The sequence below is a fragment of the Bradyrhizobium sp. USDA 3315 genome (assembly GCF_054056795.1).
The window spans coordinates 1-57,671 of sequence record NZ_JBSRYP010000001.1 but is presented as its reverse complement, the minus strand read 5'-3'; the positions used below and the strand labels follow the sequence as shown (position 1 = coordinate 57,671).

The 57,671-nt window shown below is 58.1% G+C and carries 42 protein-coding genes and 7 pseudogenes (1 of these 49 running past the window's edge); 28 read left to right on the top strand and 21 right to left on the bottom strand.

The features are described 5' to 3' along the window. A protein-coding gene (locus tag ACVIYL_RS00245; RefSeq protein ID WP_456777361.1) for a hypothetical protein crosses the window boundary here: on the top strand, positions 1–41 show its end. The gene continues 736 nt to the left of window position 1, outside the view; the window shows 41 of its 777 coding nt (coding positions 737–777); its start codon lies off the left edge, out of view; its stop codon occupies positions 39–41. Between the two features lie 235 nt (positions 42–276). Here ACVIYL_RS00245 and ACVIYL_RS00240 read toward each other — a convergent pair whose 3' ends face one another. Together ACVIYL_RS00240 and ACVIYL_RS00235 are read right to left on the bottom strand one after the other, a co-directional pair. Continuing rightward, positions 277–636, bottom strand: coding sequence for a hypothetical protein (locus tag ACVIYL_RS00240; protein WP_456777360.1), 360 nt, complete (start codon positions 634–636; stop codon positions 277–279). A 14-nt stretch (positions 637–650) separates the two neighbouring features. Further along, complete coding sequence (locus tag ACVIYL_RS00235) at positions 651–902, bottom strand: hypothetical protein (RefSeq protein WP_456777359.1); 252 nt, start codon at positions 900–902, stop codon at positions 651–653. A gap of 202 nt (positions 903–1,104) precedes the next feature. On the opposite strand from ACVIYL_RS00235, the pseudogene ACVIYL_RS00230 reads away from it, so the two are divergent. Together ACVIYL_RS00230 and ACVIYL_RS00225 are read left to right on the top strand one after the other, a co-directional pair. After that, positions 1,105–1,725 (top strand): annotated as a pseudogene (locus tag ACVIYL_RS00230) (IS5 family transposase); the annotation flags it as partial. Between the two features lie 509 nt (positions 1,726–2,234). Further along, the gene (locus ACVIYL_RS00225; protein WP_456777358.1) at positions 2,235–3,899 is read left to right on the top strand and encodes a tyrosinase family protein; all 1,665 of its coding nucleotides are present in this window, start codon (positions 2,235–2,237) and stop codon (positions 3,897–3,899) included. Positions 3,900–3,995: 96 nt separating this feature from the next. Here the strand turns inward: ACVIYL_RS00225 and ACVIYL_RS00220 are convergent, their stop codons facing one another. The 6 genes and pseudogenes from ACVIYL_RS00220 to ACVIYL_RS00195 all read right to left on the bottom strand — a co-directional run. After that, positions 3,996–6,416, bottom strand: a complete 2,421-nt coding sequence (locus ACVIYL_RS00220; RefSeq protein WP_456777357.1) for a hypothetical protein — start codon at positions 6,414–6,416, stop codon at positions 3,996–3,998. Positions 6,417–6,660: 244 nt separating this feature from the next. Beyond that, on the bottom strand, positions 6,661–8,622 hold the full coding sequence (locus tag ACVIYL_RS00215) for a caspase family protein (protein ID WP_456777356.1): 1,962 nt from the start codon (positions 8,620–8,622) through the stop codon (positions 6,661–6,663). Next, on the bottom strand, positions 8,589–9,767 hold the full coding sequence (locus ACVIYL_RS00210; RefSeq protein ID WP_456777355.1) for a trypsin-like serine protease: 1,179 nt from the start codon (positions 9,765–9,767) through the stop codon (positions 8,589–8,591). Before ACVIYL_RS00210 ends, ACVIYL_RS00215 begins: the two co-directional genes overlap by 34 nt. 34 nt (positions 9,768–9,801) lie before the next feature. Beyond that, positions 9,802–11,145, bottom strand: a complete 1,344-nt coding sequence (locus tag ACVIYL_RS00205; RefSeq protein WP_456777354.1) for a hypothetical protein — start codon at positions 11,143–11,145, stop codon at positions 9,802–9,804. A 209-nt stretch (positions 11,146–11,354) separates the two neighbouring features. Beyond that, positions 11,355–11,726, bottom strand: coding sequence for a hypothetical protein (locus tag ACVIYL_RS00200; RefSeq protein ID WP_456777353.1), 372 nt, complete (start codon positions 11,724–11,726; stop codon positions 11,355–11,357). Between the two features lie 3 nt (positions 11,727–11,729). Then, a pseudogene (locus ACVIYL_RS00195) lies at positions 11,730–11,825 on the bottom strand (phospholipase effector Tle1 domain-containing protein); the annotation flags it as partial. Positions 11,826–12,530: 705 nt separating this feature from the next. Between ACVIYL_RS00195 and ACVIYL_RS00190 the strand changes: the two are divergent. Both ACVIYL_RS00190 and ACVIYL_RS00185 read left to right on the top strand, forming a co-directional pair. Then, complete coding sequence (locus ACVIYL_RS00190) at positions 12,531–14,000, top strand: DGQHR domain-containing protein (protein WP_456777352.1); 1,470 nt, start codon at positions 12,531–12,533, stop codon at positions 13,998–14,000. Then, complete coding sequence (locus ACVIYL_RS00185) at positions 13,990–15,372, top strand: hypothetical protein (protein ID WP_456777351.1); 1,383 nt, start codon at positions 13,990–13,992, stop codon at positions 15,370–15,372. Before ACVIYL_RS00190 ends, ACVIYL_RS00185 begins: the two co-directional genes overlap by 11 nt. A 195-nt stretch (positions 15,373–15,567) precedes the next feature. Here the strand turns inward: ACVIYL_RS00185 and ACVIYL_RS00180 are convergent, their stop codons facing one another. Continuing rightward, complete coding sequence (locus ACVIYL_RS00180; protein ID WP_456777350.1) at positions 15,568–15,957, bottom strand: hypothetical protein; 390 nt, start codon at positions 15,955–15,957, stop codon at positions 15,568–15,570. A 350-nt stretch (positions 15,958–16,307) separates the two neighbouring features. Beyond that, positions 16,308–16,979, bottom strand: a complete 672-nt coding sequence (locus ACVIYL_RS00175; RefSeq protein WP_456777349.1) for a recombinase family protein — start codon at positions 16,977–16,979, stop codon at positions 16,308–16,310. 178 nt (positions 16,980–17,157) lie between these two features. Between ACVIYL_RS00175 and ACVIYL_RS00170 the strand changes: the two genes are divergently transcribed. Both ACVIYL_RS00170 and ACVIYL_RS00165 read left to right on the top strand, forming a co-directional pair. Next, on the top strand, positions 17,158–17,349 hold the full coding sequence (locus tag ACVIYL_RS00170; protein ID WP_456777348.1) for a hypothetical protein: 192 nt from the start codon (positions 17,158–17,160) through the stop codon (positions 17,347–17,349). Positions 17,350–17,476: 127 nt separating this feature from the next. After that, positions 17,477–18,127: an MT-A70 family methyltransferase gene (locus tag ACVIYL_RS00165; protein WP_456777347.1), complete on the top strand. Its 651-nt coding sequence runs from the start codon at positions 17,477–17,479 to the stop codon at positions 18,125–18,127. A gap of 253 nt (positions 18,128–18,380) precedes the next feature. On the opposite strand, the gene ACVIYL_RS00160 is transcribed toward ACVIYL_RS00165, so the two are convergent. From ACVIYL_RS00160 to ACVIYL_RS00150, 3 genes and pseudogenes are all read right to left on the bottom strand, one after another. Continuing rightward, the gene (locus ACVIYL_RS00160) at positions 18,381–19,208 is read right to left on the bottom strand and encodes a BglII/BstYI family type II restriction endonuclease (protein ID WP_456777346.1); all 828 of its coding nucleotides are present in this window, start codon (positions 19,206–19,208) and stop codon (positions 18,381–18,383) included. A 208-nt stretch (positions 19,209–19,416) separates the two neighbouring features. After that, positions 19,417–20,177 (bottom strand): annotated as a pseudogene (locus tag ACVIYL_RS00155) (IS5 family transposase). 620 nt (positions 20,178–20,797) lie between these two features. After that, positions 20,798–21,076 (bottom strand): hypothetical protein, encoded by a 279-nt coding sequence (locus ACVIYL_RS00150; RefSeq protein WP_456777345.1) that lies wholly within the window; start codon positions 21,074–21,076, stop codon positions 20,798–20,800. Positions 21,077–21,683: 607 nt separating this feature from the next. On the opposite strand from ACVIYL_RS00150, the gene ACVIYL_RS00145 reads away from it, so the two are divergent. Then, complete coding sequence (locus tag ACVIYL_RS00145; RefSeq protein ID WP_456777344.1) at positions 21,684–22,544, top strand: MaoC/PaaZ C-terminal domain-containing protein; 861 nt, start codon at positions 21,684–21,686, stop codon at positions 22,542–22,544. A 248-nt stretch (positions 22,545–22,792) separates the two neighbouring features. Here the strand turns inward: ACVIYL_RS00145 and ACVIYL_RS00140 are convergent, their stop codons facing one another. After that, positions 22,793–23,596, bottom strand: coding sequence for a helix-turn-helix transcriptional regulator (locus ACVIYL_RS00140; protein ID WP_456777343.1), 804 nt, complete (start codon positions 23,594–23,596; stop codon positions 22,793–22,795). Positions 23,597–24,326: 730 nt separating this feature from the next. Here ACVIYL_RS00140 and ACVIYL_RS00135 point away from each other — a divergent pair. The 8 genes from ACVIYL_RS00135 to ACVIYL_RS00100 all read left to right on the top strand — a co-directional run bounded on the left by ACVIYL_RS00135 (position 24,327) and on the right by ACVIYL_RS00100 (position 34,946). After that, the gene (locus ACVIYL_RS00135; RefSeq protein WP_456777342.1) at positions 24,327–25,187 is read left to right on the top strand and encodes an acyl-CoA thioesterase; all 861 of its coding nucleotides are present in this window, start codon (positions 24,327–24,329) and stop codon (positions 25,185–25,187) included. A 598-nt stretch (positions 25,188–25,785) separates the two neighbouring features. Next, positions 25,786–27,057 carry a diaminobutyrate--2-oxoglutarate transaminase gene (gene ectB / locus ACVIYL_RS00130; protein ID WP_456777341.1) on the top strand — a complete coding sequence of 424 codons (1,272 nt, stop codon included), beginning with the start codon at positions 25,786–25,788 and terminating at the stop codon, positions 27,055–27,057. Then, on the top strand, positions 27,035–27,877 hold the full coding sequence (locus ACVIYL_RS00125; protein WP_456777340.1) for a 2OG-Fe(II)-dependent halogenase WelO5 family protein: 843 nt from the start codon (positions 27,035–27,037) through the stop codon (positions 27,875–27,877). The genes ectB and ACVIYL_RS00125 overlap by 23 nt, the downstream gene beginning before the upstream one ends. A 323-nt stretch (positions 27,878–28,200) precedes the next feature. Then, positions 28,201–29,361, top strand: coding sequence for a M24 family metallopeptidase (locus ACVIYL_RS00120; protein WP_456777339.1), 1,161 nt, complete (start codon positions 28,201–28,203; stop codon positions 29,359–29,361). 20 nt (positions 29,362–29,381) lie between these two features. Continuing rightward, on the top strand, positions 29,382–30,542 hold the full coding sequence (locus tag ACVIYL_RS00115) for a M20 aminoacylase family protein (protein ID WP_456777338.1): 1,161 nt from the start codon (positions 29,382–29,384) through the stop codon (positions 30,540–30,542). A gap of 291 nt (positions 30,543–30,833) precedes the next feature. Continuing rightward, positions 30,834–31,538, top strand: a complete 705-nt coding sequence (locus ACVIYL_RS00110) for a hypothetical protein (protein WP_456777337.1) — start codon at positions 30,834–30,836, stop codon at positions 31,536–31,538. Between the two features lie 1,136 nt (positions 31,539–32,674). Then, positions 32,675–32,899, top strand: coding sequence for an IS66 family transposase (locus tag ACVIYL_RS00105; protein ID WP_456781747.1), 225 nt, complete (start codon positions 32,675–32,677; stop codon positions 32,897–32,899). A 508-nt stretch (positions 32,900–33,407) separates the two neighbouring features. Continuing rightward, on the top strand, positions 33,408–34,946 hold the full coding sequence (locus ACVIYL_RS00100; RefSeq protein ID WP_456777336.1) for a porin: 1,539 nt from the start codon (positions 33,408–33,410) through the stop codon (positions 34,944–34,946). 846 nt (positions 34,947–35,792) lie between these two features. Here the strand turns inward: ACVIYL_RS00100 and ACVIYL_RS00095 are convergent. Both ACVIYL_RS00095 and ACVIYL_RS00090 read right to left on the bottom strand, forming a co-directional pair. Further along, positions 35,793–36,728: a cyclase family protein gene (locus tag ACVIYL_RS00095; RefSeq protein ID WP_456777335.1), complete on the bottom strand. Its 936-nt coding sequence runs from the start codon at positions 36,726–36,728 to the stop codon at positions 35,793–35,795. A 259-nt stretch (positions 36,729–36,987) separates the two neighbouring features. After that, entirely contained in the window at positions 36,988–37,746 is a 759-nt protein-coding gene (locus tag ACVIYL_RS00090) for an SDR family NAD(P)-dependent oxidoreductase (RefSeq protein ID WP_456777334.1), read from the bottom strand. A 198-nt stretch (positions 37,747–37,944) separates the two neighbouring features. Between ACVIYL_RS00090 and ACVIYL_RS00085 the strand changes: the two genes are divergently transcribed. Together ACVIYL_RS00085 and ACVIYL_RS00080 are read left to right on the top strand one after the other, a co-directional pair. After that, positions 37,945–39,669 (top strand): thiamine pyrophosphate-binding protein, encoded by a 1,725-nt coding sequence (locus tag ACVIYL_RS00085; protein ID WP_456777333.1) that lies wholly within the window; start codon positions 37,945–37,947, stop codon positions 39,667–39,669. Positions 39,670–39,740: 71 nt separating this feature from the next. Further along, complete coding sequence (locus ACVIYL_RS00080) at positions 39,741–40,595, top strand: GntR family transcriptional regulator (RefSeq protein ID WP_456777332.1); 855 nt, start codon at positions 39,741–39,743, stop codon at positions 40,593–40,595. Positions 40,596–40,626: 31 nt separating this feature from the next. On the opposite strand, the pseudogene ACVIYL_RS00075 reads toward ACVIYL_RS00080, so the two are convergent. Both ACVIYL_RS00075 and ACVIYL_RS00070 read right to left on the bottom strand, forming a co-directional pair. Further along, positions 40,627–40,979 (bottom strand): annotated as a pseudogene (locus ACVIYL_RS00075) (IS66 family transposase); the annotation flags it as partial. A gap of 394 nt (positions 40,980–41,373) precedes the next feature. Next, positions 41,374–42,875 (bottom strand): annotated as a pseudogene (locus ACVIYL_RS00070) (CoA-acylating methylmalonate-semialdehyde dehydrogenase). A 104-nt stretch (positions 42,876–42,979) separates the two neighbouring features. Here ACVIYL_RS00070 and ACVIYL_RS00065 point away from each other — a divergent pair. Next, positions 42,980–43,867, top strand: a complete 888-nt coding sequence (locus tag ACVIYL_RS00065) for a LysR family transcriptional regulator (protein WP_456781746.1) — start codon at positions 42,980–42,982, stop codon at positions 43,865–43,867. A 58-nt stretch (positions 43,868–43,925) separates the two neighbouring features. Beyond that, positions 43,926–44,186, top strand: a complete 261-nt coding sequence (locus ACVIYL_RS00060; RefSeq protein WP_456777331.1) for a hypothetical protein — start codon at positions 43,926–43,928, stop codon at positions 44,184–44,186. A 173-nt stretch (positions 44,187–44,359) separates the two neighbouring features. Here the strand turns inward: ACVIYL_RS00060 and ACVIYL_RS00055 are convergent. Beyond that, positions 44,360–45,851 (bottom strand): annotated as a pseudogene (locus ACVIYL_RS00055) (NAD-dependent succinate-semialdehyde dehydrogenase). A 222-nt stretch (positions 45,852–46,073) separates the two neighbouring features. Here ACVIYL_RS00055 and ACVIYL_RS00050 point away from each other — a divergent pair. The 5 genes from ACVIYL_RS00050 (at position 46,074) to ACVIYL_RS00030 (ending at position 52,361) form a co-directional block, all read left to right on the top strand. Then, on the top strand, positions 46,074–46,514 hold the full coding sequence (locus tag ACVIYL_RS00050) for a hypothetical protein (protein WP_456777330.1): 441 nt from the start codon (positions 46,074–46,076) through the stop codon (positions 46,512–46,514). Positions 46,515–48,270: 1,756 nt separating this feature from the next. Continuing rightward, positions 48,271–49,044, top strand: coding sequence for a hypothetical protein (locus tag ACVIYL_RS00045; protein ID WP_456777329.1), 774 nt, complete (start codon positions 48,271–48,273; stop codon positions 49,042–49,044). Positions 49,045–49,327: 283 nt separating this feature from the next. Continuing rightward, positions 49,328–50,152, top strand: coding sequence for an enoyl-CoA hydratase-related protein (locus tag ACVIYL_RS00040; RefSeq protein ID WP_456777328.1), 825 nt, complete (start codon positions 49,328–49,330; stop codon positions 50,150–50,152). A 377-nt stretch (positions 50,153–50,529) separates the two neighbouring features. Next, positions 50,530–51,726, top strand: coding sequence for an ABC transporter substrate-binding protein (locus ACVIYL_RS00035; RefSeq protein WP_456777327.1), 1,197 nt, complete (start codon positions 50,530–50,532; stop codon positions 51,724–51,726). 197 nt (positions 51,727–51,923) lie between these two features. Then, entirely contained in the window at positions 51,924–52,361 is a 438-nt protein-coding gene (locus tag ACVIYL_RS00030) for a M24 family metallopeptidase (RefSeq protein ID WP_456777326.1), read from the top strand. Here the strand turns inward: ACVIYL_RS00030 and tnpC are convergent. Together tnpC and tnpB are read right to left on the bottom strand one after the other, a co-directional pair. Continuing rightward, positions 52,336–53,928, bottom strand: coding sequence for an IS66 family transposase (gene tnpC, locus ACVIYL_RS00025; RefSeq protein WP_253604517.1), 1,593 nt, complete (start codon positions 53,926–53,928; stop codon positions 52,336–52,338). The genes ACVIYL_RS00030 and tnpC overlap by 26 nt on opposite strands. Before the next feature lie 74 nt (positions 53,929–54,002). Further along, positions 54,003–54,233, bottom strand: a pseudogene (gene tnpB, locus ACVIYL_RS00020) (IS66 family insertion sequence element accessory protein TnpB); the annotation flags it as partial. Positions 54,234–54,413: 180 nt separating this feature from the next. Between tnpB and ACVIYL_RS00015 the strand changes: the two are divergent. The 3 genes from ACVIYL_RS00015 to ACVIYL_RS00005 are packed head-to-tail and all read left to right on the top strand — an operon-like array spanning position 54,414 to position 57,585. After that, the gene (locus ACVIYL_RS00015; protein WP_456777325.1) at positions 54,414–55,652 is read left to right on the top strand and encodes a tyrosine-type recombinase/integrase; all 1,239 of its coding nucleotides are present in this window, start codon (positions 54,414–54,416) and stop codon (positions 55,650–55,652) included. Next, the gene (locus ACVIYL_RS00010; RefSeq protein WP_456777324.1) at positions 55,649–56,581 is read left to right on the top strand and encodes a tyrosine-type recombinase/integrase; all 933 of its coding nucleotides are present in this window, start codon (positions 55,649–55,651) and stop codon (positions 56,579–56,581) included. The genes ACVIYL_RS00015 and ACVIYL_RS00010 overlap by 4 nt, the downstream gene beginning before the upstream one ends. After that, the gene (locus ACVIYL_RS00005) at positions 56,578–57,585 is read left to right on the top strand and encodes a tyrosine-type recombinase/integrase (RefSeq protein ID WP_456777323.1); all 1,008 of its coding nucleotides are present in this window, start codon (positions 56,578–56,580) and stop codon (positions 57,583–57,585) included. The genes ACVIYL_RS00010 and ACVIYL_RS00005 overlap by 4 nt, the downstream gene beginning before the upstream one ends. Positions 57,586–57,671 lie beyond the last annotated feature (86 nt).

Here is a 57,671-nt window from a genome sequence, read left to right as displayed (position 1 = left end):
TCGATTGGGACCGCGAGGTAAGAAGAGAGTTTGCCAACTAGGGCGCGTTCTCGCTAAACAATCCTCCTACGACATCACGGTGATAAATGTTTGATGACCAGAGGGGACGGCGGGAGAATTTCGCTTGCGCTAGACTAGTCGTCATTACTGACGATGTCTGTTTCGATCATGATCGTGCGGCGCGGCTTGAAAATGCCGCGCTGGTGGTGACTCTACCCAACCTCGTTTGATCTGCCCTGATCTCGTCCAACCAGGGGGCGCTGATATTCAATCTGGTCAGCAACGGTGCGTCGGGCGGGCCTGGATCGTGACGGATCGCAATTCAACATTGGCACCGATCACGCGGGAGAATTCTTCCGGGCAGAGCTGCTGCGCCCGCTCGTAGGGTTGGCCGGGCGAAAACCAGATGAAGGCGGGATAGGAATAGTCCGTTAGGTCACGCTTGCCCTCGCGGAGATTGGCGAGTGCCGCCGGCTCCAGACAGAACTTACCGGGCAACGAATCCGCCGTGAGCGGCTTTTTGCAAGCCAATCCGTATTGCTTCCTACGCCTGATCCATTCCTCGCCATCGGAAGCCATCGCCGCGACCAGCATGCCGTGTTGGCCAAGGTCGATAACCGGGGCAACGCCCTTCACGGTCGTATATGTCGTCACACCGCTTTCCCAACCTGGTTGCCCGGTCCGTAACGCACCGAGATAATGCTTGAGCCGGACTTTGTGACTTCATTGACGCTGACCGAGACGGCCAGCCCGTAGCGCAAGGTGGCATCGTTCCCATCGCAAGCCGCCAGCAACACCAACGTGATCAGGGTTATGCAAGCTACGGCCAGCCGCGCACCCGCGGGCAATTTTTCCAGAAGTTCCGCATGCACTAGCCGCCTCACAACCAGATGTATCTTCACCCCACGCTCTCCAAGAGCTGTCGGCGATCGGCGCCACTTCCGCACTGAATCGACTGCGATTTAGCCGATTCGCGCCAAACCCCAACAATTTAACCGAAAGCGAAGTTAGTCAGAGCATTCCCGACACAGCGACGGGCCATTGCGGTTTGATGGCGCCGCCGACCGAGACGTGATTCAAGCTTCCAACCTGGGGCTCGAAATCTTGCGCCACGAACTCGCCGATTATGAATGGATTGCCATCAAGCCCATGCTGCCTAACAAGCCGCGTGGCGTTCCTCGTGTTAACGACCGTCGTGTCCTCAATGGCATCTTCTGGGTCTTCGCTCTGGAGCACCTTGGCGTGATCTGCCCGAGATGTTTGGTCCGTACACCACATGCTACAACCGGTTCGTCCGCTGGCGGCGGGCTGGTGTCTGGGGCCGCATCATAGACGCACTTGCTGCTGCCCACGATGCCGCTGTCCAAATGATCGACACCTCGATTGTCCGTGTCCATCAGCATGGAGCGTGCGTCACTAGGAATCGGCGCCAATCGATGGGAAGGTCACGCGGTGGCTTGACGAGTGAAATCCACGCGGTGGTTGATAGCAATGGTTTGCCGGTACGCTTGGCGTTGAGCCCCGGCGAGGTCCACGACGTTCGACTTGCCGGAAGACTGCTGTCTCGTCTGAGATCCGGGTCAATGCTGCTTGCTGACCGTGGCTATGACGCCGACTGGATAAGAGAGCTGGCCATGGAAAAGGGGCGCGTGGGCCAACATCCCCCCGAAGAGCAATCGCAGCGATCCGATCTGCTTCAGCCCGTACCTTTATCGCTCTCGCAACACTCTGGGCGAAGCGACACAAGGGGTCATCGCACGTTCATTGCTGCCACTATCGGCGATCTCGCCAAAGTCCTGGGGCATTTCGAAGTCCCCCGCGAGACCGGCGTGAGCCGTGGAGCGATCTGCAAGACATTTCGCGTGGGCGGCAGTCCAACGCTCGACACGCTCAGCAAGGCGACGGAGGTGCCTGGTTGGCTAACCTGCCGAAAGAGCGGATCGTTGGCTCGTCGGCAATTGGTCACGTCAGCGTCGACGCGCTACTGCGGTCAAGCCAAAGAAGCGCAGTTGAGAGTTCCTTCTCCCTCGAGTATCGGCCCGAGCTAACGTCAAACCCCAAGACCAGGCTTCGAAAACGCATGCCGCCACGGACGAGCTCCGGATCCGGTCTCCCATAGGAACAGTTGCGTTGACTCTTTTGGACAACTTTGAAATGATCGAGGCTGCATATTTCCAAGATTGTTGTTCGACCCATTGCGCAGGTGCGACATGACTGTAAGTCGCCGAACGTCATTGAAGCTCGCTGGCACCGCCCTCGTTGGTCTTGTGGCTCCGCCGGTGCGGGCAGGCGATCTCACCACAGACAAGATCGCGCCACGCATTCCACTCGACGAATTCGTGAAGGATCAGCAGCTCATCGACGCGTTTCGACGTGGCGTCCGAGCGATGAAGGCAAGAAAGCCGTCGGATCCGCTCAGCTGGTTTTTTCAGGCTGCCATCCATGGCGTCACGCTCGAGCTGATTCAGAATGCATCGGCGGGGGACCCCAATCTCATCAACGTCGATCAGAAAAAGTTCTGGAATCAGTGTCCGCATTTCGGTCAAGCGTCCGCGAATTTTCTGCCCTGGCACCGCGCCTACACCCATTACTTCGAACGAATTCTGCGAGCCCATACGGGAGAAGCTCGCTTTGCGCTGCCTTACTGGGATTACTTCAGGCCTGAGAACTACAGGTTTCCCCGGGAGTTCGGGACCAGAAAGCTCGATCAACCTCTGGATGGCGATAGCGCCAATCCGCTCTATCACGCCGAGCGCAACATCTACTTCACCGATTGGGAGCACTGGTCTGGAAACAATTTGCCCTATTCACAGCTCACACCGGAAGCGGTGGATTGGTCGCCTGCACGCGATTCCATCATCTTCTTTGGCCAGACGGAGCGGGAAGGGCTTGCCGGCGGCATTGCCGACGAAGATGCCAGCACCCGCGGCCGGCTGGAAAGCTTTCCGCATGATCCGATCCACCGTCTCGTCGGGGGGCTGATACCCCGCCCGCCGCTGCCGAACCCAGCGGACCCGGCCAATCCAATTCCTCAGGAGCCGATAGCAGGCGGCATGGCGTTCCCGCCGACGGCCGGCTTCGATCCGATCTTCTGTGTGCATCACTCCAATCTTGACCGGCTCTGGGCCGAGTGGTCGCTGATGCCCGGCAAGAGCTGGGGGCATTATCCGCCGCAGGATTGGTTCGATGATCAACCGTGGCACTTCTACGACGTCGCCATGGACAATGGTCAACTCAAGGCCGTCGAAGTCAGCCGATCGCGCAAGGAATATTTCGATTATCGCGCCCTTGGCATCTCTTTCAAATCGGAGGATCTGACCAAGACCCCGCTTCAGTTGGCTGATCCCATTCCTGCGCCGCCCGTTGCTCTGGCAGCGCTCACGACATCCCTCGCCAGGATCGAGGGTTTCTCGACCGTCACTGGACTGATGCCGGAACGCTTCGCTGTGACCTCTGCCGCAGACCAGCTCCGGTCGCCGCTTGCAGCGGCAAGAACGGCGGCGAGCGCCGCAAGCCCACAGAAGCGGGTTCTGATGCGGATCAACGGCATCGACTTGAACAATGTCGCGTCGACCGGCTTTGATGTCCATCTCGTCGCCGATACGGCGGCCAAGCCCAAACGAAGCGATCCAAGCTTCTTGGGATCCATCGCTCTGTTCCGGCATGACGGCCAGCAAGCGGTCGCCGTCGGAGCCCACGCGGGTCATGGGGCAACTGCCAAGGCTTCCGACACCTTTGACATCACCAGCGCGCTCGTCGCCTCGGGGCAAGCAGATCCCTCGAAGCTCCACGTGGTGATCGTGCCGTATAGCCTCGCGGCCACCGTCAGTGATCAGAAATCCATCGTTGAAACAAACGCGTTGAAGTTCGAGAGCATCGAGTTCCTCGCGAGCAGTTAGCTGTCTGCGCCTGGAAGCTCCCGGCTACGCGGAGAAGGCGAGTCTTCTGCGAGCTCGCTACGCGTCGTCTCACCGCGGCGCCCGCCAGCTGAACCGTTATGGTTCGAACTTTCCGCTCTTGACCATCGCGTCGAGGCTGAGACTCGGCACGAACTTGGCATCCCTGCGGTACACGGGCTCGAGCTCCTTTTCCTCGTAAGTCCGAATCTTGTTCTTCGCCACCTTCGAACCACCACCCGCTTGCCAGGCTGACGCCCAGAGCGCCGCAAGAACCCTGACGCTGTCTGCCAACGATCTTATCGTCGCCTTCCTGATATCGGCGTCATCCCACAGAGCCTTGGCTCTCTGTGTCTCGCTCAGCGATGGATCATCGGCCGCGATGATGGCCGTGGGTGTGAGGCGGGACTGTGCATCGTTCATCAGGGCAATAACGGCTGCCGCAGCACCATGCCCGCTGCGGTCCACCTTCACGGTCCGCTTCTTCTTGAGCTCGTCGTCGACCGCGGCAAGGGCGCCCGCTGGGTCGACTTCGAGCATCGTCTCTTCATAAACGCCGTGAATCTTCGCCTCGCGGCTCTTCTTGAATTCCTTGAACTCGTCGCTGTCGCGCGGTAGGGGATATTTGCGTCCACCCACCTTCTTCGTCGGCGGAACACCGTGATGCAGATAAGAGCAGTGTAGCGGTTGGGAGGCGTCGCCGACATAGTGCGCCATGACGCCGGCGCCGGCGACGAAGCGCAGCACGTCGCCTTTCGTCAGGTAGGCCACCATCGCTTCCCAGATCTGCCAGACACGGAATGGCAGCGTGCCCTCTTCGGGGCCGACACCTTTTGCGGCGAAGCCGTCGAAATAATCCTTCCATTTGCTGGCGGCGATGTTGGTTGGGTCGTCCACGCAAAGCTGCAACATCGACGGACCGCCGTCGATGTCCTCGATGTCGATGTCCGCAAAATGCTGAATGGGCTCAAAGCCGCGGCCTTTACCGTGGACCCAGACATAGTCAGGAACGTCCGCCAAAGGGACAAATCCTTCGCGCCCGACGCGGAATCCGTTGCCCGCCGCGAGCGTCTTGTCGGGAAAGCCGATCCGAACCTGATTCGCCTTCATGAGCCGGCCGAGATCGCCGGAGAGCTGATCGCAAGCCTTCCAACCGATCGAGAAGTGACCGATTTTACCCCAATATTCGTCGTGACCAAGGCTCCAGTTGCGAACCACCTCCACATCGAGCGAACGGCAGATGCTGGAGAGAAACGATCCCAGGGCGTAGGCGCTTCGCGCTCCGTCTGGTGTCCGCACGCGCTGGCCGCCCCACTGCATTGCCAGGGGGCGGAGGCGACGCGCCCGCACGCCGGTCTCGGCGGATTCTTTCTCAAGGCCGAGGTCTTCGTTACCATCGTCGGGTCCCGGTTCGAACGGTGGGTCGTAGAACCAGAGCGTTCCGGAGTCGCCGGGACAGGTCAAAGGATGCTCGATCTTGGCGCGCCTTTTTCCGGCGCTGTTGTCATGAAGCCCCGGGCCGATCAGCATGTCGGTCGTGAATTCACGTCCACCCTGGACCTCGTAGCGAAAGAACAGCGCTCGCACTTCGCCTTCGATCACCCCGCTCGCGCCGCCGAAGGCGCGCACCGGGCAACCGATGATGTCCAGGGTGACCGAGTACTCGCTCGCGTCGAACACCTCACCGATCTCGCCGATGCCAAAGGCTTGCGAAGTCCATTCGGTTATGTCGTTGATCTTGATCAAGCCGGCATCCAGCGTCAGCAAGGAGCTGTTCGCGCCCCACAGCGGGAAGACCGATGCCATGGGCTGGTGATCGACGGCGATGTTCGAGGTCGTTCCGACCGGCTCGTAATTGCCGCGGATATAGGCCTTCACGATCTCGCCGTCGCCGCCGGCGACATGGCGATTGGTGAGAGCGTAGTAGGAGCCGCCCTTCCGCACGAGACAGGCGAAAGTGCCCAGCGCCTGCTCGCCCTGGTGCTCCCGCAGGCACGCGTATCCACCGCCTAGCAAATGGCTGGCATGGAACGGCCCCACGCTAGGCTCGGGCAGGGCTTCATCCGGCGGCGCTGCCACGACGCAGGTGGGGACGACGCGGCCGTCCGGCAGATAGAGGGTACTTGGGACCGCATTGGCTCCGAGATGCTGCAGCTGCTCCCATTGCCTGACGAACACGAGGACGGCCGGCCATGACCAGGGTCGAATGACCGAGTTTGCGAGCGTCCGCGGCGCGGTTATGCGGGGTATGTTCGGGGGGCGCGGTCGATCGGGCGGGTTCTTCGCGTACCAGTCATCCTCGTGAATGCAGTAACGTCCGATCGCAGTGGCCACCACATTGTCGAGTTGGGACAGATAGACATGGTACGCTTCGCGCGCGTCGAGAAGATCCTTGAGGGAGAGCGATGCGTAGTCGCGACGGGGCGGAAAGATGCTCTTGGTGCCGACTGGCCGCCGGGTCTGTATCGGCATGACGCCTTTGGAGGGCCGGGGCGAATTGGGCGTCGATCTCGCATTCATGAAAATTCACTCCGATGTTCGGTCAGATCGGGGACAGCCGCCGGCGCAAGGGCGGCGTCAACGAAGCGCAAGTCCTCATCACAGCTGCTTGGGGATCGGCTGACGGCAATTCTCGCTCTCGGCTATGCGGCGTACGAAAAGAGGAAAGTCCTTGCGGACGCGGAAAAAGCATCGCTTCCAAAATGGTCTGCCAGCGCATGCTACAATCAATGATTGAGTCAAGGCAAGCGACTAGGTTCAATTGTCACTCTCTGAAGATCGTCGAGGTTTCGTAGAGGTCGAGCTTTTGCTTGGTCCCTCGGGTGACCCTTGCCGGGCTGAGCGATTCCATCTTGAACCCCTCGAACGACAGAGGCGTCGATCCAACGACCTTGATCAAGGCTTCGTCGGCCTGGAGCGTGGAGACCTCGATCGGGGTTTGCTGATCGCGACCCGGTGTCACGATTTGGTTGTAAGCCACCCCTGCCTTGGCTAGCTCACCCACGATCCCCAATATGCGAAGCGAGCCAAGCCGGAGACGGTCCAGGTAATTCCGCTCCCGCGCGTCATTTGTCGGCAACAAAATGAACACGAGCTTCGTGGTCGGCTTAAGCGTCTTCTTGATGGAGGCGACCAGTTTTTCCGGCTCGATGATTCCAGCGTCGCTGGGACGAAAGTGAACGACAACCTGATCCTTTGTATCGACAAGTTTGGCCGTACCGCTGTCGATGGGCGTGAAGTAGATGTCGGACTTCGAAGCAGGCTTTTGTACCTTTGATGACGAAACGAACCCGCTATCGAGTTGTATGGGAAACTCGGAGATTGTCGCGAATGTTCCGGCTTTGGTCACATCGATCGGCAACGACACCGAGTTTGTCGTGAACCACGTTCCAGCCTTGGCACGATCGTCGCTGACATAATTCGGAGGCGCCCCGGCTGCCGATACGGGAATCGAGGTCTTCGCAACGTGCGCCAAGGGTGGCAATGTAACTGGATTCGACGCCTCCCTCTTCGACAAGATATCAGGGCAGGGGGAGCCCTTGTCTTTCATCGTCTGCAACAGCCTCTCAATCCGCTCCTCGAGCTGAGACACGGTCGTTTGCGATCCGACAGGGTCTGCGGCCGCTTTCCAATCGTCCCTGATTTGAATGGCCATTCCGCAAGCGATCGCGATAGATGCGGGACCGTATTCGACCATCCCTTCGAGCCCGATCACGGCGGCCATGACCTGGTCTAGCGTCGATGCCGTCGCGGCATCGAAGATCTGGATCTTCCGCCAATCGTCGGGATATGCGACCAGGTTCGGAAACTGCTGGTAGGTCTTTCCGTCGATCTGCAGGCCATCGGCCAACGTCTTTCCCACGAAGTCGTTCAGCAATTGCTCGGCGGAGACCCCTGGTTGCCTCGGGGTCTGATCCACGAAGACTTGCGCATAAAGGCCGTTCGGTTGAGACGGCATGTCGGCAGCGTAGTCGTTGGGGGAGGTCGAATAGTGAACGAGAAGACCTGGCACCTTGGTGATGGGCAGATACCCGTCGAGCGGCTTCTCCTTGAGATCGCGGTGGCCCTCGGCATCCACGATGGACAATTGAGATCGGCACATGTCGAGAATGGCGATGACTGGTGCACCCCTCGAATTCAGGCCGGCAAGAATCGACGATTGGTCCAGCGACCCCATTCTCAATGATTGCTTCGAATCGTCCTCGGCACCGTCGCCAACACTGAACGATTCCGCTCCCATCGCGTAACCGTGTCCGGCGAAATAGTAAAAGGTGAGCGCGTTCGTGGAGTCGCGCACGGTGGTCGAGGCCGTTATGATCCTGTCGTGGAACTTCGCTGAGACGTTGAGAAAGCACGCGACCTTGAATTGCAGCTTGATCATCAACCCGGCGATTGCGGTCGCGTCCTTCCCGGCATTCTTAAGTTTTGGAACGGCGTAGAGAGAGCGCCCGAATGAGCCGTCCGGTTGTTTGCGGTCCGGATAGTCGTTGCCGATGACGATGGCGAGGCGCCGCGCGCTGCCCCCCGGAGCGGCTTCGATCATCTTCTTGATGTCGGGAACAGTGGCCTCTTGACCCATGACGTCCTTGCAAAGGGCGACGTCTGCGGGGGGAGCAGGGTCAGCGGCAGCTGGCGCCCGGGCGTCAAGGACTGAAGCGATCAGAACGCCCATAAGCAGCCATGACCTGGTCGTCAGTGATCGGCGGCGGCCGCGCTCTTGACCCATGACAGTACCTCCGAGGTGAAGGACGTGTAGATGGCGCCCTCGCCGCAACCTGATCCAGTGGATCTGGAGATGATACCTATGAGAGCGGCACGTTTATCTGCCGATCCCTGTTGGTCGAGGAGCATGTAACCGCCGCCACCGCTGTCGCCAAAGCATGGACCGACTGGCCGCGGATCGACGATCAGGATCTCGCGTCCTGATGCGCAACCGTAGAGTTCAGCGTCCTGTTTGCCATTGATGCTTCCACTGCAATCCGGGCTTAGGATGGGTGATATCGCCAAGGTCTTTTGCTTGGGATCCTGGAGCAAGATCGGTTTGCTTTCGTTCAGCGAGGTGTAACCGAACCCGACGACCAGAATATTCTTGTTGCCCGTCGAGAATTGCTGTTGGGCAAAACCTTCCGGCGGTAACTGAACGGACTGCGCCACTTGGTTTGGGATATCCCCAGCCAGACTGACGACCGCGATGTCTTTTCCGGCGAGAGAGGCTGATGATTCGGCCTGCGTCACCCCATTTCCTGGGCACTTGACCCCTTCATGCCCTTTTTGCCGCAGGACCGCTGCTCGATAATTCCGTACGTCTCCCATCTGCTGGCCGAAAATCACATACTCGATGGTACCTAAACAAACGCAGTGCGCCGCGGTCAGGACCGTGTGTTGATCGCCGGCCAGGACTCCGGAGCAAAAGTCTCTTATGGGAGAGCTAAAGATCAGTGACACCTCGGCGAGGCAGTGCGGATCGGTAACGGATTCGCCTCCGATCACACGCACGTTCATTGCCGAACAACCGGCAATCTTGAGCGACGCAACCGGATGATCCGCCGCCGCTTCCAGCCACTTCGAGTACCGCTCGTCGTGATCGATTTGTTGCGCTGCCCCCTTGTTGATGTCGACCGGCTTTTCCTTGTTGGGGACGGTTCGATTGGGATCGTAGTCGTCCGCCCCGTTACGAAGCGCAATCCCTGCTTCGTAGATCTTCTGACGGAGCGCCGCCGAGTATTCCGGCGAGCCTGGTGCCCCCGAGAGGGTTGCCGCGTCGCGTATGCGCTTGCCGATATCCTGCGGCTGAGTTTGAGCGCAGGCCGGTGAGCTCAAAGCCGACGCGATGAGCAGAATAGTTGCCAGCTTGTTTCGAGCTCTAATCATCAAAAACCCGATAAAAACTCAATGCCGGAACACTTCAGTGCGACGCGACCGTCTGGTTCTGGATGAGACGATTCTGCTCACCGGCATTCGGTCCCAGTGCGATATTAAGAACGTGGGTTCGTTGTCCGGCCGCAGCAAAGGTGGAAGCTCCGGAGGGAGAGGGGCCCTTCCACTGCAGCAGCGTCCAGTTCGGCGTGGCGCTCGCACCGTAGGTCAGCACAAACGAAACCGAATGCAACAGAGAATCGATCGGCGGATCGATATGCTTCAATCCCGCGATGATCTTGTTGGCTTCGGTTTCGAGATCGCTGACGTATTGCTGCTGAGCTAAAGCCTCATTCTTTTTATCTTCCTGGTCCACAACCTGCTTTTCCGGTACGTCAGCAGGCGGGGGATTTGCATTCGCAAAACCCTCGTAAATCTTCTGCACATCGTCTGCTCGCTGCTTGGCAATTGCGGCCGCAGAGGCGGCATCGGCCGCATAGATCCTCAGCGAGGCAATATTGCTGTTGACCTGCCTCTTGATGTCCGGCTCAAGGACTGGCCAAGAGGCGTACACGGCCTTGCCGATCTGCGCGGGATAACCCGCAATCCTTCTTGCAGCTGCGGTCGATGCGTCGGCAGCTGCTCGTGCCGCCGCGCTCGCAGTCTTTAGTCGATCGATGGCCCGCGCATAGGTGATCGAGCCACCGCCAGCAAATGGCGCACCAACCTTTGCCGGCCCAGGCGCTGAACTCGGCTTGACAGTATTGACCGGACTGGGGTGATATCCGGCATGCAGCGCCAACACATCCGACCCGACTGGCGCCAAGGCGGAATCGATCCACTCTCTCAGCCCCAAATTGCCCGTAACGCCGCTGCCGTCGACGCCGATGCAAATCCGTTCCCCCTCATGCCCTTGTTCATACTTCGCGACCTGCTGGCGCCAACGCTTCAGCTCCTTCAATGAAAGCGTAAAGCTGATGACCTCCGCGCGGACGGCCTGCTCGCCGAGATTGGCTCCGGCGCCGAAGGTGAAGAACTGATTGACCGCAGCGATCGAGTTGTTCGTGAGGCTGGTCGAACCAGCGCCGAAGTTGAACGCATTCTTGTAGAAGTGCGTGTATGTAACACCCGGTGCGATCCCTCCGACGTTGTTTGCCTGAAGGGTCAGATCGACCTTGGCCGTCCAATCGGCCAACCATCGATACCGAGGCGTGTCGATGACGTCATCGAAGGCATCCGCGACTTCGCAGCGAACCCTCGTGACCACCTTGTTCATCAGAACGTCGCTCTGGCTCGCCCCCGTGGCTTCTTCAAGCTGTGGGACGGTCGAGCACCCGGCGAGCAGACAGAACAATGGAAGCGAAAATCGAACGAACAAAGAAATAGCACGCATGCAACTCCCCCCGAGAGCACGCAACACTACGAAAAATTGTAGTCCCTATTTGACACTAGCGCCGAGAGGCGGTCCTGTCGATAGGCTTTCTACGGCGCGAGAAACGATACACAACTGATCTTCACGACGCTCTCGCTCATCCTGGACGCACTGCGCGAACTTCAACGGCAGCGAAGACTGCACGCGCGATCTTGCCGTCGACGGCTCAGCTATAGACGGCCAACGTAGTCCGCATCTTCCCACTTCAGCTCGATATCGTCGGCGACGCACTTCGCCCGTGGCGGTGTGGTTTGGTCGAAGTAGTGCTTCAAATCCACGTGTACGGGCATGTTGTCCGGACGATACTTGTCCATCAGATCGAACTGCAGCACAGGCCCCGCTTCGAACCGCTTGTAGACGGAGTTGTGCATCGGTGAGGTGGAATCGCCGGTGTTCGGATCGACCGGGAGGCGACGCACGCCGGCCTTCAGGAATCCCCCGGCCTGTTCGTTGTGCTGCTGACCGGCCGGATCCGGTGAAAGCCGCAGGACACTGCCATCATGCTTGAGACCGTCCGGGATGATTGATGCTCTCGCGACCATCCAGTTCAGAGCTGCATCCGACAGCCTAGCCTCGTTTTCAAGATAGCCACCGCCGATATCCGCGTGGACGCCCGGAAACCAGACCTGTTCGAAGTACAGATTGCCTTGCGCATCGCGTAGGTCCTGCTTCGCCGCCGTCGGCGACGCGGGATCTGTACAACACGGGTGGCGCTGGGCACTCGTATGTCAGGCCTTCGCAAGGTCAGCCGCAAGCTCGTTGCAGCGTTTTGCTGCTGACGTGCAGGGGTGGAGCCGTCTCACGGCGAGCGATGAGATTGGCACACTTATAGGCTCACCAAGTCCCGAGCCATCATCAATAGGCTCATTTGGGCAGCACATGGGCTGCATAGCAATACCGCAGGCGACAGTGTAACTGTTGAACTTACTTCCGCTCCGGCAGCATGGTGCACATCGTCGCAGTTTGTACTGGCTGGGTTTTGTCGCAAATGGCCCATCCGATCGGGAGCTGGCGGCCCGAGTACCCGTTCGTCTGGGCAAAAATCGTCGGGTTCATTCTTTGGGACGGTTGGTACCGCCATCTGCCTCGCTTCTGGAGATTGATGGGCAGTTGGATAGCTGTAGTCTGGTTCGGCGGACATTGCGTGACGCAACACGACACATAAGCAAACCAGGTTTCCGCCGCGCCCCCCGAAGTGAAGCCATTAACCCTACCTTAGCAGCATTCACTGTTTGTAGAAGGGTCTTGTACCCTATACCATATCCTCTACCTCAGGCTGCGCGGGGCAATTGATGGCAAGAGCGACGGACCGGCGGCTAGTACCCGCAATCAAAGTCAATCAATGGATGAAAGGCTGGGAAAACATAGACTTCTCTGAGGCTGAGCATAGACGAAAACCGAAACCATATTTCTATTTGTTTGCCCTTTCTGCAGCCGAGTTGCGCGGCCTTTGCGGCATCGCTAGGCGCCACACATCCGCGCTGACCCCCCGGGCGGCCGACTTAGGCATTCAGCGACAGCACGATCCCGAAAGATCGAATGAGATTGGGCGCTTTGTCGAATTTGGATTTCCTTGGTCCACACTCAGCGAAGCAAAGCGAGCGTCGAAGGAATTCAACGATCTAAGAAAGCCCGGTTGGCTTCCAACTGCGATAGTGCTGAACATCCTGTTGCCCGAGGACGTGCGCGGCAAAGACACCGTTTCGTCCCAAGACATCGTAAAGGTTGAAGATGGGAAACAGGGTTGCCACATTCAGCTTCCCTATTCGCCCGATTCCAAAGATTGGCGACCATCGACTCTTCCGCCCTTGGAAATTATTGACGGGCAGCACCGCTTATGGGCATTCGACAACGAGAGTGATACTAAGTTCGAACTTCCCGTAGTCGCTTTTCATGGACTTGACATTAGTTGGCAGGCCTACCTTTTTTGGACCATCAACATAAAGCCGAAACGCATCAATTCGAGCCTCGCATTCGATTTGTACCCGCTGTTACGAGCGCAAGATTGGCTCGACCGCGCCGAAGGGCATTCGATCTACCGCGAGACGAGGTCGCAGGAGTTGGCGGAATCCCTGTGGTCGCATCCTGAGAGTCCTTGGTACGACCGAATAAACATGCTGGGAGAGTCTAGAACGCCTTGGGTCTCTCAAGCGGCATGGATTCGAACACTCATGGCGACTTTTGTTCGGTCGTGGGAAGCGCGTGGCGGTGGCCCAGGAGGCCTCTTCGGTTCGAGAATGAACGATGACGATGAGGTTCTCGATTGGAGCAGAGCCCAACAAGCCGCTTTTCTGATTTTTGCTTGGAAAGAATTCCAGGAATCAGTGAAGTCATCGCAGCAAGGGTGGGTCAAGTCTCTGCGACTTCATGATCCGAAAAAGAATGATTCCGAGCTAGCTTCCGATGAGTTACCGTTTTACGGGCCATTTTCATTGATCGCGACAGATCAAGGCGTGCGGGGCTTCACACACGTCTTGAATGATGTCTGTTTTGCAAACGCCACCAAGTTACAGCTCAGGTCATGGCAGTTGAAGGAGCGGGCAGCCGCGACAGACGCAAACGGTGTTGCGAGCGCCTTGAAGTCTTTGACGAAGCACCCATTGGCCAAATTTCTATCGTCGTTCAGCTCGGCCATGTCATCGTTTGATTGGAGAACAAGCGCTGCACCCGATTTGTCAGATAAGCAGCGACGAGATAAGGCTGTCTTTCGAGGCAGCGGTGGCTACAAGGAGATTCGTCTTCAATTGTTGGAGCATTTGGCTAAGCAAACGGGCGAATTGGCTGCAGTATCCAAGCGATTGCTCGATGCCAGCTAAGAAAGCAAAAGCTAAGTCACGTCGAAAACTGCCCCTGTCAATCGGCGACAGGGCAATCATTCGTGCGAAGCTGTCACGTGAGAACGTTGAGACCACGTTCGCTGGATTGCGCAAATTTATCGGAGAAGCTCGGTGGATTGGAGCAAGCAACCGATACGGCGCGGATACTATTCAAAGAATACAATCCGACAACAAAATAGCACGTGTTCGCGAGCCACGACAACTGTCGCAGTATATTGCGGCCAGTACAGTGTTGCACTGTGCGGACGGCTGGAGTTATCTCGGCCGCGCATTGATGGCACTCCTGGGGGGCGATTCTGCGAGGGCCATTCATCTTGCGTACTATGCTGAACTTCGTGCCGCGATGTCGCTTCTAGCGACTGAAGGTATTGGCGTTTTTAGCAACGCACATTTCTTTATTGATGCGCCCAACTCAGCAAAATTGATGCAAACACGCAGCGGCACGCACAATTTCGTTTGGGACTGCTTGAAGTATTGGGGGATGCAATCACGATCAGGTTTGCTTTTCTCACGCTTGGTACGTCCGTATGGGAGAACTCTAGACGATTGGTTGATACCTGTGGGCGGCAGCTCGTCGGTCGCGCCGCAAGCTCAGAGGTGGTTTTTACAGTGGGGCATGGATCTGAAGGTTCTTAGTTCTGACCGTGATGCTCGAAATACCTCAAGCTATCGACCGAGCGGACTGCTGCAACAAAATCCAATTGAAGCGGAAGCGGTGTTGAGTTTTGTTCGGGAGACATGGGCCGCATTGGAGCCCTCGCCACTCTCCAGCTTCGAAGGAATCGACAGGCACATTCTGCGGATCGCGTTGGAACGCGTCTTCAAGGGGACGACCGGCAAGAACCCTTCCGAGGAGCCTGCAAAATTTGGTGCAACGGTAGCCAGCGTTTTGAAGCGTCAAGATTTGCCAGTTCATCTCGAAAGTGGCTGGGCTGGATTTCTGAAGCGACAAACAGTCCCAGACGATTTGCTCTTAGTCAAATATTCGAAGGAAGACCCGGCAAGTGCCTTAGGACATTTTGCGGTTACTGCTCGAGCGACATTGATGCTCAGGATCGCCAGCGGTGCCGCTGCTGAGACCGTTCAAGCTGCGGGTTTTACAGCCAGCGATATTGCGTTTTGGTCATCTGGGCTGGGGCGCGGCCGTGGTTTGTCTGACGCGTTGGATGTGGATGGAGCCGCCACCGAATTGTGGGCGGATATTGAGGACCACTTGCGCAGCGTTGGCGAATTCCAGTCGGAGTACACGGCAGCAGATCAAACATTTTCGCTTGCAGGTACGAAGATTGGTCAGTCGCTGTTTGGGCTAGGAAGCTGCGAACGGGTCGCCATTTGGAGCTTGACATCCTGAGGCTTATTGTTCGACCGGAGTGGCAGATCACGTACTCGGTATGAAATTTGCGATGCTTTCGACCTCCTCAAGGGTGGTATGGACCACCATTCGTTTCCGGGGGCCTGTCGCTTCGGGCCGCGAGCTTCTAAAGTTCGATGGATAGCCTCCAACGGCATCGTCATCGAGTGCCTCCAAGCACGTATCTACCGCCCATCAATCCGTGTCCAACTGCATGGGAGGCTGAGGCTTCGGAGCAGGTTTGGCCGATTGCCTCATGGTCTTTACGTAGGCCTCGACGGCTCCCTCACGCATGCGCGGTAGGGATGCGATGGTGTGGGCGGTGATCTGAAACGCTAGTTCGGCGGTGAACACTTCGCCGACATGCGACCTCAGAAAATCAGCGAACTGCGCTTGTTCTTGTTCTTCCAGCTTACCGCACCTCTGCTTGATGACTTCTGCGATGCGCTCAGGAGGATCGTATCGGAAACGCATCTGCGTACCCACGCATGTGCCGAAGGCTTGTGCTGTAAGCAAATAGGCTTCTTCCGCAAATGAAGCTGTTGCTGTGGCGTAGAGGAAAGCCACTGCTAAAACGTATCGCATCAAGCCGCTCCCGCTCCGGTCACTGGGACACTAATGACAACCGATGTCGTCCTCAACGGTGGATTTCCCGTCATAACCTGCTGCTGCCGTAAGTCTCGCGGCGGCGGCTCGCTTTAAACTCGCTGAGTAGGCCGGGTCGACAGGGCAGGGAAAATAGGGTCCGGTGGCGAATAAGGGACCGGTTGAAACTCAAAAGGCCTGCAGCTGCCGAAGTCGTCCTATGTGACGTGACCTGCGAGGCACAGCGCTACCGCACCGAGAACCGCAGCGGTGCCGGTCATCTCCAAGGACACTGCGACGCATGCGGCGAGGCCGAAGAGCGATACAAGGGTCATGGACATTCTCCTGTGTCAGGCTCGTTCGAGGATGTTGGAGACAGACTGGGCGTACCACTGCCCGCCGCGTGCCGTAGGTATCCCTTGAGCATTCAAAGCTTCCGCAATCTGCCTCAGCGTGCACGCACCGGCCTTCTGCGCCTCACGGATGATTGGCAGCACGTTCGCGGCGTGTCGGTCGGCCTCGGACTTCACGGCCTCCGCCGCGCTCTTGCGGGCCACGTGGAGACTTGGGTTGCCAAGCGTCACCCCGCGAGCCTTGGCGGCCGATAGGGCCTGCCGGGTGCGCGTGGAGATGAGCGCGCGTTCCTTCTCGGCCAGTGCGGCGAACAGGTGAAGTACGAAGGGGTCTACGTCTGGGCCTAGCTCGGCGACCAGGAACGGCACCTTGTGAGCCATGAGGCCAGAAATAAAATGAACGTCACGGCTCAAACGGTCCAGCTTGGCGACGCCCACGGGGCACCTGAGCTTCCGAGCAGCGGTCAACGCGGCCTTGAGCTGCGGGCGGCGGTCCAGCGCGTCAGACCCCTTGCCCGTCTCCACCTCCACAAACTCCCGCGTGATCGTGAAGCCTTCGGTCTGCGCGAAATGAGCAAGCGTCTGACGCTGTGCCTCTATGCCCAGCCCTGAGCGCCCTTGCCCTGAGGTGCTGACACGAACGTAAGTGACGAGCAGCGCCGATTGCATTGGAAAGGTCTCCAGAGCGTTTGTCTAAGACCTTATCGAGTGTTTAGATTGTGGACAACATGCGTTTTGGAATTAGACGGGTTCCGTTTTGCATGACTGCTCCCGGCGCAGGGTTGGTCGAGCGGACGAAAGACGAATCGGATAGCAATTAACCGTTCGATTTGGAGGAGGCCGCGAGATGGCCATCAAAGTTGTCGGTGCTGGCATCGGGGTTCAGCACATCGGAGGAAACCCAAACCACTACGAATGGCGAGTAAGCTATGAGCGTGATGGCGGGAGCATCTACTACCACTCGGTAAGCAGTCGTCAGGCTCAGTCCTCTCGGGAGGCAATCGAGGTGGCCAAGCGCGAACTCGGTCAATCCGAGTAGGGGGCTGTCACACTAATCGTCCCCCAGGTGAACCTCGTCACCCTTCCTCAAGCAAGCATGGGGAAGGTTGTGCGTATTCCGTTGACCGAGCGAATCGTTGCGTGGTTATGATCGGACGGAGGGGATAATGAATCGCATGCTTGCGCGAACCGAGGACGAACCCGGAGCGGACCTGTTGAGGTTCACCAAGGGCCGACGCTTTGCGACGATCCTCGCGGACCCCCCGTGGCAGTTCGTGAACCGTACCGGCAAGATGGCTCCCGAGCATCGCCGGTTGTCGCGCTACAGCACGATGACGTTGGCGGACATCTGCTCCCTTCCTGTCGGGCAAGTAGCGGCTCAGCCCGCTCACCTGTATTTGTGGTGCCCGAATGCGCTGCTCCCAGAGGGCCTCGAAGTGATGAAGGCGTGGGGGTTCCAGTACAAGTCCAACATCGTGTGGCATAAGATACGGAAGGACGGCGGCTCTGATGGCCGTGGGGTCGGCTTCTACTTTAGGAACGTTACGGAACTGATCCTGTTTGGTGTCCGAGGGAAGAACGCTAGGACACTCCAGCCGGGTCGGACCCAAGTGAACTACATTTCGTCTCGCAAGCGGGAGCACTCGCGGAAACCTGACGAGCAGTATGAGGTGATCGAATCCTGCTCGCCGGGGCCGTATCTTGAGCTGTTCTCTCGGGGCGTTCGCAAAAAGTGGGCAGTGTGGGGCAACGAGGCCAACCACGAGTACCGTCCAACATGGGACACTTACGCCAACCACTCTCAAGCCGCCGAGTAGAGATGCAACAACTGTTTGAGGCTGAGGGCTACAAGCTGGCTGAGGACGCATGGGACGAACATGGCCGTCTCACGTTCGTTCACGATGATGATGCCGACCGGCCGCACCTTAACCGCCTCGCGAGGACCCTTCAGGTCGCGGGCTGGGAGAAGTCAAAGACCGAGCTGAGGACCTTTAGGCACCCTGCCAGCGAGGAAATCGTGGAGGTCGAACCGGGTGGTGCTGACACCAGGGCCACTTCCTCCACTACATGTCAGGCCTTGCCGGGTGACTTCCAATCGGTGACTGCCTTCGGCGTGATCCCGACTGCCAAGACCGGGCAACCGCCATTGCGTCCAGCGTTGAGCCGGTAGACCAGCTTGCCCATCCAAGTAGTGGACGCGCCGTACTTGCTCATGGTCGGGCGATCATTGCCCTTGCGGTCCTTCTCAACCGTTCCGGTTTTGGTGAGAGCGGGCCCCACGCTCCTGAAGACATCATCAAGAGATGCACTTCGGGTGACCAGCACCCCAACATCAATCGCGCCAGAAAGGAAGAAGGCATTCATTGCCACCAGGTCGCGGTCGAACGTCTGGTCCTTAGAGTTCCACTCCAAGTCAAATGCGACCTTTCCCTTCACGTAGTCGATCTTGTGGCCGTCGAGGTACTTCTCTCGCTTGATGATCCGCGACTTCTTTTCGAACTTCTGCTTCTTGGCTTTCGACGGGACTGGCTCTTTCCACTTGAGGGTCACGTCGAGGTCGGCGCTGATGATGGTCTCATGCCAGCCCAGCGGGCGTAGGACCTTAGAGAACTCCTTCGGGATGTCGGATTCGTTCCCACCGGCCGTTCGGATCATCTGAGTAGTCAGGGTGAAGTCTTCTAGCGCCCTGAGAATGTCCTCGAACTCTCCGTTCCGCGCTTGGGAAAGGATCACCGCCGCGTTGCGGTAGCTGACGATTTCGTACTTCTCCCTGATCTTTGGGGGCACCAAGCGCTCCACGAGTTCGCGGTCATCAGCGTTCTCATTGGGGCGTAACGAAACGTCGTCATCCGCGCCCTCTTCGAGCTGCTCTTCATCGTCATCGCGTTCATCGCTCATAGGAAGATGCTTACCTGATTCTCACGCTCTGCTGGTATCGCAAGAGCCTCTCCACGGGCGCTCGACGGTCAATGCGGGGCCACATGCGCGCGACCTTGATCGGTAGTAGCAGCCCGTGGTAGCAATGCCGTTGCAGCTAGGCCGATTTGTTCTGATTTTTCAGTGTCTTCCTACAGCGCCCTTCGCCTCCCCTAGGACCGATCGACATTCATTGCATCCAGATCATTGCGGCAGCGAGATGGATGAAGCCGGTAAAGTTGTCAGATCGCCTGTCATAACGGGTTGCCAAGCGTCGGAAGTGTTTGAGCTGGCAAAAGCAGCGCTCGATGCGGTTGCGCTGTTTGTATGCGTCGGCGTCGTGCGGAATGATGATCCTGCGGGTGCGGTTTGACGGGATCACCGCCGTTGCGCCGATTTCCGCGATGATCGCACGCAGGGCGTTGCTGTCATAGGCCTTGTCGGCGAGCACGGCATCGCCGCTTTGGCCGTGGAGCAGTGCCGGCGCCTGGGTGATGTCATTAACTTGCCCAGCCGTGACGATGAAGCGGAGCGGACGGCCGAGCGCATCAGCCAGCATGTGGATCTTGGTGGTCAGTCCACCTCGGGAACGCCCCAGCGCCTGATCTTTGGCCCCCCTTTTCCGCTCGTCGCCTGCTGGTGGGCGCGAACGATGGTGCTGTCGATCATCAGATACTGGTTGTCGCGATCGGCGGTCAGAGCAGCGAACACGCGCTCCCAGACGCCGGCATGGCACCAGCGGCTGAAGCGCTGATGCACCGTTTTCCACTTGCCGTACCGTTCCGGCAGGTCGCTCCAGTGTGCGCCCGATCGCAAAACCCACAAACATCCGTTGACGAACAGTCGATTGTCCGCAGCCGTACGTCCCGGGTCGCCAGCTTTCCCCGGCAGCAGTGGCGCAATCCTCGCCCATTGCGCCTCCGTCAGCTCATATCGTTTCGCCGCCACCATCTGCTCCGTGTCTCGAATCACGGAACTCTATGAATCAGCGATCAAACCGCTTGGGAATCCTGAATGTCGATCGGTCCTAGGGAGCGTCATATCATGTTCCACCTCCAATCATTTCAATGGCTTATTCCGCGTTTGTAAGTTTCGAACGCGCGCGGCAGTTGTCCGGTAGCGGCGGCTTTCACCCATCCGGCAAAATCGTTGCCAAGACCCTTCTTCGAGCGGGGCCATATTCAGTGCAGAGGTAGGTCAGGGGCAGCAATCCATTGACGGCTTGAAGCCTCGGCATCGCGTCAATCGCCGCTGCTAACTCATCGGATATCGGGATGTCCACGTCGGCGCTGCCGTGCGTACGCTCAATGCGAACGCGGCGATTGCCTTCGCTGTCTACATAGCAGTGCTGCGGCCCGAGCCGCTTCGCCGCGACGGCTCACCGCAGTTCGAAGTCAACGAGGCGCTTCTGTTGCTGCCAAGCTTCCAATGCTTCCGTAAGTCGAATTCTTGTCGGTCCAAGTCCAATGGCCTTTCGACTTTGGCAGCTTCACCCGGGCAATGCCTTCGGCCGGATTCTTCCTGATCATGGTGGGGTCGGCATGGGCAAGCAGGTGTTTGATGGCTTTCAGTCACGACCGACGTGACGACAGCGAAGTGATTTCGTCCATGATCTTGATCAGATGCGGCTCACCCAACATTCGTACGCGCTTGGCACCGTGCTTCAGCCTGAATTTTTCTATGATCCGCCTACGCGCGTCGCGCGTGTTCTTCAGCGAGCGCCGTCCAGTCTGTCGATCGATAATACGAAACGACCAACGCGTCGATCGTGCCCGGCGTCGTGCGCTTTTCGCCAATCTCAACGCCCTTTTGACAGGCAACTCCGCAAGCGCCATTTGGTAGACGGACATGAATTCTTCCGAGTACAATGCCCCCAGGAGCGGCCTCGCCTTCATTCCGGGCGCGCGGAAGTAGTATCGGACCTTGCTGCCCGGACGCTTCTTGTTCCGAAACCCATTCACAAACTTCGGTAGTTTATGTCTAGGCTCAATCATCGTCGAAAACTTCATCCCATTCATTGTCGATACGCGTCGGTGTTGCGCTGACTAGCACGAAGTCATCCCACTTCGCGCCCGTCGAAACGTGGCGCCAAGCGCGTCGTGGCAATCAATGCGACGTTGATCGGCAGCACAGGCTAACAATCTCGATCTGTAAGCAGTTGCCGCCAACACCCACGATTGCGCTGACAAGCAAATTGTTTGTCGCTCTAAGACAACCCCTTTATAGCGAAGAAGCTATACTTCAGCCGTTTTCATCCCTGTCGATGAGCTATGAGCAGAACGGTCTCGGACAGCAGCAACAAAAGACCTGCATACATAGGCGCCGGCGAGCGAGCGAACTCTAAGCTGCTCTTTGTCAATGTTGCGGGTGAGGATCGCACTGCTGCGGGTCGCCGACGGATCTCCAATGCAGCCTTGGATCCTGGCTGCATGTCAACCAAGAACCAATGGACTGCAGATGCCGATCAACTACCCCTCCGCGCTTAACTTAAGGACCGATGGCATTCCATACTCGTGGAGCGCGCGTGAGGTCATGCTCTATGGGCTCGGCGTGGGCATGGGTTCGGATCCCCTTAATGAAGAGGAGCTACGGTTTGTCAACGAGGCATCTGCAACGCCGAGGCCGTTAAAGGTAGTTCCGACGTTTGCTTCCGTTTGCGTTTGGGGGGCACGCCCGGGCGTCATTGACCTTAATCGCGTCATGGTCGTTGACGGCGAACGCGACATCACATTTCACCAGCCGATGCCCGTCTCGGCGAATGTGACGGCAGACGCACGGGTCAGGGGAATTTACGACAAGGGCAAGGAGAAGGGGGCGATCATTCAGAACGAGGTCGTGGTCAGGGATGGCGGCAGCGACAAGATCGTCACGATCGTTTCGTCGACCTTCGCGAGGGGCGATGGCGGCTTCGGCGGCCCATCACAGGGGATGCCGGAACCGCACCAGGTGCCCCGCAGAGCACCAGACAGATCATTGGATATCCCGACCAGGCCGGATCAAGCCCTGATCTATCGTCTCTCCGGTGACCGAAATCCGTTGCACAGTGATCCCGAGTTTGCTCGGCGAGCCGGTTTTCCAAGACCGATTCTCCATGGCATGTGCACGTACGGGCTGACCTGCAGGGCCGTCCTGCAGAGCTATGCCGACTACGATCCGTCTGCTTTCCGTCGTCATCGCGCCCGCTTCTCCGCTCCGGTATTCCCGGGAGAGACTATTACCGTCAATCTTTGGAGAGACGGAAATTCGATTTCGTTCGAGGCTTACGTTCGCGAGCGCAGCCTTACGGTCGTCAAGAACGGGCTGACAATCCTACGATGAGCGCCTTCCGGACGGTTCCGTTTTGCCTATTCGGGTATTAGCGCGCTGTTTCGGTCGTGTTTTTCACACTCATGAAACCTCCACGGCAGCGTCTGCATAGTCGGACCCTCCTTGAGTTTCAACGAAGTTGCGGACGGATGCACCTGCAAGGCATCATTTCATCTGGTTCCGCGGTTGGATGGCAATGACACCGCGGTTAATGCATTGGACGGTATATCCGGAAGACGGGGGTTGAAAGGGGAGAAAGCCTAGCTGCGTGCTTGGCCTTGCAGATTTCGCCTGTAAAGACGTGGGCAGACGCCGAACCGCGCTTTGAACACGCGTGAGAAGTGAGGCAGGCTTGCAAACCCGCAAGAGTATGCGATCTCGGAAATGCGTTCCTCGCCGAGCGACAATCGACGAGCCGCGAGAGAAAGACGAATCTCCATCAGGAGTTTGCCGAATGTCGTGCCATTTTGAGCACAAGTCTTGTGAATCATACGCATAGAACAGTTGAATTTCTTAGCGGCGTTTTCCGAGCGAAGGCCAACTTTGTCTACATTAGAGAAGATAAATTGAACGATCTGAACCATTCGGCTTTCTGCTGCTGGCGGTGCAATTTCTCCAGCAAGAACGGCTTCAATCGAGTGCCGCAAGAGGCTAGCTAGCATCAAGATGGCAGCCTTTTTATCGTGCTCGGGAAGATCCTCCGCGTAGGACTGGCGGGTCAGATGCGCGATGGCCGGTGCTGCAAAAAATGTACTTGGAATGTAGCATTCACGCGAAATCACCATCGCGCTCACGGGCTGCTTCGCGTTCCACCGATCCAGGAAATCGATAATGAAAAAAGTCGTGTTCCCGCTGATTTCAATGTCGTAGCGCCACCACCTCCCGGGAATGAAGATGTCGCCGCGGAGAAGATGCCTCGAGGACATCCCTTGAATAACGCGCATACTGCCGGTTTCAGCGACCAGCGCGCGCGTCTTCGGATAGTGTGCCAGTGCAAGGGCGTCGCCGTAGACGAAACAGTTGAGGTTGAGAGAGTTCGTCTTGACCAGATAGATGTCGACCATTCCGCGATGCACGGTTGTGCAGTCCAGCGCGCTCGAGTTGATGCTGCGTTCATGGCCCTCAGAGGAGCTCAGGGCTTTTTGTAGCTCGGTGGCGATACTGTTTCTCTCAGTGCGCGTCGAGGGCTGAACGGAACTTTCAGACTTGAGAGCCATAAAACACCGAGCAGTCGCACACATCGTGCGATTGAGTAAGGCGCATCTTAGCGCTTGCGCGCGGCGAAGGAGGGGTGAACCGGATTGTTCATCATGCCTTAGCAAATCGCATGCCGAGTGCGTTGGTGCACGATAGAAAAGCGGCAACCATGTGCACCTCACCTCGACTTTGTAAGTATCCGCGAGCAGAACAACTGAATACGGTGGACGCCACGATGTTTTGCGCGCTGTGTGTTGGGAGCTGTTCGGTTCATGACCACCTGTCCGGAATCGAACGAACAGGCGCTGCGAGTGCCGGTGCTGCAAAAGCTCGTCACTTATGTAATCCCAAAAGCTCAGCCGTAGGCCGCGCGGCACAGGGATTGCTTCAGTCCTAAAGACAGTCACAGCCGCTACTGGTTCCGTGATGCATGCCCAAGGCGCGAATTGTCTCGCTGCAAACCGCCAGCGGACAATAAGCATATAGAACATTGGAGCCAAGCATACAGCCTGTTCAATGGCACCATGAGGTTTCAAGCTGCTGAAGCGCATGATTTACCACCCTATCGATAACACTGAACAAGTTAGGGGCTCTTGAATGGCAAAAAGCAGAACCGACCTTGCAATCATTCTCGACATTCAATCGATTGGGGTAGACCGATTTCGCGGCAGTAGCCCGAACGTCAGCACGGAGCGGGTGTTCGGTGGACAAGTCATCGGGCAGGCGATGCTTGCCGCAAGCCGCACGGTCGAAGGCCGGCTGCCGCATTCGCTGCACTGCTACTTCATTCATACCGGCGATCCCCAGATACCCTTGATCTATGAAGTCGAACGCTTGCGCGACGGCAAAAGTTACTCAAGCCGGCGCGTCACGGCCACCCAGCACGCAACTGCAATCTTCTCAATGATGGTCTCGTTTCACAAGGGAGAGCGAGGCGCATTCGATCATCAGGATAGGATGCCGGACGTACCGGGACCCGAGCACTTCACGGCTGAGAAGTTATCGAACAAACCAGAGTATCCAAATCTTCCAGAAATTATCCGTCGCTACTATGAACCAGATCGGCCGGTTGAGCTTCGTCCGGTCGAGATCGGTCGTTATGCCGGCAAGAAAATCGAGGACGGAAGAATCCATATGTGGATGAAGGCGGCCACAAAACTGCCAGATGATCCGGCACTGCATATTTGCGCCCTGGCCTACGCATCGGACTTATCTCTGCTCGACGCTGTGATGGCACGTTATGGCCGCACTCTGTTCGACGGGCGCATCTTGTCTGGAAGCCTAGACCACGCAATGTGGTTTCATCGTCCGTTCCGCGCGGATGATTGGCTGCTCTATGCGAAGGAATCGCCGAGCGCACAGAGCGGACGTGGCCTCGCTCGTGGCCTGATCTTTAGGCGCGATGGCACACTCGTGGCTTCGGTCGCCCAAGAGGGCTCGGTGCGCGAGCGACGCTGAGCACCAGAAATTTGTGGCTTAGGCGACTACGCGGCGAGCACCCGCTCCGTCATGCTGCCTGTCAGCTTGCCGCGTAATGGAAACAAAGGGGGAGATTAAACGACCATTTGATCCCTAGCTAATAAAGCGCGGTTAGTGATGCCCTGACTTTCCAGCAAAGTGCCGTCAGGAAACGCGCGAGACTTACGTGAACTGAGCCGACTGACCGCACGACAGTCCTTAATCGAACACCAAAGCGTCAACGTTTCAGAGCTCGACGAGTCAGGATCAAAAGGTCCGCCGGACCCCAGAACGCTACCAGCCTTAGTAGCTTCGTTGTTCGTCTTTTTCTAGATAAGAAGAGAGAGGCATTGCGAGAGACACGTTGCGCTACATGAAACGTCCCTCTCGTCCCGGTCTGCAATCTATGCAGTCTGAGATGGGATGGCTTAGTCGATGAAAGCATAACTCAGGCGTGTGGGGGTAATCTCTTGGACGGCCAATCGCAGTCGCTGCCGTGCGTTCCTCAGCATTATTGCCCTCGCGAAGGCGGCGGATTTGCCATGAAGCAACCGCAGTCTCGCTGGCTAACGATGCCTAATCGTAGAGGACTCCTACAATGAATACCGACGTTTTCGCGGCTCATGAGTCCAACGTTCGGCGCTACGGCAGGTCCTTTCCGACAGTCTTTACAAAGGCCTTGGGAGCGACGATCTGGGATGAGGCCGGTAGGGCTTATATTGATTTCCTTGTGGGCTCCGGCGCACTCAATTACGGGCATAACAACCCTGACATTATCGCGCCAGCAATCGAATATCTTGCCGGCGGAAACATCCTTCTGTCGCTTGATATGTACACAGCGGCAAAGCGTGAATTCATCGAAGTGTTCGTCGATTCGATTCTGAAACCGAGGGGACTTTCCTACAAGATACAGTTTCCAGGGCCGACGGGGACGAATGCTAACGAAGCGGCGCTGGCGTTAGCGCGAAAGTATACTGGTCGATCGAGCGCTATGGCTTTCACTAACGCGTTCCACGGCATGTCGCTCGGATCACTGGCGGTGTCAGGGGCGGCATCGACCAGGGAGTTGGGCGGAGTTGCTCGCCACGATGTGATCCGCGTCCCCTACGATAGCTACCCCAACGGAGCTTTTGATTCTGCAAGTTACATTGACTACGTACTGACCGATCCAGGGAGTGGCATAGAAAAGCCTGCAGCAATCATTCTGGAGACCATCCAAGCCGAGGGTGGTATGAACACCGCATCCACAACCTGGCTCATAGAAATTCAGCGTATTTGCCGGACGCACAACGTCGTTTTAATCGTTGACGACATACAGGCAGGTGCAGGGCGAACCGGCGATTTCTTCTCGTTTGAGTTTGCAAAAATAGAACCCGACATCGTGTGTCTTTCGAAATCCTTGAGCGGCTCAGGTAATCCATTGTCGATTGTTCTGATTCGTCCCGAGTTAGACATATGGAGTCCTGGGGAGCATAGCGGTACCTTCAGGGGTAATAATCTGGCGTTCGTGACTGCAGGAGCCATGTGCAAATTGTGGTCAGGCAGACAGTTTACGGCAGGCGTTACACGGACAGCCACCAGATTGCAAAGGCATCTTGATCGGCTCGTTACCAAGTTTCCGAAGTGTATCGAAGAAAAGCGCGGCCGTGGCTTAATGGCCGGCCTCAAGTGCCGTTCACAGAGCCTGGTTGACCGTGTGCACGATTTGGCTTTCGAGAACGGTCTGCTTATCGAAGCGTCAGGGCCAAATCGTGATGTCATCAAAATCCTCCCCCCGATAACAATCTCCGATGACGACCTCGATCGTGCCATCACCATCCTCGAAAACGCACTACAGGAGCAAGCCAATGGGGACTGCCCCGTTATCTAAAGCACCAGCCATCTCGCCTCTTCAGATTAGAGAACGAACCGGCTCGATCAATACCAGGGACATCATCTCGGTCTTAAAGGGTGAGATCACCGTCCTGCACATCAGGCAAGGCTTCAGTAACGAAGTAGCTGAGGGGATTACCGCTAACTTTGTCCGTAATCCAGGTCTAAAAGACCGCAAAGACGGCGTTCCCGGACAATACGTCGGCGCATCTCACTACCGAAAGGATGTAGCCAGCTACTTCGCAGAAGCGGAAAAGGCGCGGCCGTTTGTCAATGCGCTTTTTGACAATTTACCCGATCCGGTGGGCGAATTGTTCGACGCCTTGAAGGGCGAGCTTTGCAATCAGGGTGTCGAATTGCGACTGGCTCGTTCGGCGCAGGGCCAGGCGAATGTTTGTCGCGCTCTCTGCTGGTCTGGTACGGGTATCTACAGTTTGGAGCCTCACGACGACGTCGCTCAGGTGCTATGTGCCGGTAACGAGTTCGAGCTTTCAGCGGTGGCTCGCAATACTGTCGTCGCTCTTAACTTCTATGCAAGTATGCCTGACGAAGGTGGAAATCTTCGGCTCTGGAGCCACAAGCCAACGGTCAATGAACGCCTATCGCTTGGAGTAGAGATGACGGGATATCCCTATTCAGCACGATATCTTGAGGCCTTTCCTTATCATGACTTTAGTCTCAACGCGGGAGATATCGCGCTGATCGACGGCGGTTTCGTTCACGGCGTCACACGACAAACGAGCAATGGAGAGCGTCGTCTTTTGCTGAACTGCTTCTTCGGTTTTGCGCGGCCGGATCTTGTCCTCTGGTGGACTTGAATCTGGCCCCCCGGACGAATGACCTATCTGTCAACACTCCTCGTGGATCTGCTCGGTCTCGTGCAAAGCAGCGGGCTCAAGCTCAACCACATCGACTTCAAAACAGGAAACGCGCTGATCTGACGCTCCCGGAGAAGCCCACCCGCTTGGCGAAGCGGTAAACAGCCCTTCTGCATCGGCGAATTTGGCAGGATGTGCACCTTGTTGCGATCTTAGACGGGTGAGGTTGCGGCTTCTTAAGCTGAATTGTCGAAGATGGAATGTTGCCAAAGCTGATGCGCGCCAAGCCAATCAAGTGTCTTGGATCGCCGTTGGAGCTAGCTATGAGCAAGATACTCGCGTCGGTTCCTCTCACTGGTATCCCCTTTCCGAGATTAGAGTACGAAGGTCGACAGAAGAAGGTTCTTGAGGCCGTGGTTCGCGCCGGGCTCGATGCACTTGTGGTCACCGCCCATGGCCATCTTCGGTATCTCACCGGATACGATGGGATGGGCGCGTACTTCATGCCATTCCCTTTAATTTTGGCACCGGGGCGAGCGCCGACATATGTCGTGAGAGAATATGAGTTGAACGGCGTTCGCGCGGAAAGCTGCATCGACGAGATCGTCGGATATAGAGAGCAACAGGACTTTGCCAACGTGTGCGCCGATGTTCTCCGGAGTTTGGGCCTGGCAGGCAAAAGGGTCGGCTTCGAGCTCGGTTGCTGGAATCTAGCGCCTGCGGACGTGGCTGCGCTGCAGGTGCGTCTTCCGAATATGAAGATGGTCGATGCCGTCCGCCTGCTCTCAATGGCGATGGTCGTGAAGAGCGAGCTGGAAATTCAGATCATGCGTGATGCGATGGTCATGACAGACGTGGCCGTGCGCGCGTTTCAGCAGTTGCTGCGGCCTGGCATTACCGAAGCCGAAATGGCATTAGTCATCGAGAGCGAGGTCAGAAAAGCAGGGGGGGACGAAGTTCGTCTTGTTTCAATCGGATTCGGTGATCGGACGAAGTTGCCGCATACTAAACCGACGCGGCATTCGATCCGAAACAACGAGCCTGCCATGGTAGAGCTCGGCGGCATGAAGTATGGGTACGCTGCGGGCCTCGTCCGCAGCGCGGTGCTCGGACGGCACCCTGAGACAGAAGCTCTTCATGCGCTGGCGGAGGAGGTTCTCGAGGCCGCGATCGCGGCGATCAAGCCAGGTGCGATGGCAGGAGAAGTGGATGCGGCGGCACGCAGAATGATCGAGCGATCTGCGCGCCCCCGCGCCCTCAACCATAGAGTTGGATATCAAACCGGCGCTCCCTGGAATGAACGCGGCAATCTTAGCCTAGAGCCGGGCGCAACCGATATCCTTGAGGTTGGCATGACACTTCACTTGCCAATTATTCTCCTCGGAGAAAACGGTTACCTATTTGGCTGCAGCGAGAACGTATTGGTCACGGAACGGGGCGCAGAAATACTCAGTCGTACGCCGCACGCTCTCTACCGCGCATAATTTTCAACGTGGTGCTTGATATGAACAGTATTGAAACGTTCCGGGATCTGCACGACGAGGTGACCGCGTGGCGGCGCCACCTCCATGAAAGTCCCGAATTGGACTATCGGGTGCACAAGACGGCAAGCTTCGTAGCAGAGAAGCTGGCTTCCTTCGGCATCAATCACATCGAAACGGGAATAGCTGAAACCGGTGTTGTGGCGTTGATTCAGGGCGAGGGTGGAGAAGGGCCGACGATCGGGTTGAGGGCAGACATGGACGCTCTGCCAATACTTGAGGCATCCAATAAGCCTTGGTCATCGAAAATACCGGGCAAAATGCATGCGTGTGGTCACGACGGTCACACGGCCATGCTGCTGGGCGCCGCTAAATATCTTGCGAATACGCGCAAATTCAGGGGAACGGTTGCCTTGATCTTCCAACCTGCGGAAGAAGATGGGCGCGGTGGCGAAAAAATGGTCCAGGAAGGAATCATGGACCGATTCGGTATTTCCCAGGTGTTTGGCATGCACAACTTGCCAGGCATGGATGTCGGCAAGTTCGGTATTTGCGAGGGCGGAACGTTGGCCGCGCTTGATGAGTTTGATCTCATCGTGAAGGGCAGGGGCGGCCACGCCGCTCGGCCACACGATACGATCGATCCTGTTGTCATCGCGGCCCAGATCATCTTAGGCTTGCAGACGTTGGTGTCGCGCAATACCAACCCGCTCGAGTCGCTCGTAATCTCGGTCACCAAATTAAGTGCCGCACAGGCCTACAACATCATCCCCTCTCACGTTGAAATGAGCGGTACTGTCAGAACCCTCGTGCCCAGCTTGCGTGACTTCGCCGAACGGCAGATTCTGGCGTCTGCACAAGGTATCGCGCGCGGATTTGGCGGCGACGTAGAGTTGAAGTACCGTCGGCTTGAGCCGGTCACCTTCAACCATCCGAATGAGACCAATCTGGCGATCAGGGCGGCGCGCAGTCTCGTTGGGGCGGCTTTCGTTGACGATAAGCTGAAACCGCGAATGGGATCGGAGGATTTTGCCTTCATGCTTGAGGCCCGCCCGGGGGCGTTCATCATTGCTGGCAATGGATCGACTGCGGCGCTGCACAACTCCGCATATGATTTCAACGACGAGGCCCTGCCTTATGGCGTCGGCTATTGGGTGAACCTGGTTGAGACGGTGCTGGCCTGAAGTATTCGTCGGGCTGGGTGTCGGCGCGCGTTGTCATAGCATTCGTCTTCAAAGTTCTAGCTACAGGTCTTGACGGCCGAGCTTCGAATCTCGGCGACGAGATCCGCGCAAGTTTATGGACTCTAGCGGCCTAGCGAGGGAGCGAACGGTCGGCACGGCTGATCTGTAAGCAGGCGCATGGCTTCAAGTGCAGTCTTTTCGACGCGTCATGCATAAATTTCGATGGGTCCCTCATATGTGGATTCCGCAGTAGCACATTTTATGCAGACCCCTATCCTCTGGGAGACCTCAATGGCCGCGCAGACCCGCTCGCTCGGAATCCTGAAGCTCGAAATCGGGCTGTCGCCCAACGCTGCTCCGCCAATACCACGACCCGGCTCGTTGTTGAATCCGACCACCTTCGAGTTTCCGATCATCACGGAAACTGTCACGGGAGCCTGGGCCGATGTCGTCATCCGCGGCGATCCAGCGGTCGAGCCGGCCTACGTCGCAGCTGCCCAGAGGCTAATTAAGCGAGGCGCTGTCGCAATTAGTTCGAACTGCGGCTTCTCCATCCGGCATCAGGCGGCAGTGGCGTCGTCAGTGAATGTGCCCGTAGCGATGTCAAGCCTGCTGCTCGTCCCGGCATTGCTTCGCCAACTGCCGCCGACAGCAAAGCTCGCGGTGGTAAGCGCAGACTCGAGGCATTGCGGTGAAGATTTGCTCGGAATCACTGACCCGGGCGACCGAATGAGGGTAGTTGTCGGCGGCATCGAAGATGGCAAGTTGCTGAAGAACGAGATGAAACGTCCGCCAACACCGACCGATGTCGCCGATATTGAGGTGGACGTAGCTGCCTGCGTGGCGCGACTTCGAGCTGCGCACCCAGAGATCGCGGCCCTCCTGTTCGAATGCACAGCGTTTCCGTTAGTAACGGCTGTGATCCGCCAAATCACAAGGTTGCCCATCTACGACATCACAACTATCTGCCGGATGACGATGTCGTCCATCACCTGATGGCCCTATACGTGTGACGCAAGCAGCGCAATATGTTGGCGCGTTATTTGCGCGCGCTGTCCGACGGCGCGTGATCTCGGAAGCAGGGCAATGCAATTGTCTCCGGCATCTTCGGTAGACGCTTGGTTACTCAACTCGCCATGGAGTTCGCCGAATGCGCAAGGACTCGGCTCCCCGGCCTGATTTTTAAGTCCGACGGTGCCTCGTTGCCGCGCAGAAAGCTGGGTGCGCGATCAACGCGCAAGAGGTGACGAGATATCTGAAGCACGGCGGAATCCGAACGTGTCGCCGGATGACTGATGACTACCAGCCTTAGCCCCATTGTGAAGTTTGCTCACGTAGGTGGCGAAGCGATTCTGGGAGATACGTTTCGCAGACCAAAGTCTGCGGAAACTGCAACCTGCGAATGAGATTGGCGATGACAGGAGAACTTCTAAAATGAACACGATTTACGCGTCTCATATCTAACGCTCGTCGAAATGGCGGCGAATGTCCAGCTCGATCGTGACACAAGCATCCTCGACAATGCACAAATTTGAATAGGCGCCAGTCATGTTTACCTCGCTCTCTCTGGTGCTTTCACACGTGGCTGACGCCGCGGGCACACACGCCATTGTAGTGGCGACGCACCTCGGAGCGCTTATTGGCATCGCAGACCCCCCGCGCCTTCTGAGTTCTGAAACTCGAGATCGGGCTGCCGGTCAGTGCCACCCACCGACGCCACGACTGGTTCGCTGCTGAATCCGACTACCTTAGATTTCTAGATCATCGCGGAAACTGTCGCGGGAGCTTGGCCGGATACCGTCATCCGCGGCGATCCATCCCTGGAGCCAGCTGCCCGGAGCCTAGTACAGCGAGGCGATCGCAATAAGCTCGAACTGCGGTCCTCTATCCGGCATCGGGGGGCTCTGCGTCAGTGAATGTCCTTGCCGTGGTGTCGAGCCGGCTGCTAGCGCCGGCTTTACTCCGGCAACTGTCGTCGCCCGCAAAGCTAGTGGTGGTGACCGCCGAGTCGACGCATTGCGGTGAAGATCTGCTCGGGATCAGGGATCCCGGTAAGCGAAAGAGGGACTTCGGTGGTGTTGAAGGTGGCAAGTCGTTGCAAAACGAGATGAAGCGTCCGCCATCGCCAACCGCTGGGCGCTGATATTCAGGTAGAGTTCGTCGCCTGCGTTGCGCGGCTTCGCGCTGCGCTCGCACGCTGGGAAGACCTGAAGTGTTTCATCGATGATGACCGTGATTCGCTCGACAACAACTTCGTCGAACGTTCGATCCGCCGATCACGCTTAATCGGGAAAATGTGCTGCTCGCAGGCTCCTACGGTGGCGCCCAGCATTGACTTTCGTCGCATCCCTCGTTGAAACTTATAGCTGAGCAACGCCGATCCGCTTGCCGGCGTAGCCGACGCACTCATTGGGATCGTCGGTGGCCATCCGAATAGTGACAGGATTACTACCGAGAGCAATTGCCGTCACGACCTGTGCTGAAAACGGCGCCTATCCTCCAATTCTGTCGAAGCCATATCTGCTCGGGTCTCTCCATTGTTCCCAACTGACTACCTCGCGTTGGCGGTCTGCGGAGGGCTGCGAGGCTGTACAAAGCGGGCGATTGCGAAACATTAAAGACACGTTTGGGGCGCTCGTACGCGCCTTGGTCCGTTCCGTACCAAGTTTGCGCGCCGGTCTCGAAGGTAGTTTGGCAACGTAAGAGCAAGAGCGGCGCCATCGTCAATTCGAGAGACTAGCTGATCGACCCGTGATTGACGTGCGAACGAGCTCTGTCCAGCTCGGCGTGGGGGTTTGGGCGAAGATACCGGCTCATCCGCAAGCATGGGCCGGCCATTGGGCCAATGACTTGGAGGAGCTTTCAATGACGAAACTGAAGAGCCTTTTGCTCGTTTCTGCGGCGGCGGGGCTAGCGGCTGCAGGCGGAGCGCAGGCCGCCGATTTGCCGGTTAAGGCCAAGCCAATCGAGTACGTGAAGATCTGCTCGTTGTATGGACCGGGCTTCTATTACATTCCTGGCACCGACACGTGTATCAAACTTGGTGGCTATGTGCGTGCTGATCTCATGGTGAATACGGCCTACGACTTTGATGCGGCAAACAATGGCGTGGGTGGCGCGCGGAATCGGCTCAGCAATGGCTATACGGCTCGATCTCGTGAAGACCTAAAGATCGATACTCGTACCGCAACTGAGTATGGCACGCTGCGCACCTTCTTCGAAGGGGTATTTACCTGGACGTCGGGCACTTACAGCGGGACTGGATCTGGCTCGACTGTTTATCAGTCGCTCGGTGGAAATACAGCGCCAGCCAATGCGGGACCCGGAAACGTAGCGTATGGCACCTTCGGCATGTATTACGCCTTCATTCAGTTCGCTGGGTTTACAATCGGCAAAGCCGAATCGCAATTCAGAACGCCATGGGCCCAATATCCGGCAAACAACTTCGAACTCCCAGGCTCCGGCGGTTGGGATCCTGTGAACCAGTTCACGTACACCGCAAGCTTTGGTCAGGGTGTCACCGCTTCGATCTCGGCACAGGATCAGGTTGCGAACTACACCAGCAACGTCTGGAATATCAGCGCGGCCTCAGCAGCAGGTATTGCGGCAGGAGCCTACGGCGGCAATGACATCGGCGGCACCCGCGCTCCGGACCTGGTCGCACAGCTGCGGCTCGACCAGGCCTGGGGGCTCTTTCAAGCCTCCGTTGCCGCACACGACAACCATGCTGCGTACTATGGAGCTACCGAGCTGACCGGGCATCCCGACGACAAGTGGGGCTGGGCTGGCCAGTTGGCGTTGTCAGTTAAGAACCTACCAACCGGGCCCGGCGATACGGTCAATATCACGGGCGTATATACGAATGGCGCAAGCCGCTACAACTTCCAAGACTACATGTCGACCACGTTCGCGATGTACGGCGGAACGAGTTTGCCGGGGGTATATCAAAGCCTCGGGTTTGCAGGTGTTTCCGACTCCGTATTTGTGACAGGCAGTGGTCAGGAATTAACCACGACCTACGGCTTCAACGGCGGCTATACTCATAACTGGAATGCGTACTGGAACAGCTCGATCTTTGGCGCGTGGGCTGCTGTGCGCTACAATAACATCGCTAAGAGCTACATCTGTGGGGCGGTTGTCTCAAACCTGGCGCTTTCAACCGGCCTTGCTGGCTGCAACCCGGATTTCAACTACGCAGTCGTAGGTGTTAAAACGTCTTGGGTTCCCGTTAACAACCTAGCCTTCACCGCTGAGATTGGGTACCTGATGCTTGACCAGAAATATGCAACCGGGAGCACCGTCACCCTGCCGCAGCAGTCCGGTATCGCCAAGCCGGGGACGCTCTACGAGCTTAAGGATCAGAACAGCCTGGTGATGCTACTCCGCGCTCAGCGCAATTGGTGATTTAGGAGAGGTTGAGCTGTTTTCAACTGCAAGGTGATCTCCAAGGGAGGCCTCCGGCATGCCCGCCGGGGGCCTTCCTCCCCTGCCTCTAGATCTGTCGTGACGACGTATTCCGCCGGTGGAGGTCGACCCAAAGATTTGATCTTCAGTTTGGCTCTAAAGTTAAAGTGGGGAATGCGGATTGTTGGGACCGAGTGTACGCGGCGATGGTGCAAGATGAGGGCGCCTGTCCTCTCGAAGAGATCTTGCTGCCAGCTGAGACGGTTTGCGCGTTGACGGCCGCAGTTATGCGCGCGCTCTCGATTGACAAGCCTTCCGACCATCTGCTCTGCTTACACGCTGAGGTCGTCAGCCTGCAGGCTACTTGGATAAAGCCCGACCGGGAGCAACCTATAGCTACGTCGCCGAAGCAAAATTGGGTGGTTGCGTCACGACGCAATGTGTCGCCGCCTTCGGCTTTGAGAAAGAATCCCGCTGTGGCTATCGAAGCGGCGGGCGGTGACCCTGTCGGTTGCCATTGCCAGCATGGACCGAATCCCACGCACGTCTCAAGTTTGCATTTCTGAAAAGTGGAGGCAGATCAAACTGCCCTTCCACGAAGACGATGATCTCCATCAACACTAATGAATGATGGCTCCTCTCCCGAAATGGACCTTGGAGCTGGTTTGTCGTTCGTCGGTTCACTTCCGATGGGTTTTCTCCGTGTGGCAGCCCGTCCGGATTATCACAGCATATCTCGTCACGAAGCCGCGCGGAGGGACTGCTAAAACGGACTAGGTGGGTTTCCGCGATGACGCAATCTTTCTAGGCGCTCTACCTTGAACGGATCGTCCTCTTATAGGTAGTCTATTTCAGTGCATGAGGGTTCACGGGCGAACCAAAGCCGCCAGTGACCTCTAGGGGCGGGGCTGCAAGAAAGAAGCTGTAGCGTCCGTCCGCGGCGCAGTCGGCGGCCAGTGCCTCTAGATTGAACATCTCGCCGAGCGGCATGCCCATGTCTCGCAGCGCCAGCATGTGGAAGGCGAGGGGCATGCCCGAACCCATTCCCTCGGCGTCTAATATCTCTACCGCCATGTTGTCGGCCGCGACAGCAGCCAGCGATTTGTCATGAGCCCATTCGGCGCAGGTAAAGCTGAGGCCTGGCTGCGCCCCCATAAAAGCGTCGCGGTCACAGTCGGCGGTAAACCAAAGCATGTGGCCGGTGTTCACCAAAAGGATGTCGCCCCTGCCGACGCTTACGCTTTGCGTCTCGCAGGCGGTGTTTAAATCATCGACCGTGATCGCGTAGTCGAGCGGCAGTCGCTCGACACCCTTTAGCCGCGCAATGTCTAGTAGCACGCCGCGCGAGACGATGCCGGGGCTTGCCAAATGCTCGATGCCCATCTTCAGCGCCCCGTTTTCGGTGAGGCATTCGCGCGCATTGCAGCCATTGTAGAGTTGACCGTCATAGTGGACGTGCCCGAGTGCGTCCCACTGGGTCGAGCATTGCAGCGGCATGTGGATGACGTCATCGGAGAAACAGACACCCGGCGCCGCGGGGCTCATCGGCGTGAAAAGGTCTGTCGCGTAAACCATGGGGTTGAACCGCTTGCGTCCGAGCTGCGGCCCATTCCGGTCGAACTGCAAACCAAGATTGAAGAGTTTACCATCGCGCACCTCGGTCGCCGCGTTCTTCAGGGTTTCTGGCCCGATGTGGTTCAGCGTACCCCGCTGATCTGCTTGACCCCACCGGCCCCAGTTGCGCAGTTTTTCGGCAAGATAGTCAAAGTTGGTGGGTCGCATGGCCTGCTCCTTATTCGCCGCCGAAACTTGGGCATCCATCGGAAAGGGCCGCCCAAGGAAGCAGGCTCCTATTGTGTCACGTTGAAATTGATCCGCGGTGTGAATAGCAATCTTGTCAGATGGCAAAGCGATTTTTTGTGACTTGCGTAGACACGATTTGGACCCGGCACGATTGCTCTAAGGGTACATGTTAAGAAAGGCTGCAGAGACGGTACGGCCGATGATTTCGCACAGTTCAGGGTCCCCAATCACGCCTTGGCTATAGCGTCAGACCGCCATCTATGACGATGGTCTGGCCTGTGATCATGGGTGCTCCAAATCCGAGATAGACGATCGTTTCGGCGATATCCTCAGGAACACATCTGCGCCGCAGGGGAGTACGCTCGATAGAGCTTTGCCTTTGCGCCTCGGTCCACTCGATCTGCCAGGTGCTGTCGACGGCGCCGGGGGCCACCGCGTTAATCCGGATCTCTGGAGCGAGACCTTGAGCAAGATGGCGTGTGATGGCGATTATACCGGCCTTGCTTGCAGCATAGGCCAAACTAGATCCTCTCGAGGTCAATGCTGAGACCGAGGCCAAGCTTACGACCGCACCTTTTGACCTTCGCAAGGAGGGGGCAGCCGCGCGCGTGCATCGGAAAAGTCCGATGAGGTTCGTGTCCAACACCGCCGACCACAGCTCGTCAGTAATGAGGTCGAGCTCGGACGACGAAATGGACTTTCGCGCTCCGGGCGTGCCAGCGTTGTTAACGAGAAGGTCGAGCCCCCCCATCGTGTCGACGGCGGCGTTTACGAGTTCAACCTCTTTCCCATCCCCTATGGCGCCAGCGACGCCGAATACGTCGTAACCATCGGCGCGGAGCTTTTTAACCTCCTCAGGCCCCCTTGGATCGTCGGGGAGGTGATTTAGCGCAACGGAGCATCCCGACTCCGCCAGCCGTTTCAGCGTCGCCAAGCCGATGCCTGACGCCGCACCGGTGACGAGCGCTTTTTTTCCTGACAGTTCATAACGGATCATAGTCTCTCCTTCGTTGCTTTCTCTCAAAGTGAGCTCGCCGGCGGCCCCAAGGACTCGCAGGTGGGAATGAAGCCGCATTGACCAGACTTTTTATATCATATAAAAAGTTCGCGCAACCGCGAGATGTCTCGCGCCGTGCGACCAACTTGGTCCAGGCTGGATGCCGCGCTGCGCTTAAACGAACAAAGAGATGGGAAGATGAACGATTCAAAGTTGTCCAAGGCAAGCTCTGCCATCGAGCCAGCCCGCCGCATGACCGGCGGGCGCTTCATTGCAGAAACCATCAAGGCAAAGGGTATCTCTCACGTCTTCTTCATGGATGCCGTTCTGCGGCGGGCGCTCACCGAGATGGAAGATCTCGGGATCAAGCGGATTCTCGGGCACTCCGAAAAGGGAATCGCGTACATGGCAGACGGCTATGCGCGCGCATTGCGTCGCCCTGCTGTCTGCATGGCGCAGTCGGTCGGAGCGGCCAATCTTGCCGCGGCTCTCCAGGAGTCATGGTTCGCTTATGCGCCCGTCGTCGCGCTGACGGGGCGTCACGCAGCCAACTACCAGTACCGAAACGCATATCAGGAGCTTCCGCACGAGCCGCTTTATGCCTCCGTCACGAAGTTCAGAGGTCGAGTGGATGAAGTGGCGCAATTGCCCCATCTCTTGCGTCAAGCATTTAGAGAGGCAACCACTGGCGCCTCACGCCCTGTTCACCTCGACATCACCGGCTATACAGGCGACATAGTTGGCGCTGCCGAATTTACCGCTAGCATCTATCCTGAAGAGACTTTCGCGAAGGTGCCGGCTTTCCGCCCCTCCCCAGATGCCGAATCGATCAGCCGTGCTGCGGCCGCGATCGCGGGCTCGGAGCGCCCGGTGATTCTCGCGGGCGCCGGCTTGATGATTTCGAGCGCCGAAGGGGCGTTGAAGACGTTCGTCGAGCACCATGGAATTCCCGTCGTGATGTCGCTTGACGCCAAGCACGCTCTTCCGGAGTTTCATCCGCAAAATGGTGGCGTGGCCGGGACGTACTCGCGATCCTGTGCAAATAGGATCCTGCACGATGCGGACCTTGTCATGTACGTTGGCAGCGACACGAGCGACATGATCACTAACCACTGGAAGCTGCCGCGGCCCGAGACGCAAATTGTACAGATCGATATCGATCCGGCGGAGCTTGGTCGCAACTTCCCCGAAGCGATCGGTGTCCATGCTGACCCGAAGGCGGCTCTCGAGCGCCTTGCCTCCGAACTGCCGTCCCGAGTACGCGCAGGATGGCTGCGCAAAGTCACGGACTACGTCGCCGAATGGCGGGCCGAAGCGGAGATCGCGCGCTCCTCTGAGGCGACGCCGATCAGGCCGGAGCGTCTTTGCCGGGAGATCTCGGACTGGCTCCCGAAAGATGCAATGCTGGTAGCCGATACCGGCTATGCATCGCACTGGAGCGGGACGCTCGTCTATCTCACCGATCCAGCTCAGGGCTACCTGCGGGCCGCCGGCTCATTGGGTTGGGCTTTTCCCGCTTCGCTCGGTGTTCAATGTGCGATGCCGGATCGCCCCGTCGTCTGCTTAACTGGCGATGGCGGCTTTATGTATCATCTTCCCGAGCTGGAGACGGCGAGGCGATATGGCCTGAACGTGATCACGATCGTGAATAACAATCATTGCCTTGGACAGGGCAGAAGAAACATCGACATTGCCTACGAAGGAAGAAAGGGCAACAAAGAGGAGATCTTTGCGTATCGAGACACGGATTTCGCTCAGATCGCGCGCGATTTCGACTGTTTCGGTGTGCGGGTCGAAAAGCCCGGCGATCTGGCCAAGGCATTCGACGATGCGCGTCGGTCCGGTAAGCCCGCAGTCATCGACGTGGTAACGGAGTTTGAGGCGCTCGCTCCCTTGCCGTGGAGCCCGCCATCCGGAAGTTAGGCGGGTACTCGCCTGGCCCAGACATAGCTTAAAGGGGTCCTCGTGGCCCCTTTAGCCTTTTGTGGCTCCCTATGGCCGTGATACATGGATTTGCCTTCGAGCAGGTCGATCAGAAGTCGGCAGTCGAGACGGGGAACGAACACAAAATGAGAAAGGCAGGATCTCAACGCGCGGAGCCATCTGCTTCCTCATCCAGCCTCCCCATGCCTTCCGCACTTGATTGGCTACACGTCGGACGTGATAACTTACACGCGCGCGCATATTTGATGCTTCGCAAAGCTCTTATGGCTGGTCGCTTTCGGCCGGGCCAGCGGCTTCTTCTGAAACCGTTGGCCGAGGAGCTTGGCGTTAGTGTCACTCCTGTGAGGGAGGCGCTTTTGCGGCTAGCTTCTGAGCGCGGCCTTGTTCCCCATCAGTCCCGCACGATGATGGTTCCAGTGCTGAGCCTGGCCCGTTTCAGGGAAATTCGTGATATTCGAATCGAGTTGGAAGGTCGTGCCGCGGAAGCTGCTGCGAACAACATCTCGTCGAGCGAGATCATCCTGTTGGAAAAGATGCAAGAGCAACTGATGCTTGCAAGGCGGCAGCGCGACGTGCAGACCGTCCTCGCAATCAACGAAGAATTTCACTTCAGGATCTATCGATCGTCAGACTTGCCTGTGGTCTGCGGATTGATTGAAAACCTGTGGGTTCAGATCGGTCCGCTCCTCACGCTTAATGATTTCAGTGCATCCACAACGGCGAAGGATCATCCACACCGATCGATCTTGGCGAGCCTAGCGGCAAAGGACGGTGCGGGCACACGCCTAGCTCTCGCAAACGACATACTCTGGGCCAGCAAATACCTTGAGAAGGCAGTTATCGGTCTGAATCAGCCCGCTGAAGACAAGAAGAAAAAGAGAAGTTCGCCTCGGCAGCATCGATGAGCTGCTGGCGTAATCATTGTCGGGCCGGAATCGCCGTGTCGAAACTGTGTAAAGTGGGATCAAGCATTGCCTCAAACCACTGGCGAGGTTGCAGCCATAGCTGGGGCATGCGCTTATCTACCGCCGCGGCGCTCGGCATCAGATCAGCCTGGAAAGGCTTTCTGGACCGCATAGACCTTGGCGATGCCCACGAGCGCCTCACGGGCGCCGGAGCTGGTGCCGGTGAAGCGTCGCGTTCGATCCTCACGAACTGGCGCGGTAGACGCGACGATCAGAACACGAGCGTCCCCGACAAGGCGTCCGCACGGTCTTTCGGGTCATGGTGTTGTGAGCTGAATAGCCGTCTCAGTGGATCATGCCGCGATAGTTCTCCAAGGTTTGAAGGCGCTGCCCTCAAAGCCGCTTCTAAGGCGGGGGACATGAGGGTGAGAAATCTCTCTGTCAGCGAGTTCACGGCAGAGCACGATGAGATGTTGGCGTAGGTCACGCCGCTGGTGAATGTGGGCAAAATCAAGTGCCGCGACGACATTCGCGACGGTCGGAGAAAATTTCAGTCGCTTTCGCCGAAATGCTGCTTGGCGACGATTTCGGCAAGATGCTAGTGCAGGTGCGTCCGACTGCACGCTTCGTGAGGCGCACGGAAAAGACATCTCACGCTCATGCGGGACAGCAGCCTGATCCGGTCAAGCCTTGTCGCACCGGAGTCGTGTACGCGGCACACACCATGCTACGCCGCGCTTGAGGGTGTCCGCAGCCAATTGCTGGTCTTCGGAAGAAATTATCCCATCGTTGGCATTACGAATTCGGCTCCGGCCCGAATACCTGTTGGCCACCTGGTCGTGATTGTCTTCAACCTGGTATAGAAGCGAATGCCTTCTGGACCATGCATGTGGTGGTCGCCGAACAGGGATGCCTTCCAACCGCCGAACGAATGGAATGCCATCGGCACCGGAATTGGTACATTGATGCCAACCATGCCAACTTGAATTTGATATGCGAACTCCCGCGCCGCGTCGCCGTCCCTGGTGAATATGGCTGTGCCGTTGCCAAATTCATGTCTGTTGATCATTTTGACTGCATCATCGTAGGAATTCGCGCGCGCGACCGCTAGAACCGGGCCGAAGATCTCTTCCCTATAAATCTTCATGTCTGTCGTAACGCGGTCGAACAGTGTGCCTCCGATAAAATAGCCGTTCTCATAACCCTGACGCCTGAAGTCGCGTCCATCGGCCACCAGTTCCGCCCCCTCCGCCACGGCCGTGTCGATGTAGGCGCGAACCTTGTCGAGATGCTGTTTGGTCACCAAGGGCCCCATCTCGGCTTCGGGATCGGTTCCGGGACCAATGTTCAACGCGCGCACCCTCGGAGCCAGTTTTTGGATCAGGCGTTCGGCAGTCGTGTCGCCGATCGGGACTGCAACTGAAATCGCCATGCAGCGCTCGCCGGCAGAGCCGTAGGCGGCACCCACAAGGGCATCCACCACCTGATCCATGTCGGCGTCCGGCATGACGATCATATGGTTCTTGGCGCCGCCGAGTGCCTGGCACCGCTTGCGATGCCGGGACGCGGTTTCGTAAACGTAGCGCGCGACGGGGGTCGAGCCGACGAAGCTCACTGCCGCAACATCAGGATGCGTGAGAAGCCCGTCAACTGCTTCCTTGTCACCCTGCACGACGTTGAATACGCCGGGGGGCAGGCCTGCTTCCTCGAGCCATTTTGCCAGGACAAGAGATGCAGACGGATCGCGCTCGGATGGCTTGAGAATGAAGGTATTGCCGCAGGCGAGCGCAACGGGGAACATCCACATCGGGACCATCGCCGGAAAATTGAATGGCGTGATGCCAGCCACAACACCTAGTGGTTGCCGGATCGAATGGCTATCAACGCGCGTGCCGACGTTCTCCGTGATCTCGCCCTTCAAAAGCTGCGGCGCGCCTGTAGCGAACTCCACGACCTCTATTCCGCGTTGAACCTCACCCTTGGCATCCGAGAGCACCTTTCCGTGCTCGTCTGTAATTACACGAGCGAGTTCATCAATGCGCTCTGCAAGAATGCGCAAGAAGCGGTTGAGAATGCGCGCTCGCCGGAGCGGGGGCGTAGCGGCCCAACCCGGGAAGGCACTCTGGGCGGCAGCCACAGCAGCTCTCACCTCATTCGTCGACGCGCCAGGCCGAGCGTTCCCGATTGTTGGCCAGTTGCTGGGTTGAACACCAGCGAAGTCCTGCCACTCCTGCTTTGCACTAGTTCGCCATTGATGAAGTTCGGAATCGTCGCGGACACGGCGGTGCACCTCTGTAAAATCCTTGATCGCAAGTCATAATGAGCGCATGAATTTAGGCATCAACCACCGAATTCGCGGCTCCGTTTTGCAGAAAGTGTCGTCCATGGACTGGGAGAGGGTCCGAATTTTCCTGGAAGTCGCGCGGGCCGGTCAATTTCTAAAGGCGGCAAAGCACTTGCGGCTGAACCATGCGACCGTGGCGCGCCAGGTCACGGCGTTGGAAAAGAGTCTCACTGTCAAGCTCCTTGAGCGTCATACATCCGGCTGCGTATTGACAGCGGCAGGCAAAGTCCTTTTGGCAGCAGCCGAACGCGCCGAAAGCGAATTTCTGAAAGCGGGCGGCGACATTGGGGGCGGCACTGAAGCGATCACTGGCACCGTACGCGTGGGTGCACCTGATGGACTTGGGAACTATTTTCTGGCTGATCAGCTCGGGGCGCTCGCCGCCAGAAATCCGGGACTTGTCATTCAGCTCGTGCCGCTTCCACGCACCTTTTCCTTGTCGCGGCGAGAGGCTGATATCGCCGTTACTCTCGACCGGCCGAAGCAGGGACGATTAATCCTGTCCAAACTGACCGATTACACGCTCAGCGTCTATGCAGCCGAAAGTTATCTGTTGCATGAAGGCAAGATCGAAAAGAAGTCTGACCTGACGGGTCGCCTTTTCGTCACTCATGTCGAGGACTTCGCATATAGTCGAGCGCTCGATTACGCTTCGGACCTTGGGTCTCTGATGTCACGCCGATACGAGTGTGGAAGTGTGGTTGCCCAGATAGAAGCCGTGCGAAACGGTCATGGCGTCGGCATTTTGCACGACTACGCCGCCCGTCGTTATCCGGAGTTGCGGCGTCTGCTTCCTGATGTGCGCTTCGTACGGAGTTACTGGCTAACCTCGCATCCCGACACTCACGAAACACGGCGTGTCCAGGAAATTCATCGATTCATAGTCGCGTCAGTGAAAGCGGTTAGAACCAGCTTCGAGTCGAACTGAGTGGATCATGCGAAGTGCGGGACGCCGAACTCTACCGGGCGCGCCGGCGAGAGTTCCAATGATTCAGGCCTCAATTGATCCAACGGGAGGTAGTGGCGGCGAGATAGACGGCAGCCGGGAAGTTTCCGGCAAGTTGTCGTTGCGAGTTGCGACACTCAATTTTGAGCCGGCAGAAACGACGTTCGATCACATTGTGCCCTTTGTAGGCGAGTTTGTTGAAACTGTGGAGGGTCAGCTGCTGCATTTCTGGATAATGGGCTTCGCGGCGCGACCGAAAGCTATCGCCGTCATGGCCTTTGCTCCCAATGACGGCAGATAGTGCGAGTTTCAGAGGCCGCCCCTGCGGCAACACCGCCATCTTGGCCCGGAGTGATGGCCATAGCTGAGCCATCCGGGTCGAGTGGATCGACGGGCCTGGCATAATGGCGATGCAATGGCAGGAGGCGCAAACGTGACCGTTGCGAGTCGGGCTCCACGCCGCCAGACGCAGCGTCAAAGCCCCGCCATCATCACGTATTTGATCTCCACATATTCTTCCATTCCGTGGCGGGAGCCTTCGCGGCCCAGGCCGCTTTCCTTGATGCCGCCAAACGGCGCGACTTCGGTCGTGATCAGGCCGGTGTTGACGCCAACCATGCCGGATTCCAGAGCTTCCGCCACACGCCAGACGCGACCGAGATCGCGGGAGTAAAAGTAGGAGGCGAGCCCGAAGGGCGAGCTGTTGCACATTCCGATGACGTCGGCCTCATCCTTGAAGCGGATCACCGGCACTAGCGGGCCGAATGTCTCCTCCTGTCCGACCAAGGAATCCGACGTGACATTGGCGAGCACGGTCGGTTCAAAGAACGAGCGGCCGAGCGCATGGCGCTTGCCGCCGGTCACGATCTTGGCGCCGCGCTTCACCGCGTCCGCGATATGGCGCTCGATCTTGTCGATCGCCCCCATGTTGATCAGCGGGCCCTGTGTAACGCCTGCGTCAGAGCCGTCGCCGATCTTCATCGCCTCGACGTTCTTGGACAGCTTCTGCACGAACTGGTCGTAAATCCCGGCCTGGACGTAGAGCCGGTTCGCGCAGACGCAGGTCTGGCCCATGTTGCGGTATTTTGAGACCAGGGCGCCTTCCACCGCAGCATCGATGTCGGCGTCGTCGAACACCACGAAGGGCGCGTTGCCGCCAAGCTCGAGGCCGAGCTTCTTCACGCCGACGGAGGCCTGGCGATAGAGACCTTTTCCGACCTCGGTGGACCCTGTGAAACCGACGAAGCGCACGGCCGGGTGCTCGCACAAGACCTTGCCGATCGACCGCGAATCCCCGGTAATGATGTTGAACACACCTTTGGTACCCCCGCTCTCTCGGCGAGCGCGGCAAGCGCGAGCGCGGAGAGGGGCGTTTCGCTAGCCGGCTTCAGCACCACAGTGCAGCCGGCGGCGAGCGCCGGTGAGACTTTTCGTGTGATCATCGAGGTCGGGAAGTTCCAGGGCGTGATGGCGCCGCACACGCCAATTGGCTGCTTTATCGCAGCAGCCTTGCATCCGCGCGCGGCGAGGGCATCGTCTCGCCATAGACGCGGCGCGCCTCTTCAGCAAAGAACTCGACATAGGCCCCGCCGATCTCCACTTCGCCTAGCGCTTCGGAGAGCGGCTTGCCCTGCTCAGAGGTTAGGATCAGCGCGAGATCCTCCCGATTGGCCACAATCAGCTCGTACCATCCACGCAGGAGGTTAGAGCGTTGCTTGGCTGTAAGCTTGGCCCATGTAGGAAAAGCCCGTTCAGCTGCCTCCACCGCCCTTGTGCAATCATCTGCTGAGAGGTACGGCACTTTGGCGAGCTCGATGCCGGTCGCAGGATTGTTCACTGCAAAGCGAGGTGAGCCGATCCAAGCGCCATCAATGTAGCAGGCCTCACGCAGAAGCGAGGAGTCCTTGAGACGCTCGCGCAGGCGCGACGTGCCTTGCCTGCCTTGTGCGATAGCGGTCGCGGTCATCGCGTTACTCCAAAAAAACGGGCTGTTGAATCCGAGGCGATCCGACCTCCCTTGTTAGTGGAAAAAAGCTCGCGCGAGATACCGCGCGAGCCAAGTCAGGGAGGAAACGCCCCGAAGGGCACAGAGAGAACCCCAGCAAGTAAATGGACTCACCGGCGCTCCGATCTCGCACGAAACGTCGTCAACTCGTGCAAGCAGGCATCGCATACTCATTTCTCAAGGATGGTTGTCGGCATTCTCCACGATATTCTGCAGTTTTTGCGCGCAAATGTCCTTGCACTCGCAGCAACCGCGAATCTGAAGGGCAATGCGAGTTGTTCGAACTTGGGCGCCGTTGGCGACGCCATCGGTGGAAGAGCCCAAGGGGATCGGGATTCTGCCAATCAGCGTCGGGTTGACGTTGCTCGGCTTCCAAAGCTCTCATCCGATTCCGTGCAGCTCGACGCGTTCGCGCGAACTCTCATCTGTTCGGCGGATCAAAGCCAGAGAATCTGCGTCGAGGCGGCCGCATCTTCACAAGAGGCTTCCGAGAATGGGCGCATGTCGCGCACAGACAAACTGGCGGCGGCAATTGCCGAAGTCGGCTGGCAGGTCGAGAAGGTACCCAACATGGCGCAACTAGCCGTCCGCAAGGCGAAAAACTCAGCGATAACGTGTGGCTAATCTCGCGGCCGCGGCGGAGCATATTGAGGACGTGATCCAGTGGATTGCGGCTATCGCGCGGCGGACCAATCTACTCGCGCTGAGCGCGACGATCGAGGCGGCAGAGGCTCCGCCATCGAGGCGCAGGAAGATTCGGCCGGCAGAGTGTAGCCGCGGATTATCGCCGGGGCCGGCGCTCGGCTGCTATAATGGCTGCTTGCAATCAATTGCGCTACGAGCATTCATGCCACGAGTGAATATACGGATTGGAGTGGCACTTCCCTTATCTAGCGGCCACTTGAGATTACGAGTGCGTCGTGACGTGCAAAGACGTGGCCATCGAACTGCTCATGCAATCTGCTACCCGCGTCATCTCGGTCGGCTTTCAAGCAACGAATGTAATGGTTCTTTGGCGAGGGCACGGGCAAGATTTGCTCACAACTTATGCTCATCGCCGACATACGCCATCCACATGGCTTCTTGCATCGCCCGGCTATAGTCGCTTGATGAACCGTAATGGACCCTTTGTTCATAGTGCTTCTCTTCCTTGTCAACCGGTTTGCATTCCAGAAACAATGCATCCAGACTCGAAAGCGCCAGAGGCGCGTCCCGTGTTAGGTCGAAGACCAGATTGGTTTCTTGTTTGGATGCGCGCCGCCATCAAGATTAGTCACCTCCGCGCCACGCCGCCCAAGCGCAGGGTTGCGACCAGCGCGCCGGCGACGCGAAGTGACTTGGCGTTCGAGATGTCGAAAATGAGATCAGGAAATTCCGGATTGTCTGCGTGGCCGCGCCAAGTTCTCAAACTGCTTGATTGACGCGACATATTGGTCGTGAAGCCACAGGTATTTCGTAGTACGCCCGCATCGGTCTTGCCCGGGGCCGCTCTTGAGTTTCCAGCCGAGTCTCGCAGATAAAGCGGATAGCGTCCCTTCCCGTCCGAAGGTTGCAGTCGTCGACCATGCCCTTTGCATGAGTCCCATCGGGAACACTCGTGAAATGCGCGGGCATGCTCTCAGCTGAATCTGTGGGACATCCGCGCAAGGCGTTCGTGGCCTGCTAGGAGCTCGGTTGAGCAGCTCGCTCGATAGATCAAGTTTGTAGGTGCCGTAACTTGACGAATTGGGAAACTCCACGTCCTCGACCGAGATGGGGCATATCGAGTTCGACACCCTAGCCCGCCAAGTCGCGGCGCAGGCCGACACGAGGGGTAAAGTTCCGGACCTCCGGTCTCGTAATCCAACTGTATGATCCGCCGTCTCTGTGTAGCAGGCGAGTGTTGTGCCGCGAATCCTCGAAACATGACACGCAAGAGCGTGGCGGCTGCGAGGTTCGCGGCTCGGGTTCGAAATTCGTACGCAGGTCACTCCATTTTGCAGGATTTCTGCAAAGTTCGTCGCCTCATCTTAGCATCCATATCCTGATCGGTGTGGTAGATCTTGCTACAGAAGCTCAGATAGCCGTCGGGATCGTCTCCTGCGGACACGAGTGTCGCCGCATATAGAGGGGAAAATGGAATCGGATGATGCCCAGAACGCGGAGTGCATGCCGGCGCCTTGGTTCGCCATCTCGCCGGACTGCCCGGTTTCTCAAGCGACCTTGTGGTGAATACGTTTCGCTAATGAAGGCTCGGCTTGCGGGCGCGTGATGTGCTGAAGGAACCGGGTACTCCATCCCAATGAATAGCTGGCGGCTCCCCCGAGGTAGTGAAATCCACACCGAGAGTGTGAAGGTGGCGCCTCGAAGATGCCGATTGAGCCTAGATAGGAGAATGACGATGACTAAAGCGCTCCATTTCAAGAGCGAAGATATGGTATTTTCGAAAATGCATAGCGATGGTGGCGGCCAGGCGTCCTACTGTCAGTTGGTCGGTCCTGAAAACAGCAGGACGATCGATGCGGGAATCGCTATCTACGACGATTGTTCCATCGAGCGGACAACTAACTACGATGAGGCGGCCGTCGTACTTAGTGGCACTTATCGAATCCTCACTGGACAAGACTATAGCCGTGTCATTGAAGCTAAATTTGGTGACGTGATTTGGCTGACCAAGGGGACCCGGCTGAAGTACCAGGGGAACAAAGCAAAGGTGTTTTACGCGAGATACCCGGTTGATTGGCGTACGCGAAGCGAGTCGATGGAGGGCGTAAAGCCACTCACTGAGGTCTATCATTTCCGAAGTACGGATATGATGTATTCGCAAATTCAAATCTATGCTGGCGGATTTGCTTCTACCTGCAGCCTAGTCACTCCAGAAATCAGTAAGACCATTGCTGCCACAATCGCTACCTACAACGACGCCTCCGCCGATTGGACAACTGAATATGACCAAGTCTCGATTTGTCTCGGCGGGATGCTGCGCATTCGCGCAGGTGAGAACTACAGTCGTACGATCGAAGCGAAATTCGGTGATGTCGTATGGCTTCCTAAAAATACTTCGCTGAAGTATGAAGGCGATAAAGGAATCATGTTTTTCGTTCCATATCCGGTGGACTGGCGCGTTCGCAGCCAGCCAAATAGGCCGAAGCCGTGGCCCGCATCGGTCCGCTAATGCGCGCGACGACAGCATGAGCTCTTCGATGCTGGTTCGACGTAACCGGGTGGGGGAGCCGAGGCTGCGACCCGCGTTGGATAAAACGCCGGTCGAACTGATGGTCATGCGGTTCCCTGCGATGCTGCGCCGGCATCGGAGCGGTACTGAGCGGAAGACAAACTCGCATTGCCTTCTGCAGCAGCGGCCTCGACTGGTTCTCTTTATCGAATAACTTGCGCAAAGCCGTCCTGCACTGGACGACCCACCATGCACCAGCAAGATAGACGGGAGTAAGATCCGCATGTCGCAGCAACTGCAAATCGATACGGGAACAGGAGAGCTGTTGGCCGAAATCCGCGACCAGGTGGCCGTCATAACGCTCAATCGACCGGAGGTTCGGAACGCATTGTCGAGCCGTTTGAGCGGGGCATTGGGGAACTTGATCAAACGCTGCGGCGAAGATTCGCAAATCCGCGCGATCCTTATCACAGGCGCGGGAGCAGCCTTCTGCGCGGGCGGGGATGTAAATGGGATGAGCCAAACTTCGGCTGCGGGTGAATTAACTTTCGATCAGCGCGTTTCCGATTTGCGGTTCAATCAGCGAGCCGTGTGGGGTGCGCTGGCCGGCCTAAGGAAGCCTACTGTCGCGGCCATTCCGGGGCCTGCCGCTGGGGCAGGCCTCGCGCTCGCGCTCGCTTGCGACATCCGCGTTGCCGCACAATCAGCTATTTTGATCACCGCTTACGCACGCGTGGGGCTGTCGGGCGATTGTGGCATGGCCTGGCTCCTCACGCGACTAGTTGGAGTCTCCCGCGCGCGCGAACTGATGTTCTTGTCAGAGCGGGTTGATGCACGTCGCGCGGAATCGCTTGGCCTTGTCAACCAAAGCGTACCCGATGCTGAATTGCAGGAAAAGGCGTTCGCGCTAGCGGCCAGCCTTGCTAGAGGGCCTACATTTGCATTTGGTTGCATCAAGAACAACCTTGACCACGCGGTGAATGCCGAGTTCCTCGAATCGATGGATTACGAGGCCGAAAACTTGATCCGGACGGAACTAAGCCTCGATCACAAGGAGGGCGTCCGCGCGTTCACTGAGAAGCGCAATCCTGCTTTTGAGGGACATTAAGCAGTAAATCGATCGCATTGCGTTAAGTGATGGGTGGCGGCTCGCACGAGCCTAGCTCCGCCCCCCTCGATTGCGAGTCCGTACGTCTCGCAATTGCCGAAAATTCCAGGTTGCGCTGAAAATAACTCCTTCCACGAAGCTGGCGGGGAGGCGGCATTTGAAAGGGCAGCGCGATCGCTGGCCTTTTGCGCCGTTGGTCGCTGCTGAAGGAGGATCTTGCGCCTAAGATCGGCTGAAGTGGCTGGTGTCTCGCAGAAATCGAGCGCCGCAAGCTGAGATTAAGCTCTAAAACTCTGTGGCGGGTCTGTAGCCTTGACCCTGCGGTCCGTCTGGATGTGCATCATCGTGGATTTCAGCTGATCGAGAAGGGGTCACCAATGAAGCGCTCAAATCTGTCTGGCATTATTCGGAGCAGGAAATCAATTGAGCTCGGCAAAAGGCTGCAGGCCCCGAGTGGACAGCTTCAACAATCGGGCATGAACCGCCGAACTCTCCTGCAGTTTGCCGCTGCCGCGATGAGCGTACCCGCGATCGCGCGGTCGACTACCGCATTCGCGAAGGACAAACTTGCCGGCAGTGGAGAGGTCGTCGTGTTCTCGTATGGAGGGACCTATACGAAAGCGTTGCGCAAGGCCGTCTTCGAGCCATTCACGCAGGCAACGGGAATCTCCGTGGTTGACGTGGTGGCCGACTTCGCCGAACCCCAAGTCAGGGCCATGAACGAAGCTGGACGCGTCGACTGGGACGTGGCCATGATCGACGCACAGAATTATCCGGCCATGGATCAGGCTGGCATGTTTCTGCCCATCGATTACGGTCTGTGGGACGATGAAGCACTGGAGGGTACATCGCAGGATGCTCGAATCAAAGACGCGGTGGTCGCATTCCGATCTGTAACAATGATAGCGTATGACCAGCGCGCATTTCAGAAGGGCGGACCAAAAAACTGGGAAGAGTTCTGGGATGTCAAGAATTTCTCGGGACCGCGTGGCCTTGGCCCCGTCGCGAGGCATAACCTCGTGTTCGCGCTCCAAGCTGATGGCGTTGCGAAATCAGATCTTTGGCCGCTGACGGACGACAAGATCGAAAGAGCTTTCAAGAAGCTTGACGAGATCAAGTCGCAAATACCGAAATGGTGGGTCGCGGGAGGCGAGCCGGTCACCCTCCTCATGAACCGCGAATACGCGGCAACGAGCTGCCCAGATGGTCGCGCTATCGGGGCAATTCGCCAAGCCGCTCCTCTGCGTATTGTATGGGATGGCGGGAACTTAAACTACATCTACTGGACCGTGCTGAAAGGTGGCCCCAATAGCTCGAACGCGCAAAAATTGATAGCGTTTGTCAATCGAGCGGAGATCGCCGCGGCCTACACAATGGGCGTCGGCTATCCAGGCCCGAATACGAACCAGCTTAAATATTTGCCGTCTGATCTTGTCCCTAACCTCAGCATCTTCGAGGAAAATGCATCGAAGCTCGTGCTTCAGGATAATGCTTGGCTCGTCGCCAAACGTCCCGACGGAAAGATGAACATCGATTACATCCAGGAGCGGTGGCTGGCTTGGCGATCATCATAGTCGTCACCAGCTAAACGCCGGGCTGAGAGCTTAGCAACCGCCGAAAGGGGTAGCCTTGGCTGCAGTGCTTAGAGGGCAGAGTTTCTTACCGCCGGGCCCGCATTGAATTGTCAGGTTCGTGGACGAGTTCTCGGTTGTCGATGAGGGGGCTGTCTCTCCCAAAGTGCACTTTGCGATCAAAACGCCGGAAGGCCATCATGCGTGCCGCCGACGCCATACGGCCTGGTGTGCGGGAAGCTGACTTGATCGCCGAAATCATGGGAGCGCTGGCCCACGGTGCCAACAATAAGCCCGGCACGACGAGATTTCCTAACGTCACCTTGTGCTCCTCTCCTCGGACCGGCGCTCCACACATTTGGTGGAGCGAAGACGTCTTTCGCCAGGGTTCGCAGATCAACCTCGAGCTTGGCGAGGTGCGACATAGGTATTGCGCAGGGATCATGCGCACGTTTGCGATCGGCGCACCCTCAGAGCGTTTGCGTCGGGTCCACGAGGCCAAGATGGAAGGCCTTGAGGCCGCCCTTGATGTGGTCCGACCCGGATCGACCTGTAGCGATATCGAAAACGCATTCAATCGTACCATCGCAAGTAAGCGGCAAGCTGAGGCCGTCAGGCTGCGTGGTTCCATGGCATAAGCGCGTCGATTTGGCTGCTCGGCCAGCCGTTGGCGATACGCTGAAGTGTTAAGGCGAGCCAGGCGAACGGATCGACGTTGTTCATTTTCGCCGTCTGCAGCAGCGTTGCGATGGTCGCCCAGGTTCGTCCGCCGCCGTCGCTGCCAGCGAAGAGGCTATTCTTTCTCGTGATTGTTAGTGGCCTGATGGCGCGTTCGACGACGTTGGAGTCGAGCTCGATGCGACCATCGGTCAGGAAGCGTTCGAAGATGGCACGCCGCGAGACGGCATAGCGGATCGCCTCAGCCAGTTTTGATTTGCCGGAGATCCGCCGCAAGGTCTGCTGCCAGAGATCGAAGAGATCTGCGACGATCGCCGCGGAGGCTTGCCGGCGCGCGGCAACGCGAGCGTCGGGGCTTTGACCGCGCACGGTCTTCTCGACCTGCCAGAGCCTTGCCATCCGCTCGACCGTCGCCGTTGCCACTTCCGAGCTCCCTGCAACATGCAGCTCGTAGAACTTGCGTCTGCAGTGTGACCAGCAGCCAGCCAATGTGATGCCATCATTGCCGCGATCGGATCGCGCGAGCTTGTTATAGGCGGCATAGCCATCCACTTGCAGGATGCCGCGATAACCATTGAGATGGCGGACCGCGCATTCGCCGGAGCGGCTGTCTTCGAAGCGATAAGCCACCATCGGGGGACCGCTGCGGCCAAAGGTTCGGTCATCCCGGGCATAGGCCCATAAGTAGGCCGTCTTTGTCGATCCGGAGCCCGGAGCGAGCGTCGGCAAAGTGGTTTCGTCGGCAAAGACCCGTTCGGCCTTCTTGACCTCGCTGAAGATGTAGTCGGCCACGATCTCGAGCTCGAAGCCGAGCTTGCCCATCCATTGCGCCATCAGCTGGCGGTCGAGCTCGACATGATCGCGGGCGTAGATAGCCTCCTGCCGGTAGAGCGGCAGGCCATCGGCATATTTGGCGACGGCTATCTGGGCCAGAAGCGCTTCCGTCGGAATGCCTCCTTCAATGATATGGGCCGGGGCCGGCGCCTGGATGACGCCGTCCGCGTTCTTGAAGGCATACCTGGGACGGCGCGTGACGATCACCCGGAACTTCGCCGGCACCACATCCAGGCGCTCCGACACGTCCTCGCCGATCAGCACCTTCTGCTTGCCGGCATGCTCAGCCAGCTCTTCCGGCTCAATGACGGTTTCGATCCGTTCCAGATGGGGCGCAAAGCCCTTGCGCCGACGCGGTGCACGCTTGCCATCCGCCTGCGCACGGCCCTTGCTGACCTGGGCCTTGATCGCGGCGATGCCGGTCTCGATCTCCTCGAAGACGAGGGCCTGCTGTTCATCGTCGCCGTTCGCCGAGCCGAGCTTCTCCGATCGTCGGCCGAACCGGGCGCGGTCGAAGGCCTTCAGGATTTGCGTCAGCCGCTCGATGCGCGCATCGGCATCGGCGTTGCGGGCCTTGAGATCGGCGACTTCGCTCTCCAGAGCATCGGCGCGGGCCGCTTTCTCGGCCATGGCAAGCACCATGGCTTTCAGCGTCTCTACGTCATTCGGGAGGCTGAGATCGGGCGGCGTCATTGACCCGACCAGAGCACATTTTGCCCCGGTTCTCTTGCCCTTTCAGGCCGCTGATTCACTTCGCCGCAGTGCTTTTACCCAACAATCTCCGGCGGCTTGACCGCCGCGGTCCGGACCCGCTTCCAGTCCATCCCATCCACCAGTGCCATCAACTGCGCAGCATTCAGCTGCACCCGATGATGCCCGATCCGCGGCCAGCAGAACCTCGCCTTCTCAAGCCGTTTTAAATAGAGGCACACGCCGGAGCCATCCCACCATACGATCTTTATTCGGTCGGCTCTTTTGGCGCGGAACACATAAAGCGCACCGTCGAACGGTTATGTTGCACGCAACATAACCGTTCTTATGTGTCGGACGAGATTATGTGGCGGAGGCGCTCTAACGCCAGCCCGGGCCGGCCACGGCTGGATTCCTCCGCCACATAATATTTCGTGCCCCTCGTGGCGACGCGGGATCCCCCTGCGCCGTAACGCCGGAGGGGCACAATGCTCGAGTTCTATTTTTCGTACCGCGGGGTGCTTAAACGCCTTCGTGACGGGGCGCTCGGCGCCGAGATGGATCGCATCGCGGGGCACTTTTTCTCGCTCGGTTACAAGCAAGCATCCGCTAAGCTTTATCTGAGCCGGATCGCGCGGTTCGGCCGTTTTGCTGCAGCACATTGCGGTTCACGGCCGATCGGCGAAGCTATCGTCGATAGCTATCTATGCACATTCACCACGGACTCACCACGGATTGCGGCAGTGTCTGCGATCCAACACGCGCGACGGGTGGCGCCCGAACGATTCATTGCTTCGACGCCCATTGTAGTCGATGATCCGGACGCTCCGCTTTTGCGCTCCTTTTCTCACTATCTGAGCAGGGTACGAGGCCTTGAGCCAAGGTCCCGCGATGGCGTTCTCTTGGGCGCACGGCGCTTTCTGGATTGGCTCCACCATCGCCATCCTGGCCAAGACCTCGAGGCGTTGACGGCAGAGCATGTCCTTGCCGCTGTCGAGTATCGGCTGTCGCTCTCGGCGACCTCCGGCACTCGCACGGCGGCGATCTCTCACATCCGAACGTTTCTCCGCTTTCTGCATTGGGGTGGTCACCACGAGCAGGATCTGGCTCCCATCGTTCCAAGAACGCCATATTGGCGACTGGCCCATTTAACGCCCCGGCTTTCGTGGGATGATGTTCGCCGCGCCATCGATGCGATCGGCAAGGTGACGCCGATCGACCTTCGCGATCGAGCTGTTCTGTTGTTGCTCGCCACCACAGGCATTCGCAACGGCGAGCTACGCGCTCTTCAGCTCCGGGATATCGACTGGCGAGCTGGTGAGTTTTTTGTCCGGCGCACCAAGGGCAAGCGTGACCGAGTGGCCCCGCTCATCGAGGAGACCGGCGCCGCGCTCGCCGACTATATCCTGCGGGCTAGACCGAAGGTCGATAGTAAGCATCTGTTCCTGTCCTTCACGCCGCCCGTGGGACCATTCAAGTACGCGTCGTCTGTTTCAAGGATCGTGCGGAGGCGGTTGCAGCATGGTGGGATCGAGCTCGGTCGCGTCGGAGGCGCACATCTCCTGCGCCACAGTCTAGCCACCCAGCTCGTCGGGCGACGAAGGCCGATCAACGAGGTCGCCGATCTTCTAGGGCACCGAAGCATCAACACAACGGCGCTGTACGTGAAGGTCGCGGCCTCGCAGCTCGCTGAGGTCGCGCTCCCCTTTCCGGGAGGCGCCGCATGACTGCCTTCGCCGCATTCCTCGGCGACAAGGTCGAGCGCTACATCGAGCTGCGCCGCTCCCTCGGCTACGCCTTCAACAAGCAAGCCGGCACGCTGCGGGCTTTCGTTCGCTACGTCGAGCAATCTCAGCTGGGTGCGCCCGCCACCCGGACGATGGCGCTGGACTTCGTCCTATCGTTCGGTGGCGCCGCCGACAGCCGCGCGGTCCGTCACGGCGTGCTCCGCCGATTCTACGAGTACCTGGTCCTCTACGCCCCCCAGACCGAGGTCTTGGAGCGCAAAGCTTTCCCGCGGTCCAGGGCGATTCCGCCGCCGCGCATCCTAAGTGAGGCTGAGCTGACGTCGCTTATCGACGCATGCAGCCTCATTTCGCCAGGGAACCCTCTCAGGGGCCGTACGATGGCGACGCTAATCGGATTGTTGGCCAGCACGGGATTACGATCGGGCGAAGCGGTCAGCCTTGATCGCGGCGACGTCGATCTGACCAACGGGATCGTCCTCGTCCGTAAAACCAAGTTCCGTAAAGACCGCCTGATTCCTGTTCACCCAACGACCCAGGCAGCCCTTCGTCGATACGCCCGTGAGCGCGACACCGTGTTTCCCAGGCCCAAAGGCGAGGCCTTCTTCCTCAGCTCGCGAGGCTGCCGTCTGTCGGCGACCGGCCTGCAAAGCAACTTCGCTAAGGTCCGCAAGCTCGCGGGTCTTGACAATGGCAAGCCTCTGCGACCGCACGATCTCCGGCACCGGTTCGCGGTGACCAGGCTCAGGCTGTGGCACCAACAGCGCGCAGACGTCCAAGCGCTGCTGCCCTTACTCGCCACCTACCTCGGCCACGCCAACTATAGCGACACAGCCTACTACCTCACCGGCTCGTCGGATCTCCTCGCCATCGCGGCTGAGCGCGCCTTCCTCGACGGAGGCGCGGCATGAACGAACACCTCCTGCTGGCGCCGCTCCTGGAGTCGTACTTTCGTCGCCGGTTGACCAAGCAGCGCAACGCGACCTCCGCGACCTTAGCCAGCTATCGCGATGCCTTGCGCATGCTGATCCTCTTTGCCGCCGCCCATTTGGGGAAGAAGCCGGCGGCGCTGGCCCTTGAGGATCTCGATCGGGACCTTGTTCTCGCCTTTCTTGACGAGCTTGAGGAGAAGCGGAACAACTCCGTCGCAACGCGCAACGCCCGATTAGCCGCGATCCGATCCTTCTTCCATCACGTCGCTGCCGCCGATCCCGCCTCGTTCGGCGTCGCCCAACGGGTTCTGACGATCCCCACCAAACGGGCCCACATCGAGGTGACGCATCATCTCACCAACGCCGAGGTGGAGGCCATCATCGCAGCCCCTGATCAGACGACGCCCCGCGGCCGGCGCGACCGGGCCTTTCTGCTCTTCTTGGCGAGAACCGGCGCTCGCGTGTCCGAAGCGACTGGCGTCAACGCGAACGACCTTCAGTTGGAGCGAGGACGCCCGCAGGTGCTGCTTCATGGCAAAGGACGCCGAGATCGCGTCGTTCCCATTCCTAAGGATCTGGTGCGATCGCTGACGGACCTATTGAGCGAACGCGGTCTCGCCAATCATGAACCGCGGCCGATCTTCGTCGGGGTTCACAACGAGCGCCTGACGCGTTTCGGCGCGACACACATCGTGCGGCGTGCCGCCTCCCAGGCCGGGTCCACGAGGCCAAGCTTGGAGGGCAAGCCGATATCGCCGCACATCTTCCGGCATTCCCTCGCCATGAAGCTTCTCCGGTCAGGTGTGGACCTCCTGACGATCCAGGCTTGGCTTGGCCATGCTCAGGTCGCCACAACCCACCGATACGCCGCTGCGGATGTCGAGATGATGCGCCGGGGACTTGAGAACGCGGGCGTCTCAGGCGACCGCAGCGCGCGCTTCCGGCCGAACGACACCATCCTGCAGCTGCTGGCCAACATCTGATTATTATGTGGCGGAGAAACCCTGAGTGGCCGGCCCGGGCTGGCGTTAGAGCGCCTCCGCCACATAATCTCGTCCGACACATAAGA

What these genes read in the sequence shown, in the direction of transcription:
- ACVIYL_RS00220 (WP_456777357.1), bottom strand. Translation starts at nt 6,416, where the DNA reads ATGAATGCGAGATCGACGCCCAATTCGCCCCGGCCCTCCAAAGGCGTC.
- ACVIYL_RS00215 (WP_456777356.1), bottom strand. Translation starts at nt 8,622, where the DNA reads ATGGGTCAAGAGCGCGGCCGCCGCCGATCACTGACGACCAGGTCATGG.
- ACVIYL_RS00210 (WP_456777355.1), bottom strand. Translation starts at nt 9,767, where the DNA reads ATGATTAGAGCTCGAAACAAGCTGGCAACTATTCTGCTCATCGCGTCG.
- ACVIYL_RS00205 (WP_456777354.1), bottom strand. Translation starts at nt 11,145, where the DNA reads ATGCGTGCTATTTCTTTGTTCGTTCGATTTTCGCTTCCATTGTTCTGT.
- ACVIYL_RS00200 (WP_456777353.1), bottom strand. Translation starts at nt 11,726, where the DNA reads ATGGTCGCGAGAGCATCAATCATCCCGGACGGTCTCAAGCATGATGGC.
- ACVIYL_RS00190 (WP_456777352.1), top strand. Translation starts at nt 12,531, where the DNA reads ATGAAAGGCTGGGAAAACATAGACTTCTCTGAGGCTGAGCATAGACGA.
- ACVIYL_RS00185 (WP_456777351.1), top strand. Translation starts at nt 13,990, where the DNA reads ATGCCAGCTAAGAAAGCAAAAGCTAAGTCACGTCGAAAACTGCCCCTG.
- ACVIYL_RS00180 (WP_456777350.1), bottom strand. Translation starts at nt 15,957, where the DNA reads ATGCGATACGTTTTAGCAGTGGCTTTCCTCTACGCCACAGCAACAGCT.
- ACVIYL_RS00175 (WP_456777349.1), bottom strand. Translation starts at nt 16,979, where the DNA reads ATGCAATCGGCGCTGCTCGTCACTTACGTTCGTGTCAGCACCTCAGGG.
- ACVIYL_RS00170 (WP_456777348.1), top strand. Translation starts at nt 17,158, where the DNA reads ATGGCCATCAAAGTTGTCGGTGCTGGCATCGGGGTTCAGCACATCGGA.
- ACVIYL_RS00165 (WP_456777347.1), top strand. Translation starts at nt 17,477, where the DNA reads ATGAATCGCATGCTTGCGCGAACCGAGGACGAACCCGGAGCGGACCTG.
- ACVIYL_RS00160 (WP_456777346.1), bottom strand. Translation starts at nt 19,208, where the DNA reads ATGAGCGATGAACGCGATGACGATGAAGAGCAGCTCGAAGAGGGCGCG.
- ACVIYL_RS00150 (WP_456777345.1), bottom strand. Translation starts at nt 21,076, where the DNA reads ATGTCCGTCTACCAAATGGCGCTTGCGGAGTTGCCTGTCAAAAGGGCG.
- ACVIYL_RS00145 (WP_456777344.1), top strand. Translation starts at nt 21,684, where the DNA reads ATGCCGATCAACTACCCCTCCGCGCTTAACTTAAGGACCGATGGCATT.
- ACVIYL_RS00140 (WP_456777343.1), bottom strand. Translation starts at nt 23,596, where the DNA reads ATGGTCGACATCTATCTGGTCAAGACGAACTCTCTCAACCTCAACTGT.
- ACVIYL_RS00135 (WP_456777342.1), top strand. Translation starts at nt 24,327, where the DNA reads ATGGCAAAAAGCAGAACCGACCTTGCAATCATTCTCGACATTCAATCG.
- ectB (WP_456777341.1), top strand. Translation starts at nt 25,786, where the DNA reads ATGAATACCGACGTTTTCGCGGCTCATGAGTCCAACGTTCGGCGCTAC.
- ACVIYL_RS00125 (WP_456777340.1), top strand. Translation starts at nt 27,035, where the DNA reads ATGGGGACTGCCCCGTTATCTAAAGCACCAGCCATCTCGCCTCTTCAG.
- ACVIYL_RS00120 (WP_456777339.1), top strand. Translation starts at nt 28,201, where the DNA reads ATGAGCAAGATACTCGCGTCGGTTCCTCTCACTGGTATCCCCTTTCCG.
- ACVIYL_RS00115 (WP_456777338.1), top strand. Translation starts at nt 29,382, where the DNA reads ATGAACAGTATTGAAACGTTCCGGGATCTGCACGACGAGGTGACCGCG.
- ACVIYL_RS00110 (WP_456777337.1), top strand. Translation starts at nt 30,834, where the DNA reads ATGGCCGCGCAGACCCGCTCGCTCGGAATCCTGAAGCTCGAAATCGGG.
- ACVIYL_RS00100 (WP_456777336.1), top strand. Translation starts at nt 33,408, where the DNA reads ATGACGAAACTGAAGAGCCTTTTGCTCGTTTCTGCGGCGGCGGGGCTA.
- ACVIYL_RS00095 (WP_456777335.1), bottom strand. Translation starts at nt 36,728, where the DNA reads ATGCGACCCACCAACTTTGACTATCTTGCCGAAAAACTGCGCAACTGG.
- ACVIYL_RS00090 (WP_456777334.1), bottom strand. Translation starts at nt 37,746, where the DNA reads ATGATCCGTTATGAACTGTCAGGAAAAAAAGCGCTCGTCACCGGTGCG.
- ACVIYL_RS00085 (WP_456777333.1), top strand. Translation starts at nt 37,945, where the DNA reads ATGAACGATTCAAAGTTGTCCAAGGCAAGCTCTGCCATCGAGCCAGCC.
- ACVIYL_RS00080 (WP_456777332.1), top strand. Translation starts at nt 39,741, where the DNA reads ATGGCCGTGATACATGGATTTGCCTTCGAGCAGGTCGATCAGAAGTCG.
- ACVIYL_RS00065 (WP_456781746.1), top strand. Translation starts at nt 42,980, where the DNA reads ATGGACTGGGAGAGGGTCCGAATTTTCCTGGAAGTCGCGCGGGCCGGT.
- ACVIYL_RS00060 (WP_456777331.1), top strand. Translation starts at nt 43,926, where the DNA reads ATGATTCAGGCCTCAATTGATCCAACGGGAGGTAGTGGCGGCGAGATA.
- ACVIYL_RS00050 (WP_456777330.1), top strand. Translation starts at nt 46,074, where the DNA reads ATGGTTGTCGGCATTCTCCACGATATTCTGCAGTTTTTGCGCGCAAAT.
- ACVIYL_RS00045 (WP_456777329.1), top strand. Translation starts at nt 48,271, where the DNA reads ATGACTAAAGCGCTCCATTTCAAGAGCGAAGATATGGTATTTTCGAAA.
- ACVIYL_RS00040 (WP_456777328.1), top strand. Translation starts at nt 49,328, where the DNA reads ATGTCGCAGCAACTGCAAATCGATACGGGAACAGGAGAGCTGTTGGCC.
- ACVIYL_RS00035 (WP_456777327.1), top strand. Translation starts at nt 50,530, where the DNA reads ATGAAGCGCTCAAATCTGTCTGGCATTATTCGGAGCAGGAAATCAATT.
- ACVIYL_RS00030 (WP_456777326.1), top strand. Translation starts at nt 51,924, where the DNA reads ATGCGTGCCGCCGACGCCATACGGCCTGGTGTGCGGGAAGCTGACTTG.
- tnpC (WP_253604517.1), bottom strand. Translation starts at nt 53,928, where the DNA reads ATGACGCCGCCCGATCTCAGCCTCCCGAATGACGTAGAGACGCTGAAA.
- ACVIYL_RS00015 (WP_456777325.1), top strand. Translation starts at nt 54,414, where the DNA reads ATGCTCGAGTTCTATTTTTCGTACCGCGGGGTGCTTAAACGCCTTCGT.
- ACVIYL_RS00010 (WP_456777324.1), top strand. Translation starts at nt 55,649, where the DNA reads ATGACTGCCTTCGCCGCATTCCTCGGCGACAAGGTCGAGCGCTACATC.
- ACVIYL_RS00005 (WP_456777323.1), top strand. Translation starts at nt 56,578, where the DNA reads ATGAACGAACACCTCCTGCTGGCGCCGCTCCTGGAGTCGTACTTTCGT.